This window comes from Gordonibacter sp. 28C, assembly GCF_003339845.1.
Classification (GTDB): Bacteria; Actinomycetota; Coriobacteriia; order Coriobacteriales; family Eggerthellaceae; genus Gordonibacter.
The window spans coordinates 57672-114939 of the sequence record NZ_PPTR01000007.1; the positions used below are offsets into that span (position 1 = coordinate 57672).

Here is a 57268-nt window from a genome sequence, read left to right on the forward strand (position 1 = left end):
TCGCGCGCCGTCCAGCGCAGGTAGTCCATGAGGTCGATGCGGTAGGCGCGCAGCGTGTGGACCGAGGCGTTGTGCTCGACCCGCATGGCGTCGCAGAAGCCCTCGACCAGGTTCTGCGCGCGCGGGTCGACGGGCTCTGCGCCGTCTTCCGGCGACGGGGCCGCGTCAGCCATGGGAGGCGCCTTCGACAGGCCCGTCGTCGCGGCGCGCCTGCGACGGCGGCGCTCCGGCGGGCATGAGCCCCCGCTCGGCCAAGCTGGCGCGGTAGCCCTCGATCGCCTCGGCTCCGCGGGCGGCGTAGGCGGCGTACCGGTCGCGCTTGTTGCGCACGCGCGTCGCAAGCGGCTCCATGATGCCGAAGTTCACGTGCATGGGCTGGTAGTCCCTCGTTTCCGGGTTCGAGGCGTAGGCGAGCAGCGCGCCGAAGGCCGTCTCGCGCGGGAGCGGGGGCAGCTCGGCGCCCGTCAGCTCGACCGCAACGCAGACGGCGGCGTGCAGGCCGGAGCGCACCGCCTCGCAGTACCCCTCCGTGCCCGTCAGCTGGCCGGCCGCGAACACGGGCGCGCCCAGCGCGGCGGCTCCGGGAGCCACGAGGCGCAGGCGCTCGTCGAGCAGGCGAGGGGCGTCGAGGAACGTGTTGCGGTGCATGACGCCGAAGCGCGCGAACTCGGCGCGCTCCAAGCCGGGGATCATGCGGAACACGCGGCGCTGCTCGGGGAACGTGAGGTTCGTTTGGAAGCCCACCAGGTTGTAGCACGATCCGTGCGCGTCCTCCGCCCTAAGCTGCAGCGCGGCCCACGGGCGCTTCCCCGTGCGGGGGTCGACGAGGCCCACGGGCTTGAGCGGGCCGAAGCGCGGGGCGTCGTGGCCCTTGCGCGCGATCTCCTCGATGGGTTGGCAGGCCTGGAACAGGTCGCGGGACTCGAAGTCGCGCAGGACCGCGCGCTCGGCGGCCACGAGCTCGCCGATGAAGGCGTCGTACTCCTCGCGCGAGAACGGGGCGTTCAGGTAGTCGCCTTGCCCTTCCGAGCCGTCTTCATAGCGACTTTGGCGGAACAGGAGGCCCTCGTCGAGCGAGTCGGCCATGACGATGGGAGCGGCCGCGTCGTAGAACGCGAGGCGCGCGCCGCCCGCGACGGCGGCGAGGTCGGCGGCGAGCGCGTCGCTCGTCAGCGGCCCCGTGGCAACCACGAGCGCGTCGGCGCCGCGCGCGGCGTCCGCCAGGCTCGTCGCTTCCTCGCGCACGAGGTCTATGAGCGGATGGGACTCTATGCGCTCCGTGACGTCGCGGGCGAACGCGGCGCGGTCGACGGCGAGGGCTCCGCCGGCGGGCACGGCGTGGCGGCGGGCGGCGGCCATCAGGCGCGAGCCCAGAGCCTCGAGCTCGACCTTGAGCATGCCGGCGGCGCTCTCCGGCTTCGTGCTCTTGAGCGAGTTCGAGCACACGAGCTCGGCGCATGCGTCGGTGGCGTGCACGGGCGTGGGCGTGCCGGGGCGCATCTCCACGAGGCGCACGCGGAAGCCGCGGTCGGCGAGCTGGAGCGCCGCCTCGCTCCCCGCGAGCCCGGCGCCGAGTATGGTCACGTTTTCAGGCATGCCTGCAAGGATACCAAACCCGAGGGCCGCAGGCGGCGGCGAAGGGGAAAAATCGAGGGATCGCCCGAGGGGGCACCGTGAAGCGAAATCGGAGAGCGGGCGGTGGAGGGGTAAAGGCATCTCCGATGCGGCTTGACCGGAGCAGGGGCACGGGCGCGGCACCCCCCTCCTCGCAGAAGCGCAAAGCCGCTCGCTAGACGGGTTCGCTCATCTCGAACAGGGCTTCGGGGTACACCTCTTGACCCCCTGGCCAGCCAAGGGCCATCCCGCCGTCGATGATGCGCACTTGCTCGAAATACCGTTCGTCCCTGAGAAGTTCGTAGGAGCCGCCGCGCTCGATGAACGGAGCGGCGTCGAACAGGCGTTTCTGCCCCGTCTCGAACTCGAGAAGAAGGCGGCTTCCGCCCTTCGGCACAACCCGCGTCAAGTCGGGCTGGCTCTTGTTCATCCCGAGGGCAACCCCGTCCATCTCAACGAGCTCCCACATGAGCGTCACCGCCTCCCTAGCGCAACGGATCGATCTTGAAAGCATCGAGCCCCTCCGACAGCAACCGCCAATCTGCTTCCAATTCTTCCCGATGCAGGACGACCCATGCGCGCAGCAGGGTAAGCCTCTTCGGCGGAAGATACCCGTCGAGCACACGGCCGTCGAAGTCGAGCGAGCAGCTGAATTCGGCGTAACGCGCATGGACGTGCGGAGCGTGATGCCTTCCATCCGACTCATTATACATGATGACCACTATGCCGAAAAACATGGAGATCGTAGCCATGTCGCATCCTTTCGCACTCCCCTGCACGGAGGCTGCAGCCCTCCCGCGCCCTCACCCCACGGGCCCCCAGCGGCCGTCGGGGTAGCGGGCGGCGACGCCGGCGCGCTCGGCTTCGGCAAGGCGCTCCATGAGCCAGGCGCGCGGCTCGACGGTGCCGCAGGCGTCGCGGGCGACGGCGTAGAGGTCCTCCATTCCCAGCGGCTCGGCGGCCAGCGCGGCCGCGACGGGGTCGCACGCCGCGGCCCCGCGCGGTTTCGAGCGTCCGGATGCGCCGCGGCGGCGTGCCCGGCCGATACCGGAGGCGCCGTCCGCTCCGCCGGCTCCGTCCCTTTCCGCGCTTGCGCAGGCGGCGTCCAGGGCCGAGGACTCCCTCCCCTCAGGCGGCCATTGCTCCTGCCTCAGGCATCCGAACAGCGAGAACAGCGCGTCCTCGAACGTCTCGTCGTCCACGACGGGCACCGCGCCCTGGTACAGCAGGCGGTTCGCGCCGCGCGAGGAGGCCGAGGCGATCGAGCCCGGTACCACGAGCACGTCGCGGCCCGCCGCGAGCGCCTCGTCGGCCGTGGAGAATGTGCCCGACGGCAGCCCGGCCTCCACGATGAGCACGGCGCGCGCGAGACCCGCGATGAGGCGGTTGCGCAGCCTGAACATGTAGGGCCGCGGCTTCTGGGCCCACGGCTGCTCGGACACGACCGATCCCCCGCCGTCGACGATGCGCTGGAACAGGCCCGCATGGGCGGCCGGATACGGCTCGTCGCATCCCCCTCCCAGAAACGCCACCGTGGGCGCGCCCGCCTCGAGCGCGGCGCGGTGGGCGGCCGCGTCGCACCCGCGCGCCCCTCCCGATATCACCGTCACGCCGCGCTTCGCCGCCGCGCCGGCGAAGCGGCGCGCGCAGCCTATGCCGTAGGGAGTCGCCTTGCGCGCGCCCACCACGGCGAGCCCCGCGCGCAAGGCACCCGGGTCGCCCACCACGTAGAGCCTCTTCGGCGGGTCGGGCACGTCCGCCAACGCCGAGGGATAGAGCCCGTCGCCGGGCGCGAGCTCCGTGCGGGGCCCCGTCAACCGCATGGTCCCACCCCCTCCCGTAAGCGGAAGGCGAGCGCCTCGCACAGATGGCCCCGGTTCACCGACGCCGCCTCCTCCATGTCGGCGACGGTGCGCGCCACCGCGAGCGTGCGCATGATGGCGCGCCCGCTCATGCGGGCCGCCCGGGCGGCGTCCTCGAAGAACCCCTCGTCATCGGCCGCCATCGCGCACGAGCGCACGAGGGCCTCGGCGCTTCCGTCGTCCCCGGCCCGCGCGCGGCGCCACGACGCGTACTCGCGCGCTCCCAGAACCGCGGCGCGCATGTCGTCCGACGACGTTCCGCCGCCCGTGCCCAGCACGTCGCGCGGCAGTATGCGCCTCACGTCGATATGCAGGTCGATGCGGTCGACGAGCGGCCCCCCGATGCGGTTCTGGTAGGTGCTCACCTGCGCGAGCGTGCACGAGCATGCGCGCTCTGCGTCGCCGTAGTAGCCGCAGGGGCACGGGTTCGCCGCCGCCACGAGCATGAACCGGGCGGGGAACGACACGTTGCCGTCGGCGCGCGTCACCGTCACGCGCCCCGATTCCATGGGCTGGCGTATGCCCTGCAGCACGGAGGGCCTGAACTCGGGCAGCTCGTCCAAGAACAGCACGCCGTGATGCGCCAGCGATATCTCCCCCGGCCGAGGAGGCGTCCCGCCGCCCACGAGCCCGGCGGTCGTGGCGGAGTGGTGGGGGCTGCGGAACGGCCGCGCGCCGCCGAGCAGGGAGCCCACGTCCTCGCCCGCCACCGAGTGGATGAGCGCCGCCTCGAGCGCCTCGTCCTCCTCGAGCGGCGGCAGGATGGACGGCAGCCGCGAGGCGAGCATCGTCTTTCCCGAACCGGGCGGCCCCATCATGAGCACGCCGTGCCGGCCTGCGGCGGCGATCTGCAGCGCGCGTTTCGCCATGTCGTGGCCGGCCACGTCGCGGAAATCGAGGGACGCGCGCGTTCGGGAGGGACGCACGGGGGCCAGGGCCGCGAACTCGCCCGTGCGGAAGTCGGCGAGCGTGCGGGCGGCGCGCAGCTCGAGGCCGTCGATGGCCACGAGCCGCTCCGGCGCCGCGGCGCACACGAGCCGCGCCCCCAGGTCCCGGGCGCGCAACGCGTAGGCCAGAAGCCCGTCGACGGGCCGAACGGCTCCCTCGAGCGAGAGCTCGCCCACGAAGAGCGCGCCCTCGGCGACGCGCGGGTCCACCTGGCCCGTCGCCGCGAGCAGGCTCACCGCGATGGGCAGGTCGAAGCCCGACCCGGTCTTGCGCAGCGATCCGGGCGCGAGGTTCACCACCACCCGCTCGTTCGGCATGGAGAACCCCGTCGCCCGCAGGGCGGCGCGCACGCGCTCGCGGGCCTCCTGCACGGCGGCGTCGGGCATGCCCACGATGCAGAACGCCGGGATGCCGCTTCCCACGACCACCTCCACGTCCACCGGCACGGCCTCCACGCCGCGCAGCGTGGCGCCCTGCACGGCGAACCTTCCGTACACGCCGCTCACCCCGCCGAGAACGCGCTTATATGGTGGCGCACGAGCGCGCGGTCGGGAGCCACCGCCACGAGCGAAACCACGTCGAAGCGCACCGGCACGTCGACCACGTCGTAATCTTGCAGGAAAAGCGCCGCTATGCGCTCGTAGCGGTTGCGCTTGGCCGCGTCCACCGCCTCGGACGGCAACCCCTTCTCGGTGTTCGATCGCGTCTTGACCTCCACGAACACGAGCGCGTCGCCGTCCCGCGCGATGATGTCGGCCTCGCCGGCGGCGCACGTCCAGTTGCGCTCGATGATCTCGTAGCCCAGCCGGTCGAGGAAGCGCGCGGCGGCGTCCTCCCCGCGCCGCCCGAGCTCCTGGTTGCGCCGGCCCTGCGAACGCGCGTCCCCGCCGGCCGCTTTCTTCTTCCGATTCCCCCTCGAACCCGACGTCCGTCGCTTGCCGGACCCGGAGGTGCCGCTCGGACCCTCCCCTTCCCTGCCTGCAACGTCTTCTTGCGGCCGTTCCCTCACGGCCGCGGTGCCGATCTCTTCCATGCGATGCCCCTTTCTTCTCTACGGGCATCATAGAGCCGCAACCTTGCCGGGGAACCGTCGCGGAGACCTGCCGGGAGCCGGTCGAAGCCTGCACGTACCTTGCACGTCCGCCGTGCGAAGCTTTCGCGAACCTTGCACGGATCCAACGCGGATCTAGCGCGTTTTCGCCGCCGGGTGCGACCTCTTGCGATCGCCGCAGGTCAAACAGGGGAATGGGGGAAGCTGCGCGGTTGGAAGCCCATGCGGGGAACCTGCGGTCGCGCCGGTGGAAAACACGGCGCGCGACGCGAGCCGGGGCGGATGCGGCCGCAGGACCGGGAAAAAGCGCCTAGAACAGGGTGGGCTGCGTGAAGGCCGCGCAGAACGAGACGCGGTGGATGGGCGTGAGCCCGTGGCGCTTGATGGCCTCGATGTGCGCGGGGCTCGCGTACCCTTTGCAGGCGTCGAAGCCGTACTCGGGGTACTCTTCAGCGTAGCGGCACATGAGCGCGTCGCGCTCGACCTTCGCCACGACGGAGGCGGCGGCTATGGAGGCGCAGCGCGCGTCGCCTTTGACCACGTTGACCTCGCGCTCGTCGAGGCGCAGCGGGTTGCCGTCGAGCAGGACGACGTCGGGCCGCACGCCGGACGCCTCGATGCGCGCCACGGCGCGCCTGAAAGCCGTGACGAGCGAGGCCGTCATGCCCGCCGCGTCGATGTCGGCCGCTTCCACGTACTCGACGCACCACGCCACGGCCACCCGCTTGACCTCGAGCGCGATGCGCTCGCGCACCTCGGGTTTGAGCTGCTTGGAATCGTTGAGGCCGTCCACGGCGGGCTCGAAGGGCAGCACCACGGCGCCAACCGCGAGGGGCCCCGCGAGGGGCCCGCGGCCCACCTCGTCGAGCCCCACGACCACGCTCGCCCCGCGGTCCTTCGCCAGAGCCCGCTCGTAGGCGTAGAGCGCCGCCAACCGCTCGCTTTCGGCGCGCTCGGCCTCGATGCGGCGGCGCGCCACCTCCACGGCGTCGCGCACGCCCTTGCGCGCGTCGGCCACGAGCGACCGCTCGAGCACGGCGAACTCCCGCGCGTCCGCCTCCTGCAGGCGGCGCTTGATCTCGGCGACCGTCAAACCCATGGGCTTCGCACCCTCTCATGTTCGCACGGCCGCCCTCGGCGGCCGCGTCGCACCTTCTCGTCTCGCCCTCCATGATAACAGTTCGCGCGCAGCGCGAGAACAACCGCGGGACGACTCAGCGGGCGAGCGCGGCGGCTGCGCACTCGCGCGAAGCGCGCTAACGGATGCCCGAGCTTGCGCGCGAACAATCTCCCAGGTTGCCCCGGCAGGCGAGCGCAGCGACGCCTGCATGCGGCCGCAGGCCGCATAACGGACGCACGGGTTGGCGTAGTAAGACAGCGAGGCCCGCCCTCGTGCTCGAGATCGTGGGGATGGCGGAAGCGAAGCGTACTTCGGTACGCGAGTTTCCGACATCGCCGCGAGATCGGGCACGAGGGCGGGCCGCAGCGTCGAGAAGTTGCGCGGGCCGTAGGCCCGCGCAACTCATTAGCGGTAAGACTTCTCTTTGATCTTGGCGGCCTTGCCCACCTTGTCGCGCAGGTAGTAGAGCTTGGCGCGACGCACGTCGCCCTGGCGCACGACCTCGATCTTCTCGATCTTCGGGGAATGCACGGGGAACGTGCGCTCCACGCCGATGGAGAAGCTGACCTTGCGCACCGTGAACGTCTCGCGGCTCGAGATGCCGTGGCGGCGGATGACGTCGCCCTGGAACACCTGGACGCGCTCGCGGTTGCCCTCGACGATGCGGTAGTGGACCTTAACGTTGTCGCCCACGTTGAAGTCGGGGAGGTCCTGCTTGATCTGCTGCTGTTCGATGGCGCGAATGATGTCCATGTTCGTTATCCTTCTATGCGTTCAGATTGAATCTCGTATCGTGTTCTGTGGAAAGACACAATTGGACAGTATACTGCCCCATGTCCTCCCGCGCAAGGAAAAAACCGTCACCTTCCTGCAATTTTTCCCCAAACCGCCCCGCGCTCCACGCAAAGCCCAAATTCGCCGCGCACCTTAAACGAGCGTGAGCAGCGCGTAGGCGACCACGCCGGACACCGCGCACCAGAGCAGCGACTTCGTCCTCCATGCCACGAGCGCCACCACGCCGGCGGCGACGAGCGGCGCGGCGGCCGACCAAAGGCCCGCGTCGAACATGCCGGGAGAGAGCAGGTCGTTCGCCACCAACGCCGCGAAGGCGGCCGGCGGGATGAACCCGAGCGCCCGCTCCACGCCCTCGGGCAGCTGCCTTCCCTTGAGCGCGAAAAGCGGCACCGTGCGGCACACGAGCATCGTGGCCGCGCAGCACGCCAGCACCACGAGGAAGTCGCCCCAGCCCATGGCCTCCATCAGACGCGCTCCTTCGCCCAGGTGAACGCCAGCGCCGCCGCGACGCCCGCCAACGCGCCCACAAGGATGGCGGGCCCGCCCAGCCCCGCGGCCTTGCACGCGAACACGCCCGCGGCGGCCACGCCGGCGGCCACGAGGTTCGCCGGCGTGGCCTTCTGCGTGACCAGCAGGCAGATGAATATGGAGGTCATGGCGAACGACGCGATGGCCAACGGCACGCCTATGGCGTTGCCCACGAGCACGCCGACGACGTTCGAGAGCGCCCAGGAGCTCTGCGAGAGCAGGTTCACCAGCGTGGCGCGGCCCACCGACCAATCGCCCGCCTCGAACATCGCCGTGTTCACGCCGTAGCTCTCGTCGGTCACGGTGGCGGAGAACAGGAACGCCAGGCGCTTCTTCACGCCCTTGCACGCGGGCGCGAAGGAGGCGGAGTACAGCATCTGGCGCGTGTTCACCAGCGACACGCTGGCGATGATGGACGCGAGCGGCGAGCCTGTCAGCCACATGTTCGGGATCATGAACTGCCCCGCGCCCGAGTAGAACAGCGCGGACAGCAGGAACACCTGCAGCCCGTTCAGCCCGATGGAGGCGCACAGGATGCCGCAGGGCACGCCGATGGCCACGTAGCCCAGCATGATGGGCAGCGCGGCGGAAAACGATTGCTTGATGTGGTCCCCGGAAAGCATAGCCCAACGATTATACAAGTTTCCCGCGAGCGCGCAACGGCGGATGGGTCGCGCCGCCCCGCGCTTCGCGCGAAGCGCGAAAACCGCCGCCCAGGTTGGCGCTAGTAAGCCAGCGAGGCCCGTCCTCGTGCCCGAGATCGTGGGGATGGCGGGGGCGTGGCGTACTTCGGTACGCGAGCCCCCGGCATCGCCGCGAGATCGGGTGCGAGGGCGGGCCGCAGCGTCGAGGGGGTTCCGGCGGCCGGCAGGCCGCCGGAACCTAGTAATGCAGCGAATGCGGGATGAACAGCTGCTGGAAGAGGTTCTTGGCATAGCGGTCGGTCATGCCGGCCACGTAGTCGCTCACGGCGCGCAGGTCGTCGCCCTCGGCGATGGCGCGGTACTCCTCGGGCACCTCGCCGATATGCGCGACGTAGTAGTCGAACAGGCTGCCGACAAGGCGCGTGGCCTTGTCCACCTCCGCCATGACGACGGGCGCCGTGTACACGCGCGCGAACAGGAAGGCGCGCAGCTCCATCATGGCGTTCCACACCGGGTCGCTCATGCGGATGTCGTCGCACGCGGCCGACGTCTCCACCATGTCCATGACGAGCGTCTGGATGCGCGAGGAGTGGTCGGGGCCCAGCACGGCGTGCGTCGTGTCGGGCAGATCGGCCTCGGACAGGATGCCCGCGCGGATGGCGTCGTCGATGTCGTGGTTCACGTAGGCGATGCGATCGGCGGTGCCCACGATGCGGCCCTCGAGCGTCTCGGCGCGCAGGTTGCCCGTGTGGCACAAAATGCCGTCGCGCACCTCGGGCGTGAGGTTCAGGCCCTTGCCGCCGTTCTCGATGAGCTCGACCACGCGCAGGCTCTGCTCGTTGTGCCGGTAGAGCGCCGCCGCCTCGCGCGAGTTCGGGTCGATGCCCTTGTGGCGCGCCAGGCTCTGGGCGAGCGCCTCCTCGCCCGTATGGCCGAACGGCGTGTGCCCCAGGTCGTGGCCGAGCGAGATGGCCTCGGTGAGGTCCTCGTTCAGGCCGAGGGCTCGGGCGATGGTGCGCGCGATCTGCGCGACCTCGAGCGTATGGGTGAGCCGGGTGCGGAAATGGTCGCCCTCGGCGGCCAGGAACACCTGCGTCTTGTGCGACAGGCGGCGGAACGACTTCGTGTGCAGGATCTTGTCGCGATCGCGCTGGTAGTCGTTGCGCAGGATGTCGGGCTCGGTCGAGCGCGCGCGGCCCTCGCTCTCGTCGGAGAACGCGGCGTCGTCCGCCAGCGTCCCGTGCTCGCGCTGCTCCTGGTCTTCGCGGTAGATGATGCGCATGAGGCTTCCTCTCGTCGCGCGCGGCTCGCGGCCGCGCTCTTGAGCCTTCCCGTTCAGTGTAGCATCACGCGCGAACGCTCGAAAGGGCTTGTCCGAGCTCGCCCGGCGCGAAGGCGCCCCGCTCGGTGACGACGCGGTCGACGAGCGCGGCGGGCGTCACGTCGAAGGCGGGGTTCCACACGTCCACGCCGGCGATGGGACGGGGCAGCACCTCGCGCGGGTCGCGCTCCTCGATGGGTATCTGCCCGCCGCTCTGCAGCGAGAGGTCGATGGTCGAGGTGGGCGCGGCCACGTAGAACGGGATGCCGTGGTGCCGCGCGAGCACGGCCACGCCGTAGGTGCCTATCTTGTTGGCGACGTCGCCGTTGGCCGCGATGCGGTCGGCGCCCACCAGCACGGCGTCCACCCCGCCCGCCGCCATGAGGCTGGCGGCCATGTCGTCGCAGATGAGCGTGCAGGGCACGCCCGCGCGCGAAAGCTCCCACGCCGTGAGGCGCGCGCCCTGCCCCACCGGGCGCGTCTCGTCGGCGAACACGCGCTCGACCTTGCCCTGTGCGGCTGCCGCGTACACGATGCCGAGCGCCGTGCCGTAGAAGGCGGTGCCCAAACTGCCCGCGTTGCAGTGCGTGAGGATGCGGCTGCCCGGCGCGAGCAGCTCCGCGCCGCAGGCGCCGATGGCGCGGTTCACGGCCTCGTCCTCGGCCTCCATGCGCTTGACCTCGTCAAAGAGCGCGTCGGCCGCCTCGCCGGGCGCGGCGCCGGAGGCCACGAGGCCGCGGGCGAGCCCTGCGGCCCGCCGCACGCCCCAAGCGAGGTTCACGGCGGTGGGACGTGCGGCGGCCACTTCGGCGGCCACGGGCTCAAGCTCCTCCAGGAAGAACTCCCCCGCTCCGGCGCACCCGCGCGCGACGGCGCGGGAGGCGCCTTCGTTGCCCGCCCACAGCGCCACGGCGGCCGCGCCGGCGATGCCGAGGGCGGGCGCCCCGCGCACGGCGAGCGACTTGACGGCGTCCACCACGGCGCACCAGTCGCCCGTGCGCTCGTACACGAGCTCGTCGGGAAGCCGACGCTGGTCGATGTAGGCGAGGCGCGCGCGGCCGTCGCCGTCGCGCTCGAGCTCGATGGTGCGCGGCAGGTTCTCTAGGTGGAGCGTGCGGTCCATGGAGGTTCCTTTCGGGTCGATGGAGCCATTCTAACCCAAGAAGCCGACCGAAGCGCGCGGGCCGAACGGCACCCAAACAGGCAAACCGCCGCGCACGGCACGAAAATCACCGATTCTCTGCATCCGAAAGCCCCCTTGGGCAGACCCTTCCATCTTCGGATCAACGCGACCTGCGAAAACGTATCCGACGGGTGGACGGCGCATGGCGAGGGGACTCCTCGCCAGCCCTCAGAGGCAGAGAATCGGTGATTTTCGTGCCAAGAAGGCCGCCCTCGGTGCCGCGGCGACGAGCCTCGTAATGGCTTTGCTACCGGGCCTTCACGGTTTGGAGGACGGCGGCCGGGGCGGGGTATCGTGAGCCGCAGCGGGCGCATCGCGACGCATGCGCTCGCTATCGCCGTCCCGTCTCGAAAGGAAGCGCCCCATGAGCCCTCGCACCGATCCGCCGTCCGCAGCCGCGCCGCGCCGCGAGGCGCCCGCTTGGCACGCAAAGCCCGCCGACGTCGTGCTCGCGGCCCTCGACTCCACGCCGGACGGCATCTCGGCCGAGGAGGCGCGTCGACGCCTTGCCGAGGACGGCCCCAACGAGCTTGCGTCGAAGCCTCCCAAAACGTTCGGCGCCATGGTGCGCGAGCAGCTGGGCGACCCCATGGTGCTCATCCTGGTGGTGGCGGCCGCGCTCTCCGCGCTTCTGCAGGAATGGGCGGAGGCCGGCATCATCTTCGCCATCGTGGTGGTGAACGCCGCCATCGGCATCGTGCAGGAGAGCCGCGCCCAGTCGTCGCTCGAGGCGCTGCGCTCGCTCTCGGCGCCCTCGGCGCGCGTCGTGCGCGACGGCGTGGAAGAGGTCGTTCCCGCGCGCGATTTGGCGGTCGGCGACGTGGTGCTGCTGGACGACGGCAGCATGGTGCCCGCCGACCTGAGGCTGCTGGACACGGCCAGCCTGCGCATGCAGGAGGCGTCCCTCACCGGAGAGTCCGTCCCCTCGGAGAAGGACGCCGCCGCGCACGTGGCTCCCGGTGCGCCGCTGGGCGACCGCGCCACCATGGCCTTCGCCACGTCCATCGTCACGGGCGGGCGCGCCCGGGGCGCGGTGGTGGCGACGGGCATGGGAACCGAGGTCGGGCAGATCGCGGGGCTCCTGGAAGGCGACGAGGAGCTGGACACCCCGCTCAAGCGCAAGCTCGCCTCGTTCGGCAAGCTGCTCACCATCGCGGGCGTGGCGGCGGCGCTGGCCGTGGTGGCCATCGGCCTGGCCTACGGCCGGCCGTTCGTGCCCTTGCTGCTGCTGGCCGTGTCGCTGGCCATCTCGGTCATACCCGAGAGCCTGCCCGCCACCGCCACCATCGTCATGGCTTTGGGCGTGCAGCGCATGGCCAAGCACCAGGCGCTCGTGAGGCGCCTGCCGGCCGTGGAGACGCTGGGCGGGGCGACCGTCGTCTGCACGGACAAGACCGGAACCCTCACCGAGAACCGCATGAGCGTCGTGCGCGTGGCGCTAGGCCCCGACCTGGACCGGGGCGCGCCGCTCGACCCCGTCGCGGCGCTCGAGGCGCACCCGGCGCTTTTCGGCGACCTGGCGTTCGTGGCGGCGCTCTGCAACGATGCGAGCTTCGCCGCCGGACAGGACGAAAAAGGGCCGCGCGTGGACGAATGCGGCTACCCGCTCGACGCGGGCGGAGGGGCGGACGGAGGCGCCCGCGACGATGCGGAAGGCGGCGGGGCGGGCTCCGCCGATCCGGACGCCGTGATCGGCGACCCCACCGAGGGCGCCCTGCTCGTGCTGGCGCGCGACATCGGCGTTGAGCCCGCGGCCCTGCGCGCGGCGTACCCGCGCCTGGCCGAGCGGCCCTTCGACTCCGACCGCAAGCGCATGTCCACCGTGCACGAGCGCGACGGCCAGGTCGTGGCGCTCGTGAAGGGCGCGCTCGACGGGCTGCTGCCCCGCTGCGCCTTCGTCATGGACGACGGCGGGCCGCGCCCGATGACCGACGAGGACCGCGCCCGGGCGCTCGATGCGGCGCAGAAGCTCTCCGACGAGGCCCTGCGCGTGCTGGCGTTCGCCACGCGCGCGCTGCCCGCCGTGCCGGGCGACGGGGAGGACATCGAGCGCGAGCTCGTGCTGGTGGGGCTCGTGGGCATGATGGACCCGCCGCGCCCGGACGTGCGCGCGGCCGTGGACACGTGCCGCACGGCCGGCGTGCGCACGGTCATGATCACGGGCGACCATGCCGCGACGGCTCGCGCCATCGGAGCGGAACTGGACATCTACCGCCCCGGCGACCTCGTTGTCACGGGCGAGGAGCTGGAGGACATGGACGACGCGGCGTTGGACGAGGCCGCGCGCCGCGCGAGCGTGTTCGCGCGCGTCTCGCCCTACCACAAGCTGCGCATCGTGCGCGCCCTCAAGCGCGACGGCGAGGTCACGGCCATGACGGGCGACGGCGTGAACGACGCGCCCGCGCTCAAGGCAGCCGACATCGGCGTGGCCATGGGAATCACGGGCACCGACGTTGCGAAGGACGCCGCCGACATGGTGCTTCTGGACGACCGCTTCACCACCATCGTGTACGCCGTGAAGGAGGGGCGGCGCGTGCACCGCAACATCCAGAAGGTCGTGCAGTTCCTCGTGGCCGACAACCTGGCCGAGATCGTGGTGCTGCTGGCGGCCGTGGCGCTGAACTGGAACGCGCCGCTTTCGGCCGTCATGATACTGTGGGTGAACCTGGCCACGGCCACGCTGCCGGCGCTCGCGCTGGGCGTGGAGCCCGCGAGCCGCCACATCATGGAGCATCCTCCCCTGCGCGCGGGCACGCTGCTGGATGGGCCCCTCGCGCGCCGCGTGGTGTTCCAAGGGCTGTTCGTGGCGGGCTTCGCCCTGTTCGCGTTCGTCGTGGGGCGCGATGCAGGCGGTGACGCGCTCGGACGCACCATGGCGTTCGGCGTGCTGGCCTTCTCGCAGGTTCTGCGCGCCGTGAACCAGCGCTCGACCACCGACCCCGTATGGGACCGCGAGGGCGGCCGGAACCCGTGGCTCGGATGGGCCGTGGCCGCCAGCACGGCGCTCGTGCTCGTCGTGCTGCTCGTCCCGCCCGTGCGCGACGCGTTCGGCGGGGCGGCCATGGACGCGTGGCAATGGGCGGCCGTGCTGGGCCTGGCGGCGCTCTCGCTCGTGCAGACCGAGGCGGCGAAGGCCGTCGGCCGCTGGCGGGCACGGCGCTAGGCGGGCCGACGCCGCTTTCGTAGGTGCCAAGGCGAATCGGCTCGGCGCGCCTGGGGTCGACCGCTTCGATCGAAACGCGGGGCGCCGCGTCCCGCGGGGGCGGCGGCGTGGAGAGTTTGCGCGGCCGCACCTCGCGTCGACGCGCGCCGTCCGGCGAAGAGCTATTATCGTTTCACCGATGAATTAATTGACGAGGAGCACCGTGCACGCCGCAGAAGCCGCATTCGACGAAGGGGACCTCAAGCTCGACTCGACGTTCTTCGTCGCGTTCGACCTCACCCACCGCGCGCTCAAGAGCGGTCTGGCGGCCGCGAGCCCCCTCAACGTGACGCAGTACCGCACGCTGGTGAAGCTGCTGGCCGCCGGCGAGCGCGGCGTGGCGCAGTCGGACCTCGGGGCGATGCTCGACCTCAAGCCCAACGTTGTCACGCAGGCCGTGAACGCGCTCGCGTCCGCCGGGTTCGCCCAGCGCAGGCGCGCCGAGGGAAGCGACGGGCGCGTGCGCACCGCGTGCGTCACCGAGGCGGGGGCGAGTCACGTGGCCCGGGTGAACGCCTCCATCGTCGAGCGGCTGTACGCCCTGTTCCCCACCGAAGACGCCGCATATCGCAGCATCTTGGAGGCATCCATCGCCGCCGGAGCCGGCATCGAACCGGAGCCGTCCGAGGGAGCATCCGGCCGCTACGCCGCCTCGCGCGCCCTCGTGTCGCTGGAGCTGGTGAAGCATGCGATGGAAGAGGCGCTGCGCGCCACGTGCGGCGCCTCGCTCAACGAGTGCCGCGTGCTGCAGCGCCTCGACGAGGTGGGCGAGCCGCTGCGCATCGGCGACATCGCGAGCCAGCTGCAGATGACGTCCGTGGCCGTGGCGCGCGCGGTGGACCGGCTCGCCGAACGCGGATGGGTCGTGCGCCTGGCCAGCCCGAGCGACCGCAAGGCCGTGTTCGCAGCCGCCACTGCGCAGGGCGAGCGCAAGCAGAGGGCCGTCGCCCGCACCGTCGACACCCTCGCGCGCACGCAGCTGTGGAGCCGGCTCGACGACGGGCAGCGCCGCGCCCTGGCCCGCGCCTGGCGCGTCGTCATCGCCGACGTCCAAGCGCGCAAGGAGGCCGAGCGCAAAGCGGCGCTCGGCCAGCTGCATCCCCTCGCGTAAAGGCCGCGTTCGAGCGCGCCGCGCGGACCAAGGCAATCCTCTCGGGTCCCCCGGAGGGGGACATCGGTGATTTTCGTGCATCGAGCGCCTCCCGCGCTCGCAGCGGGGAGGGCCTTCGCCCTCCCCGCTGCGAGCGTCAGCTACCGAGCTTGTTTTTCGCCAATACGTTCGCACCGCCTTCCCTTTTACCGCCATTGGCGGTAAAATAATGGCGGTAAAGCGCTTGAAAGGAGCACCATGCCTTACAAACCGCCCTTTGAACCCACTGACCAGATAGTGGAAACGGCGCTGGAAATCGCCGAGATGGTAGGGCGGCTCACCCCTGATTCCGAGCTGTCCGCCTCGCCAACCCTTCACCGCAAGCTGCGCATCCGGACTATCCACTCGTCTCTTGCCATCGAGCAGAACACGCTCACGATGGACCAAGTGACCGGCATCTTGAACGGCGATCGCGTTCTGGGCCCTCCCGATGAGATCAGGGAGGTTCAGAACGCCAAGCGCGCCTACGACCTACTGCGCGAGCTGAACCCTTTCGATAGAGGCGACCTTCTTCGAGCCCACGGAGTCATGATGGACGGGCTGCGCAAAGACGCCGGAATGTTCCGCACGAAAAACGCGGGCGTCTACGACGGAGATCGCCTGATCCACGCCGGCACCCCTGCCGGCTACGTTCCCGAGGTTACTGCCGAACTGTTCGAATGGATGCGCACCACAAACATGCACCCGCTTGTCGCGTCGTGCGTGTTCCATTATGAGTTCGAGTTCATCCACCCCTTCTCGGACGGCAACGGCCGTGTGGGAAGGCTTTGGCACACGCTTTTGCTGTCGCGATGGCGCGAGATGCTGGCATGGTTGCCAGTGGAGAGCATGATCCGCGAACGCCAAGGCGGCTACTACGCCGCTTTGAACGAATCGAACTCCGCGGGTTCGTCGACCGCCTTCGTCGCGTTCATGCTTGCGGCCATTCGCGATGCGATGCGACCGTTTTGCACGCGAAAAAGCGAAAAAGACCTGTTCGAGGATCGCGTCCTGAATTTCATGGCAGCAAACCCCTTTTGCACGGTCGCCGAAGTCGCCGAAGCCGTCGGATCAGCGATGCGCACGACGGAGCGAACCATCGCCGCGCTCAAGAAAGACAAGCGCGTCCGGCGCGTTGGAAGCCCGCGCGCCGGACGTTGGGAGATACTCTAGGAAAAGCGGTTCCCCTACGCGCGAGCCCTCTTCGCCAGCGCGTTCGCGCCGAACATGATGGCCAGGTTCACAACCACGTCGGCGGCGAACCATGCGCCCACGACGCCCACGTCGACGGTTGCGGCGTTGAGGGCCGCGAACGTTCCCGCGGTGAGCACCATGACCACGAGCCCGCACGCGAAAGCCGCGATCACCAGGTTCCATCCGGCGCGCTTGTCGTCGCGCGCCCGCGCGAAGCACGCGCACACGGTCATCGAAGCCGCGCCCAGAAGCGTTCCGAGGAACGCCGCGAACCCGACGAGGGCCAACGCCAAAACCGGCGCGGACGGCATCTTCGAGCTCATAGAGCCCACCTGCACGGCCGACAGTATGCCGCTTGCCACCACGAGCAGGCACAGAAGCGCCGCGAGCGCCGTCGCCCACCCCCACAGAAACGCCGTCGCAGGGCGCCCCGGCCCCGCCGAGCCGCGCGCGCACAAAAGCCCGTAGAGCGCCGGCCCCGCCGTGGACACCGCGAGCGCGAGCCCCGCCGCGAACATGAACGCAACGAACGCCGACCCCGTGAGAATCGAGCACACCACGTCCAGGATGGGCACGTCGGCCGCCGAGATGTAGTCGTAGGACAGGGTGCCGGTCAGGTCCATCACCGCCAGGCCGACGCGTCCGACCACCGCCACCGCGGCTGCGATGCAGAACAGCATCGCGAACGGGCGGGCCATGCTCTTCATCTGCTCTTTCATGAGTCCTCCTCCCGCCTACTCGTCCGCTTCTTGCAGTTCGTTCCGCACCGCGAACGTGCCGCACAGGTACCCGCCGCAGAACGCCAGGCTCACGTCGCCCAAGAGCGAGCCCAAGATGGGGTCGCCGATGTAGCTGTTCTCGCCGCACGCGCCGCCGGCCGTGTGCCAGCCCGCGTACAGGCCGGGGATGGGGGTGCCCTTCGTCGACACCACCTGCATCCGGTCGTTGATGAGCAGCCCGGCCTTCGTGCCGTACAGGTTGCCGCCGATGCGGCAGCCGTAGAACGGCGGGTCCTTGATGGCGTGCAGCCACGCGGGGGGCATGGGGTACATGAAGTCGTCCTCGCCCTTCTCGCAGCACGCGTTCCACTTCTCCACGGCCTCCACGAGCACGCCCTCCTCGAACCCCAGGTCGCGTTCCAGCTCCTCCAGCGTGTCGCGCCTCTTCAGCACGTCGGCCCCGATGGCGTCCTCGACGCCGTGGTGCCAGTCGCGGTAATGCTCGGGCACCTTGTCGATCTGCTCGAGGTCGGGCGTGATGAGCTTGCGGCAGTGCTCTTGAGCGAAGCCCGCCAGATGGTCCTCGTAGTGCGCGTCGAAGACGATGTAGGAGCGGTGCCCCGGCGGGGTCATCTGGATGGTGGCCAGATCGCCCAGCGCGTAGATGGCGTTCGCGCCGTCCTCGCCCACGCGGCTGTCCATGTAGCGCAGGCGGTTGCCGCAGCGGTCGACGGTGAACCACGGCTGGCGCGACAGCTGCGTCATGCCGTCGTAGAGGAAGCGCGCCCACTGGCCGCCCTCGGCCTCCCAGTCCACGCCGCCGTCGAAGCTCGCCGAGCTGTTGAAGCCCGACACGTCGGCGTTCACGCCCAGGCCCATGCGGAAGCACTCGCCCGTCTCGCCCGCCGTGAGGTAGCTCGAGGCGCAGCCCATGGCCGCCGTGGGGATGTAGCGCTGCAGCAGCGCCTTGTTGTTGCAGAACCCGCCCGCCGTGAGGATGACGCCGCGCGAGGCGTGGATGTACCTCTCGTCCCCGTACCCCTCGCGCACCACCACGCCCACCACGCGGCCGTCGCCGTCCTGCACGAGCGCCTGGGCCGGGCTCTGGAAGCGGTAGTCCACCCCGTGCCTCTGGCCGAAGCTGAACATGGCGTCCGTGGCGTCCTTCATCTTCAATACGTGGTGGTCGAGCGTCGAGTTCTTCGGCGCCACGTACACCGGCACCTCGCCGAGGCGCCATTGCACCCCGCAGTCGGCCATCCAGTCGATGCAGTGGCCGCCCTCCTCGGCGATGAGGTTGATGAGGCGAGGGTCGCATGCGTAGTGGTACTCGTCGATGGCCCAGTCGGCCAGCTTCTTGGCGTCGAAGGGATAGCTGGGGAAGGCGAAGCGCTTCGATTCCTGCAGCTTCGAGCCGCCCAGGATCGCGCACATGCCGGCCTCCTGCGCGTTGCCGCCGTGCAGGCCCATGGCCTCCACGCAGATGACGTCGGCGCCCAGCTCGGCCGCCCGCGCCGCCGCGTTCAGCCCGCCGCCGCCCGCGCCCACCACGCAGATCTCGCACTCGTAGTCCCACGACGCCGGCACCGCGCGGGGCGGGATGGGCGACGCGTCGTCGGCCGGGAAGGCCGCGCCGTTGTGCTCGCGGTAGGTGCCGTCCGCGCTCGACGCGTTCGCGTCCGCGCTCGCGGGCACCGCCGCCTCCGCGGATCCGTCGGCGGCCCAATCGCCTATCGCGCCCTCCTGCACGGCCCATGCCGCTCCCGGCACCGCCGCCGCGGCGGCGGTGCCGCCCACGACGACGGCGGCGCGCGTCAGAAAGTCGCGGCGCGAAAGGCCGCGTGCGGCCCGGTCCTTGTTCTCGCTCATCTCGCTTCCCCTCCCTCGCCCGTCGCGGAGGCCGCCGCGGCGGCCTCCGCCTGCGCGAGCGCGTCGTCTACCGCCTGCTTGACGCCTGCGGTGGTGATGGTCGCGCCGCTCACGGCGTCGATGTCAGATCCCTGCGCGGCCTCGATCATGGCCGCGAACGTGCCGTCGCGCACGGCCTCGTAGCCGCCCCTGCTCTGGCTCTCGCCCTCCTGCGTCGTCTCCAGGCACGAGATGCGGTTGTCCTGCACGAGCAGCGTGACGGTGACGGAACCCTCCATCCCCTTTCCCGTGCCCGTGTACACGCCGTCGCGCAGCTCGCCTTCCGCCTTCTTCTGCGCGTCGACCGTAATCTCTTGGTCCCACGGGTCGTCCAGGCGCATCGCGAGCTGCTCGGCGCTCGCCGCGTCCTTCGACCCCGTTCCCTCGAACCCGGCGCTGCATCCCGTCAGGCCCAGGGTGAGCGCCGCCGCGCCGCACGCGACGGCCGCTTGCTTCTTCATCGTCGTCCTCCTTCTCGCGCGTGATGGCGATTGCCCGACATGCCGGCCCCTTTACCGGGGGCTCTCCCAACCGTCGGGGACCTGGTAGTCGTGGCAGGCGTTGCAGTACATATACGACGCCCCGTGCGCGCCATGGCAGTTGCTGCAGTCGATGGCCGTGCCCTGGTGGGACGCATGCGGGTTCACGCCCTCCTCTCCGCCCCAGTCCTCCGTCGAAGCCGCCACCTCGTCGAAGTCGTGGCAGCCCGCCCGCGCGCACATCTTCGCGTCGGCCCTCGCGCCCACCGTGGCCAGGTTGCCCTCCGCATCGACGGAGAAGTCGCCGCTCACCCACGACAGCCCTTCCGCCACCTGCTCCGACAGCTTCGCCTCGTGGCACTCCAGGCAGGTCGTGCCCGCCCGCTCGTGCGCGTTCGCCATGAGCGCGCCGTCGTGGTAGTAGCCCTCCACGTAGTTGTCCATGGGCTCGTGGCAGATCGCGTTGCAGAAGCTCGGCTGCTCGTGCCACGCCCAGAACCCCGCTCCCGCGCAGACGACGACGAGAGCCGCCACGCCCACCACGATCGGCCACCGCTTCGTGCGCCTCTTTCCTTCCATGCCCTCCTCCTTTATTCACCAGTGTTTTGTTTTTGTTTCACTTGTGAATCTTATAGGCCGGAATACTAGCACGTAATCTTCATAAAATCATTGACGAAAATCCAAAAGTGTACATTGACACCCTGTCAATCGGGGGCGTATTCTGCGCTCATCGGCAAGGCGGCCGGGCGGCCCGCCCGGCGCAACCCGACGGTTGCAGGACGGATCGCCCGAAAGCCGAGGCTGCCGGACGGCGGCCGGCGGAACGGAAGGAGGCGGCGATGAGCGACCAGCGCCGCGAGGACTTCATCGAGGCCGCTCGCCAGCTGTACGAGGAGCAGGGCCTCTCGCGCACGTCGGTGCAGAGCATCACCGACCGGCTGGGCGTGACGCGCACGCTGTTCTACCACTACTTCCCCGACAAGGAAGCCGTCACCTCGGCCGTGCTGGACGCCTACGTGGCCGACTACATCGAGGCGCTCGAGTACTGGAACGAACAGCGCCGCCCCGGCAACATCGAGCATGCGCTGGAGAGCGTCGTCAAGATCCTGCGCCTGGGCGTGTTCGAGAACGACGCGTTCCGCCGCTCGCTCGCGTCCGAGGAGAACGCGGCGCTCTACCTCGAGTTCGTCAACCGCGTTGCCGATCGCGTGGCCTCGTACATGCTCGACACCACGGTGCGCGACTACGGCCGTTTGCACACCATCAAGGTGGACCACGTCTACGAGACGTTCTACATGCTGGTCTTGGGGATCGTCGGCTACGTCCGGCACCACCCCGAGGCCGACGACGAGGTGCTGAAGGACCTGATAGCCCAAACGCTGCACATTGTCCGCGGCACCGAGGTCCCGCCCGAACGCCCGCACGGGGAGGACGCGGGCAGCATCTAGGCGCATTCGAACAGCAAGACGACGAGGGACGCGAGCGCGCCCTTGGGAACGTGCGTCCTGCCGTCGGAGAAGGCAAACGCGGCCACAGCGTGGGAAGTGGCGAGGCAAGCTCTAGAAAGAAGGGGTAACCGACATGTTGTTCCAAGTCTACGGCGAGAACGCCCTGTACCAATGGCTCGGGTGGGCCATGGTGTTCATCGGCCTCATCCTCATCAATGAGGTGGCCCGGCGCTCGAAGGTCGGCGGCACCGTCTGCTTCATCGGCGTGCCGATAGCGCTGACGGCGTACTTCGTCGCCATCTACGCCGGCGCCGCCATGGGCGCCGACTGGGCGCTCAACAATCCCACCTACGTGCACATGAACAGCTGGTTCCACTACGCCAAGCTCTACGCCGCCACCATCGGCTGCGTCGGCTTCATGGCGCTCAAGTACAAGTGGGGCAAGATCGGCAAGTCGCACTGGTTCAAGTGCTTCCCGTTCGTCATCGTGGCCATCAACATCCTCATCGCCGTGGTGAGCGACTTCGAGAGCGCGTTCCGCGCGTTCGGCACCACCTGGGTGTCCTCCGAGGGCGTCACGCTCTACGGCGGCTGGCACAACGTGTTCAACGGCGTGGCGGGCATCATCAACATCGCCTGCATGACCGGCTGGTTCGGCATCTACGTGTCCAAGAAGAAGCAGGACATGCTCTGGCCCGACATGACGTGGGTGTTCATCATCGCCTACGACCTGTGGAACTTCTGCTACACCTACAACTGCCTGCCCACGCACTCGTTCTACTGCGGCCTGGCGCTGCTTTTGGCCCCCACCGTGGCGGCTATGCTGTGGAACAAGGGCGGCTGGATCCAGAACCGCGCGTTCACGCTGGCCATCTGGTGCATGTTCGCCCAGGTGTTCCCCGCCTTCCAGGACTACAGCGTGTTCAGCGTGCAGTCGGTGAACAACCCGAACGTGAACCTGGCAGTCTCGGTGATCGCGCTCCTGGCCAACGTGGCCGCCTTCGCCTACATCATGTACCGCGCCAGGAAGCTGAAGGTGAACCCGTACCTGAACGAGGTGTTCGTGGGAACGCGCGACTACGACCAGGCCATGGCCCGTCGCGAGGACGCCCCGGCGCTGCCGCATGACCCCAAGCCCCAGGCGGGCGACGAGGTCCCGCAGGGCGCGTAGCGATCGCCCGTCGACGGCGACCCGATGCGAGAAGGGCCGGAGTCCGCGAGGGACTCCGGCCCTTCCGCGTCCCCCGGCGGAAGGGCGCGCCGCCGCCGCACGCGCACGGCGCACGAGGCGGAAAGCGACCCGCACCTGCCGCAAAGGCATCGAACCTGCTAGAATAAGGGGTTGCGCGAACACGCACTTTAACGTCGACTTCACCTCGAAGGAACCGCATGCAGAACCTTCCCCCGCTCATCACCGACCTCGCGCTCATCCTGGCCGTGGCCGCGGTCGTCACCATCGCGTGCCGGCGCCTCAAGCTGCCGCTCGTGGTGGGCTACGTGCTGGCGGGGTTCCTGGTGGGGCCGGCCATCGCATGGGTTCCCACCGTGGTGGACACGGCCAGCATCACCACGTGGTCGGACATCGGCGTCATCTTCCTCATGTTCGGCCTGGGGCTGGAGTTCAGCGTGCTGAAGCTCACCACCGTGGGGCGGCCCGCCGTGGTGACCGCCGCCACGGAGATGTCGCTCATGATAGCCCTCGGGCTGCTGGTGGGCACGCTTCTGGGCTGGCCGTTCGTCATGAGCCTGTTCTTGGGCGGGATGCTGGCCATCTCCTCGTCGTCCATCATCGTGAAGACGTTCACCGATTTGGGGATCAAGGGCCAGGGCTTCACCGAGCTCGTGTTCGGCGTGCTCGTCATCGAGGACATCGCGGCGGTGTTCCTGCTGGCGGTGCTCTCCACGGCCGGTGCCGGCGCGGGCGCCGAGGCGGCGGACGTGGTGCTCAAGATCGGCCGCATGGCCCTCTACCTCATCGTGTGGTTCGCGCTCAGCGTCATCGTGGTGCCGAGCGCCCTCAAGCGCATCCGCGACGCCGTGAACGACGAGATCCTGCTCGTCGCCTCCATCGCGCTGTGCTTCGGCATGGCCGCGCTGGCCGTGGGCATCGGGTTCTCCTCGGCGCTCGGCGCGTTCCTCGCGGGTTCGATCTTGGCGGGCACCGTGCAGGCCCCTCGCATCGCCGCCCTGTTCAAGCCCCTGAAAGACCTCTTCGGAGCCGTGTTCTTCGTGTCGGTGGGCATGCTGGTGGCCCCCCAGGCCGTCATCGACAACCTGGGCACGGTGGCGCTCTTGGCCGTGGTGACGGTTGTCGGGCGTTCGTTCTTCTGCTGCTTGGGCGCGCTTTTGTCAGGCCAGTCGCTCAGGACCGCGGTGAAGGCGGGGTTGAGCCTGGCGCAGATCGGCGAGTTCTCGTTCATCATCGCGGCGCTCGGCACCTCGCTCGGCGTGACGGCGGGCTTCCTCTACCCGGTGATCGTGACGGTGTCGGTGGTCACCTCGCTCGCCTCGCCTCTGCTGGTGCGCAACTCCGAGCGGGCCTACCTGCTGCTCGTGCGCCTGCTTCCCGCAAGCGCGCTCGCCTTCCTCGAGCGCCGCGAGGAGGCCGCCGAGGACGAGGGCGACGACGAGGGCGAGAACCTGTGGCGCGACTACCTGAAGCGCTGGTTCTTCAAGGCGGGGCTGGTGGTGCTGTGCGCCGCCGCCTCGGTGGAGGTGCTGGTGAAGATGGTCCCGCGCCTTCTGCGCGGCGCCGTGCCCGAGCCCTTCCTCACCGGCGCCATGGCGGCGCTCGGCATCCTGGCCACGGGACTGTTCATGGCGAACCTGTTCTACACGGGGCGCAAGAACGAGTTCGGGGCGCTGTGGATGCGCCGCCGGCGCAACCGCCCCGCGCTCGCAGCCCTCTCGGCGGCCGGCGTGGCGCTCTCGTTCTTCTCCGTGCTGGCCATCGCCTATGCGGCCGGCGCCGACAGCATCGCCTGGATGGTGCTTCTGGGCGCGGCCTGCACCGTGGCGCTCGGGCGCTCGCGCACGCTGCACTCGCTGTTCCTCAAGCTGGAGACCAGCTTCACCGGCAACCTCAAGGAGAGCGTGCTTGCCGAGCGGCGTGCGAGCCTCTCCGACGAGGACCACGCGAACTGGGTGGAGAAGCACCTGTACGTGGTGGAGGTGGAGGCCAGCCGCACGCTCAAGCTGCTGGGCGCGGAGCGCTCCACCGACGTGGTGTTCGGCATCGCGCACAACCTGGACCTCATGGCCATCGTGCGCGACGGGCGGCGCGTGGACGCCGACCGCGTCGCGCGCCTGTCGAAGGAGGAGCTGGCCCGGAGCATCAACGACCCGAACGACACGCTCGGCGTGCGCGAGGGCGACGTGCTGGCGTTTCTGGGCACCGAGGCCGAGGTGGACGCGTACCTGCAGAGCATGCTCAAAGACGGCTCTCTCGAGGAGGACGAGGCGGAAAGCTCCATGCTGGACGACTACCTGTCGCACGGCCCGGCGCGCTTCGACGTCACCTGCTTCGCGCTGGGCGTGGAGGCGGGCTCGCCCTTCGCGGGCAAGACCATCGCCTCGATCGACTTCAAAGGAACCTACGCGAGCCTGGTGGTGGCGCACGAGCACGAGGCCCTCGTGCGCATGAAGCCCTCGCGCAACACGCGCCTGTTCCCCGGCGACCGCGTGTGGCTGGTCGGCGACCCTGCCCGCGCCGCAGGCCTCATCGAGCAGGCTTGAGAACGAAGCCGGGGGTTCGGCGGCTGGCTTTCCCGCGACCGTCAGGCATCCTTCCCGTCGGCTTCGCCGTCCGCGCAGCAGGCGGCTATCGTCTCGTCGAGGCGCTTTCGGTACACCGTCTTGGCCGCGTACAGGCCGGCGCAGGCGTTGTGCGCCGTGACGTGGTCTTTCGTGACGAGCGTGGTGGTGGGCGCCTTCGTGTACTTGCAGAACAGAACGTCGTGGCCCACGCACAGCCCCATGACGACGTTGAGGTCGGTGCCGGCCTCGGCCAGAAGGCGCGCCTGCATGACGGGGTTGCAGAGCACGGGCCCCTCTTCCCCGTCGTCCAGCACGAGGTCCAGATCGCCGCGATGGTTGCTCTCCACCTTGCAGGCCACGCCGAACACCGCGAAGCCCGCCCGCTCCAGCAGGCCGCCCAGGATGCGGCTCTCGTTCAGCAGCATGGTGCACGTGGCGATGCCGATTTTCTTGGCGCCGACGAGGCGGGCGAACTCGATGGTCTCCTGCACGCGCGTGAGGTTCCCGCATTTCGAGCTCGACACCATGGCCGCCTTCATGATGCGGCGGTTCTCGGGCTCGGCGTAGCAGGCCCGCACCTCGTCGTGCAGCGCGGCCGCCGCGCCGCCGACGCACTGCGGCGGGTTCTCGCCCGTTTCGAACTCGCATGCGCGCCCCGTGCAGTCCAAGCAGGAGAAACCCTCGTTTACGTCCATCCCCGTACCGCCTTTCCTTCGTTCGACCACGGCTCGATGCGCCCGTCGCGAAACGCTTTCCGATCTTCCTGCGAAATATACCACGCTTCCGAGCGCGCAGGAACATCGCAGAAGCGACCCGAAGGCCGCCCCCTCCCTGTCATCCTGAGCGGAGCGACCGAAGGGAGCGCAGTCGAAGGATCTTCGGTTGCGCGAGGTTTTCTTTGCCGAAGATCCTTCGACTCGCTTCGCTCGCTCAGGATGACAGGGAGGGGGTATCTCGCCGCCGGAACGAGGAGGGCCCGCGAACGCGGGCCCTCCTCATCGTGCGCCTGAAAAGCTGGAACCTACTTGTCGCGGTGGTCGCCCATCTTCTCGGCCAGCGCCGCCTGGCCGGCGGCCAGGCGCGCCAACGGCACGCGGTAGGGCGAGCAGCTCACGTAGGTGAGGCCGATCTTGTGGAACGTCTTCACGGAGTCCGGGTCGCCGCCGTGCTCGCCGCACACGCCCAGCTGGATGTCCGGGTTCGTGGCGCGGCCCTTCGTGCAGCCCATCTCCACGAGCGCGGCCACGCCGGGGTCGACCGTCTCGAACGGGTTGAACGGCAGGATGCGGCGCTCGAGGTAGCGCGGGATGAACTTGGCCTCCACGTCGTCGCGGCTGAAGCCGAACGTCGTCTGCGTGAGGTCGTTCGTGCCGAAGCTGAAGAAGTCGGCCTTCGTGGCGATCTCGTCGGCGGTGACGGCGGCGCGCGGCAGCTCGATCATCGTGCCGATGGGGATGTCCAGCTCCACGCCCTCGGTCTCGCACACCTCGGCGATGACGGCCTCGCACTCGCCGCGCAGCGTCTCGAGCTCGGGCAGCACGCTCACGAGCGGGATCATGATCTCGGGCTCGGGGTTCAGGCCCTCCTTCTTCAGGCGGGCGGCAGCCGTGGCGATGGCGCGCGTCTGCATGGCGGGCAGCTCGGGGTAGAGGATGGCCAGGCGGCAGCCGCGCAGGCCCAGCATCGGGTTCGCCTCGGCCATGGCGTCCACCAGGCTCAGCAGCTGGCGCTTCTCGGCGAGCTCGGCGGCGGGGGTGCCGGCGGCCTCCAGGCGCGCGATCTCCACGTCCAGGTCGCGCGGGCTCTCCAAGAACTCGTGCAGCGGCGGATCGAGCAGGCGCACGATGACCGGCAGGCCGTCCATGGCCTTGAACATGCCGTAGAAGTCGCCCGTCTGGGCGGCCAGAAGGTCGGCCAGCGCCTTTTCGCGGATGGCCGGCTCGTCGTTCAGGATGAAGGACTGGATGATCTGCTTGCGGTCGCCCAGGAACATGTGCTCGGTGCGGCAGAGACCGATGCCCTCGGCGCCGAAGTTGCGGGACAGCTCCGCGTCCTCGGGGTTGTCGGCGTTGGCGCGCACGCCCATGGTGCGGAACTCGTCGGCCCACTCCAGGATGGTGTCCAGGTCTCCCGTGAGCTCGGGCAGCACCAGCTCCACGGCGCCCAGCACCACGGAACCCGTCGTGCCGTCGATGGATATCATGTCGCCCTCGCGGATGACGATGTCCGTGCCGGACACGGCGGCTTCCTTCTTCTCCGCGTCGATCTTCAGCGCCTCCACGCCGCAGACGCAGGGAGCGCCCATGCCGCGGGCGATGACGGCCGCGTGCGACGTCTTGCCGCCGTGCGACGTGAGGATGCCCTCGGCGGCGATCATGCCGGCGAGGTCGTCGGGGTTCGTCTCCCAGCGCACGAGCACGCACTTGCGGCCGGCCTCGGTGACGGCCACGGCGTCGGCGGCCGAGAACACGGCCTCGCCCACCGCGGCGCCGGGGCTGGCGTTCAGGCCCTTCGCCACCACGTCGTAGTCGGCGTTCTTGTCGAACTGCGGGTGCAGCAGCTGGTCGAGCTGCTCGGGGTCCACGCGCATGACGGCCTCTTCCTTGGTGATGAGGCCCTCCTTCTCCATCTCGATGGCGATGTGCAGCGCGGCGGCGGCGGTGCGCTTGCCCACGCGGGTCTGCAGCATCCAGAGCTTGCCCTGCTCGATGGTGAACTCGATGTCGCACATGTCGCGGAAGTGGTTCTCCAGCGTCACGAACACCTCTTCGAGCTCGCGACCGGCCTCTTCCAAGCCCTCGACGTGCTTGAGGTCGGCGATGGGGCTGGTGTTGCGGATGCCGGCCACCACGTCCTCGCCCTGGGCGTTCACCAGGTAGTCGCCGTAGAACTCCTTCTCGCCGTTAGCGGGGTTGCGCGTGAACGCCACGCCCGTGGCCGAGGTGTTGCCCTTGTTGCCGAACACCATGGACTGCACGTTCACGGCGGTGCCCAGGTCGTCGGCGATCTTGTTCTGCTTGCGGTACAGCGTGGCGCGGGGGTTGTTCCAGCTGCCGAACACGGCCTCGATGGCCAGCTGCAGCTGCGTGCTGGGATCCTGCGGGAACTGCACGGAGCCGTCGACCACGAGGCTCGGGTACGCGGCAGCGTCCACGTTCTCGGCGAAGATCTGCTTGAACTCGGCCACGAGCTCCTTGAGGTCGTCGGCCGAGAGGTCGGTGTCGGAGGCGGCGCCGCGCAGGTTCTTCATGGCCGTGATGGCGTTCTCGAACAGATCGCCGTCCAGGCCCATGACCACGTTGGAGAACATCTGGATGAAGCGGCGGTAGGAGTCCCAGGCGAAGCGCGGGTTCTCGGTCTGGGCGATGAGGCCGTTGATGGACTCGTCGTTCAGGCCCAGGTTCAACACCGTGTCCATCATGCCCGGCATGGACATGGGGGCGCCGGAGCGCACGGACACGAGCAGCGGGTCGGCGGCGTCGCCGATCTTCTTGCCCATGCGGGCCTCGAGGTCCTCGCGGTAGGCCTGGATGGTGTCGAGCGCGCCCTCGGGCCACGTGTTGCCCGCGTTGGCGTACTCCATGCAGGTCTGGCACGTGATGGTGAAGCCGGGAGGCACGGGGAGCCCGATGTTGGCCATTTCGGCGAGGTTGGCGCCCTTGCCGCCCAACTGCGCCTTCATGTTGGTGTTGCCCTCGGTTACGTTGTTGCCCTGTGCGTCTTTGCCGAATGCATAGACTCGTTTGACTTCTTCGGTCACCTTTTTCTCCTTAAACGCGACGTTTCAAATCGTACAGAGTACCGAACCTCGCAGGTTCGCAGGCCTAGCCCATCATATCAGCGGATGGAGGGTGGGCGCGCTCATAGTAGCGCAAAATCTCCTGAGCCGTTTCCTCAACGGCTCGATTTTCGGTGTGAACGACAATACAGCCGAGTTTGCGCATGAGCGCCCGAGCCTGCTCCAAGTCCTGGTACACGTACTCGGGGTCGGCGTAGCGCGACGCCACCACGCTGGCGTTGCCCAGGCGGCGCTGGCGGATGCCGATGAGCACCTCGGGAGTGGTCATGAGCCCGAACAGCCGCGTGCGCTCCACGTCGGCGAGCTCCTTCGGCGGATCGGTGGTGGGATCGAGCGGGATGTTCGCCACCTTGTAGCCCTGCTGCGAAAGGTAGATGGACGTGGGCGTCTTGGACGAGCGCGACACGCCCAGAAGCACGATGTCGGCCTGGGAGAGCTCCTGCGGGTTGCGGCCGTCGTCGTGGGCGATGGTGAACTCGATGGCCTCGATGCGCTTGAAGTAGTACTGGTCGGCCACGTGCAGGCCGCCGGGCTTCGTGGAGGGCCTGCGCCCCGTCATGCGCGCGATGGCCGCGATGGCGTCGGTCATGAGGTCCACCGCCACGATGTCGTCGCGAGCGGCCGCATGGGCGGCCAGCTGCCGCGCGAGCGCGCCGTCCACCAGCGTGTAGAACACGAGCATGCGGCCGTCCCCCGAGTTCTGGCGGTGGAACGCGCTGTGCTCGTCGAGGAAGTCCTCGATCTCCCCGAACGAGCGCACCTTCGGCAGCACCTCGATGGCGGGGTTCGTGACCCCAAACTGGGCGGCGGCCGCCCGGGCCACCGCCTGGGCCGTGAGGCCCACCGAGTCGCTGATCACGTGGATGGTGGGGAGGCTCCCCGGGTCGGCGTTCGGCGGGCCGTACGAGACGAGGTCGTCCATCGCCCTACTTCCCGCCCTTCGCCATCTTGCCGAAGTCGGCCACGTCGGTGAACACGCCCACGAAGCGGTTCAGCAGGCGCAGGCGGTTCGCGCGCACGGCCTCGTCCTCGTCCATGACGAGGACGTCGGCGAAGAACGCGTCGATGGGCCCGCGCAGGGCCGCCAGGGCCGCCAGGGCCGAGGCGTAGTCGTCGGAGGCGAGAGCGGCGGACGTGCTGGCCTCGACGTCGCGGACGGCGGACAGGAGCGCGCGCTCGGCCTCGCCCGCCAACGCCTCGTCCACCTCGTCGCCCAGCCGCGCGTCGCGCAGGTTGTTGGCGCGCGCGTAGGCCGTGGCCAGGTCGTCGAACGTCTCGCGCTCGTCTTTGCGGGCGGCCTCGAGGGCGCGCACCCGGGCGATGACCTCGGCCGGCTCCTCCACGCCCACCGCCAGCACCGCGTCGATGGCGTCGGGAGACGCGCCGGAATCGCGCAGCATGACCTTCGTGCGCGTGACGAAGAAGTCGGCCACCTGGGCGCGCACGTCGTCGCGGTCGAAGTCGATGCCGCCGCCCTCGTACGTGGAGAGCGACGCGTCCACGGCCTTCATGAGCGAGACGGGCAGGCCCGCCTCCAGCATGGCCACGATGCCTATGGCGCTGCGGCGCAGCGCGAAGGGGTCGGACGAGCCCGTGGGGCCCTGCCCCATGGCGAACAGGCCGCAGATGGTGTCGAGCTTGTCGGCCGTGGCCACGACCTTGCCCACGTCGGACGCGGGCGGCTCGTCGCCGGAGAAGCGCGGGCGGTAGTGGTCGGCGATGGCCCGGGCAACCTGCTCGCTCTCGCCAGCCGCCTCGGCGTAGTACGAGCCCATGACGCCCTGCACGCTGGTGAACTCCACCACGGCGTTCGTCACGAGATCGGCCTTGGCCAGATACGCCGCGCGCACGGCGTCGGCGGCGTCCGCCGCGCCCAGCCCCGCGTCGGCGGCCAGGTGCTCGGCCAGCGCCACGATGCGGTCGGTCTTGGCCTTCATGGTGCCGAGCGCCTCTTGGAACACCACCTCGTCCAAGCGGTCGACGTAGGTCTCCAGCGGGTGCTTCAGGTCCTCCTCGTAGAAGAACTTCGCGTCGGACAGGCGGGCGCGCACGACGCGCTCGTTGCCGCCCGTGATGGTGTCGGCATGCGCCGGGTCGCCGTTCGTCACGACGATGAACTTGTTCGTGAGCTTGCCCTCGCCGTCGTACAGCGGGAAATAGCGCTGGTGCATGAGCATGGCGTCCACGATGATCTCCTCGGGCACGCGGAGGAACTCCTCGTCGAACGTGCCCACGAGCACCGTGGGGTACTCGGCCAGGTTCACGACCTCCAGAAGCGTCTTCTCGGGCAGCTCGGCGCGGTAGCCCGTCTGGGCCTCCGCCTGCGCGACGCCCTCGCGGATACGCTGCTCGCGCGCCTGCTCGCTCGTCACGACGCACGCGCTCTCCACCACGCCCAGCAGGTCGGCCGCGCGGGCCACCTCGTGCGGGCCGGGGGCCAGGAAACGATGGCCGCACGTGAGCTTGCCCGCGGTGAGCCCTGCGAACTCCACGGGGATCACGCGCTCGTCGAGCAGGGCCACGAGCCAGCGGACCGGCCGCGAGAAGTACTCGCTGCGCGTGCCCCAACGGCACGACTTCGGCCACGATATGCCCGTGATCACGCCCTCCAGCACGCCGGGCAGGAGCTCGGCCACATCGCGGGCAGGCACGCTGCGCGTTGCGAACACGTACTCCGCGCCGTTCTCCTCGCGGCGCTCGAGCGCGTCCACGTCGAGCCCCTTGCCGCGCGCGAAGCCGATGGCGGCCTTCGTGGGGTTGCCGTCGGCGTCGAAGGCGATCTTGGCCGACGGGCCGCGGAACACCTCCTCCAGCGCTTCGGTGGCGTCGGCCACGTTCTCCACCAGCGCGATCAGGCGGCGCGGCGTGGTGTAGATGGAAACGTCGCCGTGCGGGACGCGCACGGCGTCCAGCGCCTCGGGCACGAGCTTCTCGAGCTGCTGCGTCGCCTTGTGAAGGTCGAACGCGGGGATCTCCTCGGTGCCTATCTCGAAGGCGAGCGTGTGCAGGCTGCTCATCGCGCGTCCCCCTTCCCCGCATCGCTTGCGGGCGCGGCGTCCGCGCCCTCCTCGGCGGGCTCGATGCCCACCACGTGCTCCATGTAGCTCGCGCACACCGCCTTGGCCAGCGTGCGCACGCGCAGGATGTAGGCCATGCGCTCCGTGGCCGATATCACGCCGCGGGCGTCCAAGAGGTTGAACGTATGGCAGCATTTGAGCACGCTGTCGTAGGCCGGCAACGGCAGGTTCGCCTCGAGCGTGCGCTTGCACTCGGCCTCGCGGTCGTTGAACTCTTGGAACAGGAAATCGGTGTCGGCCACTTCGAAGTTGAACTTGGAGTACTGGCGCTCGTTCTCCAAGTACACGTCGCCGTAGGTGAACGTCACGCCGTCGTCGCCGCGCGCCCATACGATGTCGAACATGGAGTCCACGCCCTGGACGAACATCGTCAGGCGCTCCAGGCCGTAGGCGATCTCCACGGGCACGGGGTTGCACTCGAAGCCGCCCACCTGCTGGAAGTAGGTGAACTGCGTGACCTCCATGCCGTCGATCCACACCTCCCAGCCGAGCCCCCAGGCGCCGAGCGTCGGGCTTTCCCAGTCGTCCTCGACGAAGCGCACGTCGTGCGCGTCGACGTCGATGCCGATGGCGCGCAAGGATCCCAGGTACAGGTCCTGGATGTTGTCGGGCGAGGGCTTCATGAGCACCTGGAACTGGAAGTAGTGCTGCGTGCGGTTGGGGTTCTCGCCGTAGCGGCCGTCGGTGGGACGGCGGCTGCCCTGGACGTAGCAGGTGCGCCACGTGTCGGGGCCGAGCGAGCGCAGCGTGGTGGCCGGTGCGTTCGTGCCGGCGCCCACCTCGTTGTCGTAGGGTTGCAGCACGACGCAGCCCGCGGACGCCCAGTAGCGCTGCAGGTTCATGATGACGTCTTGGAACGTCGGAGGCAGCGACCCTGCGGCCGCCTGCTCGTCCGCACGTGCGGCGGACTCGGTTTCGGTTGGCATGGCTCTCCTTGTCTTGTCCTCAACAGCCGCGCGCGGCGGCTCCGATCGTGGTGCGATCCCCTTTACTCCAACAGGCCGAAGTTGCTGAACGGCCAGTACACAAGCGCGGCGCGACCGGTGAGCGAGTTCTCGTCGATGGCGCCGAAGTAGCGCGAGTCGTTGGAGTTCGTGCGGTTGTCGCCCATGACCCACAGGTGCCCCTCGGGCACCGTGAACGGGTAGGACACCTCGACGCCGAGCGCCGTCTTGAGGGGCTCGGAGGGCAGGCCGCGCGTGTAGGGCTCGTCGAGCGCCACCCCGTCCACCACCACGCGGCCGTCCACGAGGTCGACGGTCTGGCCGCCCACGGCGATGCAGCGCTTGATGAGCACGCGGCCCGGGATCTCCGGGTCCTGGAACGTCACGATGTCGCCGGGCGCGGGGTCGCGCAGGTAGTAGCTGACCTTCTCGGAGAACACCATGTCGCCGGTCATGATGGTGGTTTCCATGGAGCCCGACGGGATCTCGTAGGGCTGGAACACGAAGGTGCGCAGCGCCCAGGACAGCCCGAAGATGAAGGCCACCATGACGAGCAGGCTGAGAATGGTTCTAAGCGCGCTCGATGGGCGCGGCTCGGCGTGTTGCCCAGAGTCCATGAAGGTCGTCTTGTCCTTTCCGCACGAGCGCGGAGGGGCGCCCGGATGAAGTCACGAGCGTATATGATAGCGCTTCGAGCCTAATCGCCCGGCGCGTTCGATAAACTCTTCAGAAATTCCCGATCACCGGGCGAAAGGTTCGGCTTCCGGGCCGCGGCGGGCAAACCCGCTCACTCCAGCAGGCCGAAGTCCTGAAGCGGCCAGAAGACGAGCACGCCCCGCGCCGTCACCGACGGCGCCTCGATGGCGCCGAAGTAGCGCGAGTCGTTGGAGTTCGTGCGGTTGTCGCCCATGACCCACAGGTGCCCCTCGGGCACCGTGAACGGGTAGGACACCTCGACGCCGAGCGCCGTCTTGAGGGGCTCGGAGGGCAGGCCGCGCGTGTAGGGCTCGTCGAGCGCCACCCCGTCCACCACCACGCGGCCGTCCACGAGGTCGACGGTCTGGCCGCCCACGGCGATGCAGCGCTTGATGAGCACGCGGCCCGGGATCTCCGGGTCCTGGAACGTCACGATGTCGCCGGGCGCGGGGTCGCGCAGGTAGTAGCTGACCTTCTCGGAGAACACCATGTCGCCGGTCATGATGGTGGTTTCCATGGAGCCCGACGGTATCGCGAACGCCTGGTGCACGAACGTGATCTGGAACCAGGCCAGCGCCACGACGAAAACCGCCCACCAGAGCAGGCCGACGATCCTGCGCGACGCGCTCGGGGCCCCTTCGCGTGCATGTTGGCCGTGGTCCAAGGTTTCCGCCTTTCCGCTCTTGAGGACGGGGACGCCTATTGCGACAAGTTTAGCAGAAACTCCCGGTCGGCACGCGAGAGGTCGGCGTCGTCCAAGAGGTCGGGCCTCAGGCGCGCCGTGCGCTCCAGGCTGCGCTCGCGCCGCCAGCGGGCCACGGCGCCGTGGTCGCCGGACAGCAGCACGGCGGGCACGTCCATCCCCCGGTACGTTGCCGGGCGCGTGTATTGGGGGTATTCCAACAGGCCGTCGGCGAAGCTCTCGCCCAGCGCCCCGGTGGGCGCGCCCAGCACGCCGGGCAGCTTGCGCACCACGGCGTCGATCACCACCATGGAGGCCAGCTCGCCGCTCGTGAGCACGTAGTCGCCCAGCGAGATCGTGCGGTCGGCCAGCGCGTAGGCGCGCTCGTCGATGCCCTCGTAGTGGCCGCACACGAACAGCAGCCGCTCCTCGCGCGCCAGCTCGCACGCAAGGGCGTCGTCGAAGGGCTCGCCATGGGGAGCTAGGAAGATCGTATGCGGGCGCTTGACGGGACCGGGGACGGAGGGGCTCTCCGCTCGGGCAGTCCTGGGCTCGCTCGAACAGCCCACAGGGCTGTTCGGCTCGTGCGGAATCTCGCGGAGAGCCCCTCCGTCCCCGGTCCCTCTAACCTCGTTGAAATCTTCATGACGGGGCGGCGAGACCTGTTCGGGGGCGTCTTGCCGGGAGTCGGCGCGCGAGGAGCGGCAGCTGTTCTCTTTTGTGAGAGGTTCAACCTGGGGGGTGGGGCCGGTTGTCATCCCGAGCGGAGCGGCCGCAGGGCGCGTAGTCGAAGGATCCCCCGCGGCGTCAGCGGGTAGGTTTCCGGCGATGTCCTCGTAGGCTTCGAAGATGGGCTCGCACTTCATGACGAGGCCGTCGCCTCCGCCGTAGGGGTCGTCGTCGGTGGTGCGGTGGCGGTCGTGGGTCCAGTCGCGCAGGTCGTGGGCCTTGAACGTGAGGATTCCCTTCTCCTGGGCGATGCGCATCATGGACGCGCCCATGACGGAGTCGTACATGGAGGGGAACGTGGAAAGCGTCTCGATGATCACGGTGGTAAGTCCTTTCCCAAAGGCCCGTAGGGACGATCTGCCGGCCGCCCCGGCGCTGCGCCTTTCCCGCCGAACCGCAGCGCGGCGTGCGGCGTGCGGGCCCGCGGCCCCGATTCCCGACCCGGCTTACAGCTCCAGCAGCCCGTCCGGCACGTCGACCACGATGCGGCGCGCGTCCTCGTCCACCTCGACCACGAACGCGTCGACGAGCGGTACGAGAATCGTGCGGCCCTCCTTGGCCGAACATACTTCGAGCAGATCCTGCCCCGGCATCTCCTGGATGCCCGACACCGAGCCGACCAGCCCGGAGGCCGCGTCGTGCACCTCCCAGCCGTCCCAGGCGCCTTCGGGCGCGTCGAGCGCGCCGTCCGGCAGGTCGGCGCGGCGCGCGAGGCAATGGCACCCCACGAGCGCCTCGGCGGCGTCGATGCCCTCCACGACGTCGAACGTCACGACGGCGGTTCGCTCGTCCGCCGGCGCGACCGACGTCACGCGCGCCCGGCGCGGGGCGTCGAGCACGGGCGGGACGAAGGCCACCTCGAGGCCCTCGAACAGCAAAAAAGGAAGGCCCGCCGCGCCCTGCGCGACGAACCCTCCCTGCAGATTCTTCGTTTTCGCCAATACGGCGACGTCTGTCCAAGCGCGCATCTAGTCGATGAGCTCCACTTCGACATGGGTGTTCGTGCGCGACGCGGCGGCACGGGCGAGCGTGCGGATAGCCTTGATGACCCGCCCTTGGCGGCCGATGACCTTGCCGGCATCCTCTTCGTTCACGCGAACCTCCACGAGGATGGAGCCGTCTTCGGCGTCGCTCGCTTCGATCTGCAGCTCATCGGGGAACTCGATGAGCGGTCGCACGACGGACTCGACGAGGCCTACGATGTCTTCCGTCTGCTCGGCCATGGCGCTTACGCGTTCTCGCGGGCGTTCTTGAGCAGGCGCGCCACCGTGTCGGTGGGCTGGGCGCCGTTCTTGATCCACTGGTCGACCTTCTCGAGGTCGAACTTCACCATCGCGGGGGTGGCGCAGGGATTGTAGCGGCCGACTTCCTCGATGAACTTGCCGTCGCGCGGGCTGCGCGCGTCGGCGACGACGATACGGTAGTACGGGCGCTTCTTGGCGCCGTGGCGAGCAAGGCGAATTTTAACTGCCATGAAGGTGAACTCCTTTTTGCTTCTTACATCAGGTCCGGGCGGGTTGACATCGTGACGTTTCGGCACGTGAGCCGAAGCCCGCAAAACAGCAATTGCTTATTCTACGGCGTGAACGGCCGTTTGACAAGCGGTGTTATCGCAGTATTGTACGCGATTGCCCCGATCGCGCGGCATCGCCGCCCCGCACGTCCTCGAAAAGCCCATGTTTCAGGCATCGGATGGGCGCTCCGCCCTGGCTTGGCGGGCGGCGGCCACGGCGAGGCGGACGCGGTTCTCGCGGTTCAGGGCCGACGCCTCGGGGTCGTAGTCCACGACGGTGACGGGCATGCCCGGATGGCGCCGCGCCGCCTCGTGCAGGGCGCCGCGAGCCTGGACGTGGCCCTTCAGGCAGCCGAAGCTCTGCAGGTACACCACGTGGTCGACGCCCGCGGCCTCGAAGGCGTCGAGCTGGGCGTCGTAGCGCACGTCGTCGACGAACAGGTTGGCGGGATCGGGCAGCACGGCTCGGCAGCCCAGGCGCTCGACGGACGCCGCCAGGCCGTCGTTCAGGTACGCGTCGAAGCACAGAAGGGCGTTGCCCAAGATGCCGATGTGCGGGCGGTCGTCGTCGGCCGGATCCGCCTTCGTCGCGGGAGCGCCGAGCCCCGCGGGCCAGGCGTCCTCCCACTCGATCCCCACCGCGCGCCCGCAGGCGCGCTCCACCAGGCGCGGCAGGGCGTCCAGCAGGCAGCGCTCGCACACGCGCGGCACCGAGACGCGCCCGAGGGACGGGTCGGCCTCCGCCAGGCGTGCGGCGCGCCCGGCGAGGGCGGCCACGGTATGGCACACGTCGGGGTTGACGCCGCCGCGCGCCCGTTCGAGGTCGGCGCGCTCGATGCGGCCGAGCAGCGGGACGGCGACGGACGCGCTCCCCTTCGGTTTGCCCGGAGCGTCCGCGCGCCCCGCCGCCTCGCTCGGAACGAAGGCAATGTCACGTCGCAGGTCGCGGGCCTCCACGGCCTCGGCGAGCGTGCGCAGGCGGATGCGGATGTGCGCCGTGTCGACGATGTCGTCGATCTTGAGGACGGTGAACGACCGGTGCGCGGCCTCCAGCACGTCGCGCGCCTCGTCGGCGGCGACGGCGTCGTAGCCGCACCCGAACGACCGCAGGCACACGAGCTCGAGCGCCGGATCGGCCGCTGCGAAGCGCGCCAAGCCTGCCAAGTGCTTCGCCGGCCTCCAAGGCGGCGAAACGAGGGCCCTGCCCGGCGACGCGGCCTCCTTCGCGTCGGAGATTCCTTCGCGCGCCCCGCGCAGACGACCTGCCAGGCCCAGCGGCGGGACGACGGCGAATCCCAAACGCTCGACCACGCCGTCCACCTCGTGCGACAGTTCGGCGTCGACGTGGTAGGGCCGCCCCGCGAGCACGACGCCGTGTCGGCCGGAGGCGGCGTGCACCCAGGAGAGCGCTTGCTCCGTCGCCCGAGCGACCACGGCCTCGAACGCGCGCTGTGCGGTCAGGGCGGCCTCCAGCGCGCGCTCGAGCTCGCCCTCCCCCAGCGGCGCCTCTTCGGGCGCGAGCCGGCCGAGGGACGCCAGGAGCGCCGCGCGGTCGGCGTCGCTGCGGACGATCCGCTCCGGCCTCACGGCGCCGAGCGTCGGCGCGGCGAGGACCAAGGCGCCCGTGCGCACGAGCGGCACGCTGTCGGCCACGGCGTCTGCGTAGCAGCTCGACACCGGGCAGCGGCTTCCGCGCTCGAAGCGCGGCATGAGGACGGCTCCCGCCCCGCGCCGCGCGAGGTCGTAGAGGCGCGCGTGCGCGACCTTCGCCGGCTGGCACACGCTCTCGGAGGGAATGGTCTCCAGGCCTTCTTCGGCGGCCGATCCCTCCTTCCGTTGCGGCACCAGCACCGAGAACCCCAGTTCGCGAAGCAGCGCATGCCAAAACGGCAGGTTCTCGTACGCGTTGAGCGCGTCCATGAGCCCCACGCGCACCTCGGCCCGCGGCCCGGCGCCCTCCGCATCGCCGCAGCGCGCCAGCAGCTTGCGCTCGAGCGCCACGACGTTCGGAGCGCGGCGCGGAGCCTCCGATCGCCGGCCCTTCTGGGGCCCCGCGCCGGCAAGCGCCCCGTCGAGGAAGGCGTGCGCCCGCTCGCATCGGTTGCCGGAGACGAAGCGCCGGGAGCCCTCGAACTCCACCACGGTGAGCGCGCAGGCGCACCCGCATCCGCCGCAGCGCACCGCCGCGCGCCTGGGCGCGAGAGCCGACAGGCGCGCGGCGTCGACGAGCGAGCTGCGCCGCGCTTCCCCGCCGCCCGCCAGCGCGCGGTCGCGGGCCGTGAGCGCCGCGCCGATGGCGCCCATGAGGTGCGCCGTGTCGGGGCGCACGGCCCGCACCCCGGCCACGAGCTCGAAGGCGCGCAGCACGGCGTCGGACTTGAAGGCTCCCCCCTGCACGACCACCGTACCGCCCATGCCCGCCACCTTGTCGCGGCCGATGATGCGGTACAGCGCGTTCTGAACCACGGAATAGGCTATGCCGGCCGCTATGTCGGCCGCAGGCGCGCCGATCTTCTGCGCGTGGCGCACGCGCGACGTCATGAACACCGTGCACTTCGTCCCCAGGTCGACAGGGTTTCTCGCCCCCAAGGCGGCTTCGGAGAACCGCACGGGGGACATATGCAGCGTATGGGCCGTGCCCTCGACGAACGAGCCGCAGCCGCTCGAGCACGCCTCGTTGAGCACGGCGTCGGACACGAGTCCGTCGCGCACCCAGATGGCCTTCATGTCCTGCCCGCCTATGTCGAGCACGAACGACGCCCCCGGGCGGAACGCGCGCGCGGCGCGCACGTGCGCCGTGGTCTCCACCACGCCCGAGTCGATGCCGAGCGCGGCGCGCAGCAGGTCCTCCCCGTAGCCCGTGACCGTGGCATGGGCGATGTGGACCAGGGCCTCGGCCTTGCCGTAGGACCGCGGCAGCACGCGGTACATATCGCCCAGCATGACGGTGGCGGTTTTGAGCACGTCTCCCTCGACCGGCCGGTAGTCGGAATGGACGAGCCGCCCGGCACCGTCCACCAGGGCGCACTTCACCGTGGTGGAGCCGGCGTCCAACCCCAGGTAGAGCGGGCCCTCGCAGTCGAACAGCCTCGTGCGGGGCATGCGCTCGGCCGCGTGCCGCTCCTCGAACTCCGCGCGTTCGGCCGCATCGGCGAACAACGGGGGCAGATGGTCGAGGTCGTCGGAGGGATCGTCGGCGTTGCGCACCTGCCGTTCCAGCTCCGTGAGCGAGGCCGTGCGCGGCGGCGTGCCGTCGTCGGCCGCCTCGCGCGCCGTAAGCGCGGCGCCGCGGGCCGTGAACAGATGGGCGTTCGGCGGCTTGACGCCCGTCTCGCGCGTGAGGCCGAGCGCGCGGCGGAAGCGGTGCACCAGGTTGGGGATGTACTCGAGCGGCCCGCCCAGAAACACGATCGTGCCCTTGAGGGGCCGGCCGCAGGCGAGGCCCCCGAGCGTCTGGCGCACGACGGCCTCGAGCGCGCTCGCCGCGATGTCGGCCGTGCGCGCGCCCGCGTTCAACAGGGGCCGCACGTCGGTTTGAGCGAACACGGCGCATCGCGACGCTATGGGGTAGATGCGGTTCGCCCCCAGCGCCAGCCCGCTCATGTCCGACATGCGCGCGCCGATCATGAACGCGATGGTGTCGATGAACCCGCCCGTGCCGCCCGCGCACGTGGCGTTCATGCGCTGTTCCAGGCCGCCGGTGAGGTAGACCACCTTCGCGTCCTCGCCTCCCAGCTCGATGAACGCGTCGGCCTCGGGGTAGGACTCGCGCACGGCGCGCGTGGTGGCCACCACCTCCTGCACGAACGGCAGCCCCAGCAGCTCGGCCAACGCGATGCCCGCCGAACCGGTCACGGCCACGTGCCCGCGCAGGTTGCCGAAGCGCCACGCCATATCGTGCAGCACGCCGGCCAGCGTCGTGCGGATATCGGAGCGATGCCGCCGATAGACGGAATGCACGACGGCGTCGTCCTCGTCAACGACGACGACCTTGATGGTCTTCGACCCGGCGTCTATGCCGATGCGGTAGTCCATGGCGGTTCCCCGGCGGCCTTTCCCTGCGCTCTTTCCATTGCAAGGATAACGCTTGTCCGCATGCTGCGAAACAGGGAATTTCGACCGCGACCGCGCGGCGTGCGCATGCGCCGATCCGGCCGACCGGGGCCGGGCGGCCTACCCTCAGCGGCCGCCCGCCAGCGCGTCCATGCAGTCGCGATAGTAGATGTGGATGTCCTCGTAGCCGCCCATGAACGTCATGAAGCCGCCGGGGACGGTGCCCACGCGCGCGAAGCCCAGATCCTCGTACAGGTGGATGGCGGCCGCGTTGCTGGCGACCACGGCGTTGAACTGCAGGCCGCGGAAGCCCTTGCGGGCGGCTCGGGCGAGCGAGTCCTCCACGAGCGCCCGGCCCAGCCCCACGCCGCGCGAGCCGGACACCACGGCGTAGCTCGCGTTGGCGATGTGCCCGCAGCGCCCGACGTTGTTCGGGTGCAGGACGTACAGGCCGAACACCTTCCCGTCGAGGTCGGCCACCACGGAAAGCGTCTGCTCGGCGAAGAACTCCGCAGCCGTCTCCAGCGTAAGGGGTTCGATCTGGGGAAACGCCTCGCCGCCCTCGACGACCTCGTTCCACACCTTCATCATGCCCGCAAGGTCCTCCTCGCGGTACGGGCGAATCTCAAGACCCATGGCGCTTCCTTTCCTCGCAAAAGATTGCGCCAGTATAGCATCAGCCGCTGCGGGGCGCCATGCGAACCCGTGCGAGCGCTCCGCAGGCCGACGCAGACGCTCCTAGTCCGCCACCAGCTCGCGCACGTCCACGCGCTTCACCTTGCGGGACGACGCGTAGGCCGCCGCCAGGAACACCGCCGCGAGGCCGAGCGTGAGGCCGCTTACCGCGAAAAGGTTCGCGTCGAGGGCGAAACTGGTGAGCCCGAACAGGCCGAACAGCTGGCTGACCAGCCATCCTCCCCCGAGCATCGCGGCCGTGGCGCCGAGCGCGCAGCCCACGAGCGCGACGCAGAAGAAGCGCAGCGCGAACTGCACGCGCAGCGCGCGGCAGGTGAACCCCAGCGCGCGGTACACCCCCAGATCGTGCCGCTCCGCCGAGAACAGGCGGCCGATTATCAGCGACACGGCCAAGAACACGAGGGCGACCGCGACGAGGGCCATGACGTAGGCCATGGTGACGAACAGGCTCTGGATGAGCCCCACCATGTCGCCCGTGTCGGAGAACAGCCCGCGTGGCCGCGCGTCGACGTCCCCGCCGAAACGCTGCTCGAGCGCGGCGCGGGCCTCGTCGGCCTTGCCGGAGTCGGCGAGGGCGTACTGGCGCGGCGCGCTCGACGCGTCGGGGTCTATGCCCGCCAGCTCGCACACGCCGTCGAACGTGACCACGCAACCGTACCCCGCGTTGAGCATGCTGGACAGCTTTCCGCACACGATGAAGGGGCGCTCGACGCCGTCGTTGCCGGGCACCATGAACTCGTCTCCCAGCTCCAGGCCTACGAGCGAGGCGAGGTTCGACCCCACGAGCACCTCGTTGTCGTGAAGCGGCGCCCGCCCCTCCGACATGCCCGTCACCAGCGAGGTGTCGGTGAGGCCCACGAACGACCGGCTCTCGCCGCCCAGGTTCACCATCGTGAACGACTCCTGCCACGACCGCTCGATGGGGCTCACGTCCGCGATGGTGCGCTCCACCTCGTCGAAATCGAGGTCGGGGGACACCGCCGCCGCGGTCACGTCGCTCTTCCACATGCCGAACGTGCTGTAAGCGGCATTCGGCTTGTTCAGCGTTCCGCAGATGCCGTACACGAGCACGACGAACGCGCAGAGCAAGAAAGCGCACAGGGCAAGGCTCACGTAGCGCCGTTTCGCCGAGACGACCGCGCGCAGGGCCAGCTGCAGGTTGAGCCGGGAGCCGGTGACGGGACGCGTCGCACGGCTCGCGAAGCTGTGGTCCGCCGCGCCGCCGCGCAGCGCCACGAGCGGGGAGATGGCCGCGAGCTTGCGCGCGCGGTGCGCCACCACCGCCGCCACGAGCGCCAACAGCGCGCCCAAGACGCACAGCGCCGCCACGGGCACGGAGTCGTTGTCGGCGAGAACCCCGGTGAGCTGGGCGAAGAACGGAAGCGCAGCCGGCACCGCCGCCATGGCGAGCGCGAAGCCCGCCGCGAAGCCCGCCAGGCTCGCACCGCCGTACTCGACGACGAGCACGGCGGCCAGGGTGCGGCGGCCCACGCCCACGGCTTTGAGCGTGCCGTAGTCGGCGTAGTGCTCCTCGATGGACGACGAGATGGCGTGCGTGCAGATGACGAGCGCCACCACGAACAGCAGGCAGGCGAACACGCCCATGACCGCCGCCCCTATGATCACCACCATCATGGCGTAGCCGGCAAGCGTCGTCGAGCTGAACATGCCGGAGGTGGAGGCGCCCCATGCCGTGCCCTCGGCGATGGCGCGGGTCAGGTCCGACGGCTGCGCCCCACGGGCCCGCGCGGCGTCCGAAAGGAACGCGTTCATCTCCGTGATGCGGTACGCGAACGAGCCCGTGGCGTAGATGTCGATGGGCTCCCCCTGCGCGACGGCGGCCTCGTCCACGTCGCGTGCGAGCTCCTCGTACGTTTCAGGGGCCACCTGGTAGCGCTTGAGCTCCATGAACGCGGTACCCATCTGGGGGTCCTCGATGAACCCGGACACGGTGAGCGTGCGCGTCCTGTCGCCGACGGCAAGCTCCACGGTGTCGCCGACGTCCACTCCGGGCGACACCTTCAGCGTGAGCGGAACGTACACCTCGCCGGGCGCCGGGGGTTCGGGGTCGTCCGCGAAGCCGGTGCCGTCGGGCGTGAACAGCTGGCAGGATATCCCCGTGCCCCACGCCTGGTACTGCACGGCGGAAGACGGGTTCTTGTCGATGTCCCGCCCGTCTTCGCCGTGGAACGTGGTGGGGACGACGAGCACGCCGCTCGTGCGCACCTCCCCCACCTCGTCGAGCGCCTCGACGTCCGCCACCGCCTCGTCGGTGAGGCTCGACGCGAGGTCGTAGGCGTACACGTCGCCCGCGCCCGCCTCGGCGAGAGCGTCGGCCTCGCGGGCGTTCAAGTCGACGTACATGCAGATGGTGAACGTGAGCGCGGCCGCCGTGAGCGCCATGAGGAAGAAGATGCCCAAAAAGGAGCCTTTGGAGCGCTTGATGCCCGCGACTGCGAGCGTGCGCATGAGTGCCACGGTGCGCCTCCCTACCAAGACAGCGAGGACAGCCAGGCGTTCACCTGGGCCTCGCGGGCCTTGAGATAGGAAACGTCGCCCTCGCGGTACGCGGGCAGGTCGAGCTCGCCCTTGATGACGCCGTCCTCCAGGTACAGGACGCGGTTCGCGCGCACGGCGCACTGCACGTCGTGCGTGACCATGCAGATGGACTGACCCGCGGCGTTCAGCTCGCACAACAGCGCGAGCACCTCGAGCGAGTTCGCGCGGTTGAGCGCGCCGGTGGGCTCGTCGGCGAACACGACGTCCGGGTCGTTCACCACGCTGCGCGCCACGGCGCAGCGCTGCTGCTGGCCGCCCGAGGTTTGGCTGGGAAGATGGTGCGCGTCGGCGGTGAGCCCCATGCGGTCGATGAGCGCTTGCGCGACGGCACGCGTATCGGCTGCGTTGCGGTCCCTTTTCAGGTAGCCGGGCACGGCGATGTTCTCGAACAGGGTGAGGTTGCTCACAAGATGCGCCTGCTGGAACACGAAGCCGAAACGCTGCGCGCGCAGTTCGGCCATGTCCTGCTCGCCCAGGCTCGTGATGCTCGCACCGCGGTAGAGCACGTCGCCCGCCGTGACCGTGTCCATGCCCGACAGGCAGTAGAGCAGCGTGGACTTGCCGGAGCCCGACGGCCCCATGACGGCGGTGAAGTCGCCTTCGTAGAGCGCGAGGTCGACGTTGCTCAGCACGTGCGTCTGCACGCCTTCGGCCGCGTAGCTCTTGGAAAGCCTTTCGGCTTGGATGATGATGGGTTTCATGACAGCCTTTCGAATCGGTTCGTCGCTGAAAGGCATCGTAGCCGCGTCGACATTAAGGAGTCTTTAAGGCCCGCAGGGAAATTCCAACGCCGCGCGCAAACCGGGGTCGGCGTTCTCGAGACGCGCCGTGCCGCCCATCTGCCCGACCAGGTAACGCACGATGAACAGGCCGAGACCCGCACCGGGCGCGCCTGCCGCGTTGCCCCCGCGATAGAAGCGCTCGAAGGCGAACGGCAGGTCCTCGGGCGGCATGCCGGGACCGAAGTCGCGCACCTCGACGCGATAGCCGCCCTCGACGCGCATGCCGGAAACCTCCACGGGCGAACCGGGCGCGTACTTGCGCGCGTTCGCGATGAGGTTCTCGAGCACCTGGGCCAGGCGTTTCGGGTCGTGGCGCACGACGGCGTGGTCGAGACGTCCTATCGCCACGTCGCCCGTCGCGTCGAAATCGGACACGGCCGCGCGCACGGTCTCGTGCAGGGGAGCCTCCTCGCAGGTCACGACGATACGGTCGAGGTCGGCGAGCGCATGGAGGAACAGGTCGTCAGTGAGACGGGTCACCTCGTCGCACTTGCGCGCGATGGTGCGCGCATAGCCCGCGCGCTCCTCCTCGTCGCGGGCCAGACCCAGTTCGAGCGCCTCGGAGTAGGCGCGAATGGAGGCTATGGGCGTTTTGACGTCGTGCGAGAGCGCGGCCACGGTGGTCCTGCTCTGCTCGATCGCGGCAGCCTCGGCGTCCCGGGCGCGCTTGATCTCCTTGCGCATGTTGTCGAACGCCCAGGCGAACTTGCCGAAGGGGTTGCCGCGCTCGTAGGCGAGCGGCGCGTCGAGGTTGCCGCCCGCCACGTCGTCGGCGAACGCCTCGAGGCGCAGGAAGGGGCGCGCCACGCTCGCGTACAGGTAGCCGACCATCGCCCACACCGCTACGGCCCCGGCGGCGAACAGCACCCAGACACCTGCGACGCCCGATGCGCCGCGAGCGTCGGCGGCGGCTCGGAGCGCATCCTGGGCGTCGGCGAGCGCCGCGTCGGCCTGCGCGGCTCCGTCGCCGGAAAGCCCCGACCGGACTCCGTTCAGCTCCACGACCTGCGCGCGCAGCTCGGCGGCCGCGTCGTCGCCGCCGAGCGCGACGGTGGCCGCCGCGGCCAGGGCCGCAAGCGCGACCGTCACGGCGAGGGCGAACCCCGCCAGCCTGCGGGCGACGCGCCGCGCCTCGCCCGACCTTGCCGCCGTCACGCCGCGCCCCCGCCGCCCGCGTCGAACAGATAGCCTTTGCCCCGCACGGTTTTGAAGTAGGCGGGATGGGCCGGATCGTCCTCCAGCTTCGCGCGCAGCCAGCTCATATGCACCGAGACCGTCTGCGGCTCCACCTCGGAGAACGCGCCCCACACCTCGGCCAGCAGCCGCTCCTTCGACACGGCCGCGCCCTCGTGCCTCATGAGGTAGGCCGCCAAGGCCAGCTCCTTCGGAGACAAGGGCACGGGCTCGCCCTCCTTCGCAAGGATGCCCGCCCCTTCGTCGAGCGCGAACGGGCCGGCCGCCATCCCAGCCGGTGCCATGCCGCCCGCATGCCCTTGCGCGCGCCGCAGCAGCGCGTTCACGTGGGCGAGCAGCTCGCGCAGGGAGTAGGGTTTCGGCAGATAGTCGTCGCCTCCCGTGTCGAGGCCCTCGATGCGGTCCGTCTCGCTCGTGCGCGCCGAGGCGAAGATGACGGGAACGTCGCTTGCCCGGCGCAACGCCGCGCAAGCCGCGAACCCGTCGTCGCCCGGCAGGTTGATGTCGAGCAGCACAAGGTCGAACGCCCGCGCGCCCAGCACGTCGTAGGCCTCCTCGGCGCTCGCCGCGCGCTCGACCGCGAACCCCTCGCTTTCGAGATAGCGCGCCACGATGGCGGAGAGGTCCGCGTCGTCGTCCACGATGAGTATGCTCGGCATGCGGCCGGCCCCTTCCCCTTGGTTCGCGAAGCCGCGCGAATGGACGTCCGGTCGATCCGCGCCCGCTCATTGTAACAGCACGGTGAAAACGTGAAGCCGTCGAGACCCCTATCAGTCCGCATCGCCCTCTGCGACGGCCTCCACCTGGACGACCTCGACCAGAAGCCGCCCGAAGTCGGGAGCGGTCTTCGGCGTGACGACCGCGTGCCCGATCTTCTTCTCGGCCGCCGCCCGTGCGACGCCCGCCACCTCGCCGCCCGATTCGGCGACGATGCGGTGCTCGTCGAACGTGTCCGGATCGACGGCGCGCTCGATCTCGGCCGTCGTAGCCTCGGCAAGCGTGCTCAAAGCCAGCTCCATGTCGCTCATGTTGTCGCGCAGGCTCTCCTTCGTCAGTCCTTTGAACCCCTTGTACTCGCCTGCCGTCATGTCCGACCAGGCGCGGTAGATGTCGTTGGTGAGGATGGCGTATTCCGCGTTCGTCTTGACCCCGCGCTCGCGCCACTCGAACGTGAGGCTCCTGCGAGTTCGGATGGAGAAGAGCCGCTGGCTTATCCATTCCTCGGAGTACCCCTTGCGGCGGTAATAGGAAACGGCGCGCTCGATGGCGAGTTCGGGGTCGAACACCTCGTCGATGCGCTCTCTGCCGACTTCGGCGAGCCAGAGCTTGAACGGCTCGGCCTTGGGCGAGGGAATGGACTGGACGAGGCGCAACACCTGCTCGGTGTTGGCGGCGTCGGTAACCCTCATCTTGCCGTCCGCGGCCCTCATCTTCAAACCGTTACAATTTGTAACGGTTTGATTCCCCTCGTCAACGAGCCTTTTCTTGAGCACGCGCCAATACGTTTGCGGGTTTTTACTTTCCGACAACACCCCCACCACGTCGACCACCGAGAAGTACCAATCCTCCTCTTCCTCAACCCACACCGACCGGATCTCCCTGCCCTCGAACATCTGCAGTTTGTCGAGCCTTCCCTTGCCTTCGTCTTCGGCCATAGCTCCGCCATCCTTTCATCCCAAGGTTTTCTAAATCATTGGATTGGGGAAGCAGGCGGCTCGAGAAAGACGTTTGCCGAGAAAACGGAAGAGACAAGGAGATGCCGCCTGCTGATGTGCATGCCTGCGGCATATCTCGTGTGCGGGTCACACTATATCATACATATGTTCGTATTGGAAGGGTGCATGTACGTCACGCCCCATTCCTCACGAGCCAAAGTTGCGTCGGCGATTCGAGCCTGGCCGCGCGCAAGCGTCACGCAAGGTTCACTTTGCGGTCGAGCAGGTACACGCACAGCACGTAGCATGTCGCCGCGACGCAGAGCGACCCCACCCAGCTCAGGCCCGTCGTCGCCATCGTGGCCGCCGTCGAGGCGTACGGCCCCGCTCCCCCGAACGCGAGCCCGCTCGCAACCGACACGTTGACGACGGTGCCCACCAGGCCGATCGCCCAGGAGATGGCCAGGTACAGCCCGATGCCCGCGGCCACCTTGTGCCGCGAGGCCAGAACCGCCCCCAAGGTGAACGCGGCGTACGCCACGAGCAGTGTCATCGTGCCCTGCGTCGCGGCGCCCACCGCGCCCGACAAGGCTGAGGCCCATGCGGACGAGCCGCCGAACAGCCCGCCGCCGGCCGCGCTCAGCATCCAGTACGGCAGCGTGTCGCTGATGCTCGCGTTCACGAACCCGGTCGCCGCCAGGGACACGGCCAGCGCGCTCCCGAGCACGACGAGGGCGTCGACGAGCAGCCACAGCAAGCCGGCCAAAACCTTCGACAGCACGATCTGGTTCGCGGTCACCGGCAGCGTGAGGGTGAGGTAGCCCTCGTCGGTGAACAGGTTCTTGTAGAACCGGTGTATGATCACGACGATCGTGGCGATGGTGGCCGAGAAGACGCCGAGCACGCTGAACGCGAGGGCGACGAGCATGGACACGGTGACAGCCTCCGAAAAGCCCGCCGCCGCCCCCGTCGACGCCCCGCCCGCGCTGAAGCCGACGAACCCGCATACGCACGCCACCAACGCGAGCGCCGCCGCCGCGATGTGCAGCGGCACGAGCACGCGGGAGAGCGCCTTCATGTCGTATTTGAACAGCTTCCCTAGCATCTGAACGCCCCCCTGAAGTAGTCGTCGAGGCTCATGCCGAACTGCGCCCGCATCTGCTCGGTGGGCGCATGCATCACCATCGTCCCGTATTGCAGGAAGATGAATTCGTCCAGCACGCGCTCGACGTCGGCTACGAGGTGCGTGGAGAGCAGGATGGTGGAGTCGCGATGGTAGTTCGCGATGATGGTGTCCAGGATGTAGTCGCGCGTGGCGGGATCGACGCCGCCGATGGGCTCGTCGAGCAGGTAGAGCGCCGCATGGCGCGCCATGACCAGAACGAGCTGCACCTTCTCCTTCGTGCCTTTCGACAGCGAGGCCATCTGCGCGTTGACCGGAACGGAAAGCCGCGCGAGCATGTCCTCGGCGAGCCTTCGGTCGAAGTCGGCGTAGAAGTCTTCGAAGAAGCGCAGCGTCTCGCTCACCTTCATGCTGGCCGCGAAATAGGGGCGCTCGGGAAGGTAGGACACGATCGCCTTCGTCGAGCGTCCCGGCGCGGCGCCGCGGACGAGGACGACGCCGTCGGTGGGCTGCAAGAGCCCCGCCGCCAGCTTGATGAGGGTGGTCTTGCCGCTGCCGTTCGGCCCGAGCAGCCCCACGACGCGCCCGCGCGGAACCGTCAGGGTCACCGCCCCCAGGGCCGTCGTCGCCCCGAAGCGCTTCGAGAGAGCCCGGCATTCGAGCACGGGCTCGAACGGCTGCTCGACGATCGGGGGAAGCGGGCGCACGTTCGCAGGCGGCGGATACGGAACCGGCGCGCCCGGTGCCGGCTGGAACGTGCCCGGCACGGGGCCGCCCGGCATCGGCGGGGCGCCCCACGGCGCCTGCTGGCCGTAAGGGTAGGTCGGATAGTCCATGCGCATCTCCCTCCAAGCCGATTCGCGCGAAGCGCGAAAATCGCCTTACCGGTCCGGTTGCCAAACCGCCCAGGTTGGCGTAGTAAGTCAGCGAGGGCGGCCGTGGTGCGCCAGATTCACGGGATCGCGGAGGCGTAGCGTACTTTGGTACGCGAGCCTCCGGGATCACGCGAAGATGGCGTGCCACGGCCGGCCGCAGCGTCGAGAAGTTCCGCGGGCCGTAGGTCTGCGGAACCCGTCTACTCCCCCATCATGTCCTGGAGCTTCTTGAGGTCGGCCATGCTCATGCCGCCCGGCATGCCGGGCAGGCTGCGGCGTCGACGGCCCTTCTTCCCCTTCTTGCCCTTCTTGCCGCCCATCTCCTCGGCGGCGGGCATCATCTTCTTCATCATCTTCTTCGTCTCGTTGAACTTCTTGATGAGCTGGTTCACGTCGGACACGGTCACGCCGGCGCCGGCCGCGATGCGGGCGCGGCGGCTGCCGTTCAGCAGGTCGGGCTTCTCGCGCTCCGCCTTCGTCATGGAGTTGATGATGACCTCCATGTGGTCGAGCGCGCCCTCGTCCACCTCGCCTTTGGCCATGGCTTTGTCGCCGCCGGGCAGGGCGCTCACCAGCTTCGAGATGCCGCCCATCTTGCGGATCTGGCGGTTCATGTCGACGAAGTCGTTCAGGTTCAGGTTCGCGCGCATCATGCGCTCGGTCTGCTCCTGCTCGATCTCCTCCTGCTGCACCTTCACGGCACTCTCGATGAGGCTGACCACGTCGCCCATCCCCAGGATGCGCTTGGCCATGCGGTCGGGGTGGAACTCCTCGAGCGAATCGGGCTTCTCGCCCGAGCTGATGAACTTGATGGGCTTGCCCGTGACCTGCTTGATGGAAAGCGCGCCGCCGCCGCGGGCGTCGCCGTCCATCTTCGACATGATCACGCCGTCGAAGTCCACGCGTTCGGCGAAGGCGGCCGCCACGTTCACCACGTCCTGGCCGGTCATGGCGTCCACCACCATGAGGATCTGGTCGGGCTTCGTGGCGCGCTTGATGGCCTCGGCCTCGTCCATCATCTCGTCGTCCACGTGCAGTCGGCCCGCCGTGTCGATGATGACCACGTCGCGCAGGTTGTCGACGGCGTCCTGGATGCCCTCGGTGGCGATCTTCACCGGGTCCTTGCCGTCGCCCCGGTACACCCGCACGCCGATCTCGCCGCCCAGGGTCTGCAACTGGTCGGCGGCGGCGGGGCGGTACACGTCGCAGGCCACGAGCAGGGGCGAGTGGTTCTCCTGCTGCAGACGGTAGGCCAGCTTCGCGGCCGCCGTCGTCTTGCCGGAGCCCTGCAGGCCCACGAGCATGATGACGTTGGGGATGCGGCTGGTGAGCACGAGCTTGGAGTCCGTGCGCCCCAGAAGCTCGGTGAGCTCGTCCATGACGATCTTCACCACGTTCTGGGCGGGCGTGAGCGAGTCGAGCACCTCGGCGTCCAGGCAGCGCTCCTTCGTGCGCGCGACGAAGGACTTCACCACCTTGAAGTTCACGTCGGCTTCCAGAAGCGCCATGCGGATCTCGCGCATGGCGTCGTTGATGTCGTCCTCGGTCAGGCGGCCCTTGCCGCGCAGGCCGGAAAATATGCCCTGCAGGCGTTCGGAGAGGTTCTCGAGCATGGTTGGTCGGCTCCTTGCTGGCTTCGTTGCTTGCTGGTCTTGCATTATACGACAGCGGCGGAGCGTGGGATGCGAAGCGTCGCCTAAAGCCCCGATACTCCAAAAGGCGCGTCACGGAGAGCGGTTCGCCCGTCGCTCGCCACCCGTCGGGAGAAAGGTCGCGCTCTACGGAAGAAGGTCGACTTCAGGAGCGAGATCGTCGCCGAGCCGCGCTTCCGCAACCGTGTGGAGCTTACCGGCCAAAGCGTCCGCACCCGTCGACAGCATGGCCGATATTACGGCGCGTACCGCCACACGCCCTTGTCGTCCAGCTCGCGGCGCACGAGGGCGCGGTCGGCCAGATGGTCGAGGATGACGATGCCCTCGGTGACGATGCACCAGCGCTGCACGAACGAGATGTCCTCCCACGTGTCGTGCGGCACGTTCCAACGGATGCGGCGGACGACCTGCTCGCCGGTGAGGCCCGGTTCGGCGGCCACGATGGCGGCGGTTTCGCGCAGGCGCGCCGCATGGTGCTCGGCCAGCCAGTCCACGCGCTCGGCGAAGTCGTCGCGCGGCTCGCCGTGCGACACGAGCAGGCGCTTGCAGCCGAGAGCGCGCACCTTGTCCAAACTGTCGAGGTAGGCCTGCAGGCCGTCGGCCCCGTCGGGAAACAGCGCGATGCTGGGCGAGATGACGAACAGCACGTGGTCGCCGCCGAACAGGATGCCCGAGGCGGGCTCGAACAACGACAGATGGCCGGGCGTGTGGCCGGGCGTCTCAACGACGCGCAGAACGTAGCGGCCGACGCGCAGCTCGTCACCCTCGCCCACGAAGGTCAGGTCGACCCGCTCGGGATCGAACAGCTGCGGCTCGATGGCGTAGCGGGCGAAGCCCGACGCGTCCGCGAACGACAGGCCCTCGCGTGCGAACAGGCGGCGCGTCTCCTCGAAGTACGCGGCGGCACGCGTGGCCCGCACGGCCGCGAAGTCCACCTCGCTCGCGCAGACGCGCGCACCCGCGGGCACGACGGCGTCCACGAGCCCGGCGTGGTCGAGGTGCAGGTGCGTGAGGAAGTAGGTCGCGCGCCGCCGGTCGACGCCCAGCTCGTCCAAGGCGGCTCCCAGCACGGCCGCCCCCTCGTCGGTGGGCGCCCCCGTGTCCACCACGAGCGCCTCGCCGCCGTCGACCACGACGAAGCAGTTCGTAGCGCTCGTGCTCACGTTCTCGAACGGGACTTTGACCTCGAACACGTCGGGAGCCGCGTGCACTTGGATACTACGCATATTGACATTCTCCTTGCTGGCGCCGCGCGGGATCCTTCGACTCCGGCGGCTTCGCCGCCTCCGCTCAGGATGACAACCGGTGGACGATCGCGCTATCCGCGCTCGTCGAAGTCGCCCACGAGGGCGCGGGCGAAGTCGTGGGCATCGAAGTCCTTGAGGTCGTCCAGGCCCTCGCCCACGCCGATCTTGAGCACGGGAAGCTCCAGCTCGTGGCTCACGGCCAGCGCGATGCCGCCCTTGGCCGTGCCGTCGAGCTTCGTGACGATGACGCCGTCCAGGTCGAGCGCGCGGTCGAACTCGCGCGCCTGGGCCAAGCCGTTCTGGCCGGTGGTGGCGTCGGTCACGAGCACCGTGTACACGGGCATGTTCGCGCGCTTGCGCACCACGCTCACCACCTTCTCCAGCTCGCGCATGAGGTCGGCCGACGTGTGCAGGCGCCCGGCCGTGTCAACGAGCACGAGGTCGGCGCCCTCCTGTTCGGCGCGCTCGATGGTGTCGTAGCACACGCTCGCCGGGTCGCTGCCGCGCTCGCGCGTGCAGATGGGCACGTCCGCCCGCCGCGCCCACACCTCCAGCTGCTCGATGGCGGCGGCACGGAACGTGTCGGCGCTGCCCAACAGCACCTTGCGCCCGGCGTCGACAGCCTCCTTGGCCAGCTTGCCCACCGTGGTGGTCTTGCCCGTGCCGTTGATGCCCACGAACAGCACGATGGCCTCGCCCCCGCCGAACACCTTTTCCCCGCCCGGTGTGAACGTGGAGGCTATCTGGTCGTTCAGCAGGTCGAGCACGGCGTAGGCGTCGGGCAGCGCCTTGCGGGTGGCCTGGTCGCGCAGGCCCTCCACGATGTCGCTCGCCGCAGCGCCTCCCACGTCGGCTAAGATGAGCGTCTCCTCGAGACCGGCCCAGAAGTCCTCGTCGAGGTCGGGGCCGCGGTCGAGCAGGACGTTCATCTGCTCTTTGAACTTGTCTCGCGAGCGGGAGAGCCCCTCGCTGATCCTATCGAAAAATCCCATGGCGGGCTCCTTTCTTGTTCGCCTGAACAGTGTATCCCAAATGCGGCCGCTCGTCAGCGCCGGGGATTCTCCTCCTGCTCGGCGTGGATGGCGCGCAATGTGCGCGTATAGCCCACGAAGGGAAAGAACGAGAGCACGAACCCGGCGGCGAACGCCACGCACGCCGCGAGGCTCGCCCACGCCCCCAGTTCGTTGCCCTGGGCGGTGAGCCGGGCTTGCAGGGCGAAGAGCAGCACGGCCGCGAGCGCGCAGACGAGCGCGGCCCAGCCCAAGCCCGCCCGGCTCGCGGCGATCGTCGCCTCCTGGGCGTCGTCGTCGGTGTACAGCGGGACGGTGCCGGCCTCGGCGCGCACGATCTGCCAAGCGGAGCCCTGCGCCACGCACTCCCAGCCGGCGATGCGGTAGAGCTCGCGCGCCTCCGCCGAGAAGTCGCGCTGGAAGTCCACCGCGTAGTCGTACGCTTGCGGCTCTCCCGCCTCGAAGCGGTACAGGATCCCGCACGAGAACCCGCTCAGGTGCCAACCCCGCGCGCTCATATCGGCGAGCATCGCCATGTCATGCTCCGGCATGATGGCCAACCCTCCGCACAACCGGTACTTAGCCATGGTCCTCCTCGCCCCTCCCGTTCAGCCGATCCTCCGCGAAGGCGACCAGCCGCTTGCGCCGCGCGAAATCGCGCTCGAGCACCGCGCGGCCCTCGTCGGTGGCCGCGTAGAGGATGCGTTTGTCGTCCTCGGCGGTCTCGGCGATCCAGCCCGCCTCCTTGAGCTTCTTGAGCGTCGTGTACATGGTGGCGGGCCCCACCTTCACCGCGCCGTCCGTGGACTCCTCGATGCTCTGCATGATCCGATACCCGTACACCGGCTCGAGCGTGGCCAGCAGGATCAGGAAGATGCTGTCGGAAAGCTCCCCCGTCTCGTACGGGCTCCTCTTCGCCATTTCGCTCCTTCTAGTATATCAATGATGGATAGTATGCTACAATCAGGATGCTTGCAAGCGAACCGTATCTTCGATCCCCACTATACTCTATCTTGGAAATGGAGCGTCCCATCATGGCTGAAGAGCGTTTGGAAACGACGGCTGCAAGCGAGCACGTAACCGGAATTGACCCGCAGGGGAACAGCTCCCCTTGGAGCAAGGGACGCGGCAACAGGACGTTCCGCATCATCACGCTGGTCGCCCTGCCCCTTCTGTGGATCGGCTTCTTCCACTCCCTTTTCACGGGCAACGAGGGCAACATGTCCAGCTATTCGCTCGTGATACTCATGTTCTCGCTACTAAACGCGGACGTGCTGGTCAAAGGCGAGAAGCTGCCGAACAAGGCGCTCAACGTGCTGGCGAAGGCCAACTGCGTGCTGCTGTTCCTGTGGGCGGTCGCAACCATCGTCCACGTGCTGGTGAAGTAGCGCGAAAGCGGTCTTGCCCTTCTCCGGCCGTCGTCCCAGCACGCGAAGCGAGCGCGAAGCAGGAGCGAAGGATGCTCGACAAAAAGAACGCCTTTCAATTCGCATTGATGAAGGGGCGGCGCCCTTTCCCACTCGGGACAACAAAATGTCCTAAATGGGGACAGTCCCCATTTAGGACATTCGGGACGCCCCTTCTCAACAAAGCTCCCACAGGAAGACGGTTCCCGCCAAGGCGCCAGAAGCTCGATCATGCGCCCCGCAGGTGGAACCAGTCCTCAACCAGATGGGCCCGGCGGAGGGCGCGTCGCGCGCAGATTCCGCACGAGCCGAACAGCCCAGCGGGCTGTTCGAGCGAGCTCAGGACTGCCCGAGCACGACGCGCCCTCCGCCGAGCCCCTCCCGCAGGTCGAACAACCTATTCCGCATGCATCAAAGCATGCTCGAGCTTCTGGCTGACCACTTTCGTCACGCCATCGGCCTGCATGGACACGCCGAACAGCACGTCGGCCATCTCCATGGTGCGCCGCTGGTGGGTGATCATGATGAGCTGCGTGCGGTCGCGCAGCGTTCCCAGGTAGGCCGTGAGGCGACGCAGGTTCGAATCGTCGAGCGCAGCCTCCACCTCGTCCAGGATGTAGAACGGCGTGGCGCGGATGCGGTACACCGCGAACAGGAGCGCGAGCGCCGTGAGCGACTTCTCGCCGCCGGACATGAGCATCATCTTCGTGATGCGCTTGCCGCGCGGCTGGGCCGTCACCTCCACGCCCGTGTTCTCCAGGTCCTCGGGGTCCACGAGCGAGAGCTCTGCGGAGCCGCCGGGGAACAGCACGGCGAATATCTCGCTGAAGTTCTTGTTGACGGCGTCGAACGTGCGGATGAAGTCGTCCTTCATGCGGGCGTCGATGACGCGCACGATCTTGCCGAGGGCGCGCCGGGCTCCGTCGAGGTCGGCGAGCTGCGCGGCCAGGTAGTCGTAGCGGGTCTTCAGGCGCTCGTACTCGTCGGCGGCGTCGGGGTTGATGGTGCCCATGTTGGCTATGCGGCGGCGCAGCTTGAACGCCTGGTCCTCGCACGCCCCACGGTCCTCCAGCTCGGGCAGGGCGAGCGCGTGGTCGAGCGGCGTCTTGCAGTCGTGGACGATGGCGTTCACGGCGGCCTCCACCTGCACCTCCAAGCGCCCCTTGTCGACGCGCGCCTGGCCCATGCGGGCGTTGGCCTCGTCGAACGCGTCGTGGGCCGCGCGGGCCGCGGCGCGGGCCTCGTTGGCGGCGTGGTGCATGCCGCCGGCGGCGTCCTGCGCGGCGTTCGCGGCGTCCTCGAGCGCGCGCGTGCGGCGCCGGGCGCTGTCGGAGAGCTCCTCCATGAGCGCGAGCAAGGGCTCGATGCGCTCCTGCGCCACCACCTTGCGCGCCAGCCCCTCGCGGGCCTCGGCGTCGGCGGCGTCGGCCTGCTCGATCTCCCGCTGGCGGGCGTCCACCACGCGGGCCGTGTACGTCTCGCGCTCGGCGAGCGTGGCGGCCTTGAGCTTGGCTTCGGCCAGGGCGTCGCGCACCTGCGCGGCCTGTTTGCGCAGCGGAACGACGGAGTCCTGCGCCTCCGCCAGGCGCGCGGCGCTTTCCTCCAGCTCTTGGGCGAGGCCGGCCAGGCGCTGCTCCAGGGCCTCCACCGACGGGCGCGCCTCGGCCACGGTGCGCTCGGCCTCGGCGCGCTGGCGCTCGATGTCCTCGAACTCGCGGCGCACGGCGGCCAGCTTCTCCTCCGCGCGACGGGCGTCGGCGCGGGCCGCGTCCGTCTTGCCGCGCAGCTCGGCCAGCTCCTGCGACAAACGCAGGCTCTCACCCTGGGCCCGCCGCAGGGCCTCCTCGGCGGCGGCGGACGCCTCTTGCGCGCGATCGCGGGCCGCTTCGGAGGCGCCCAGGCGCGCGCGCAGGTCGTCGAGGCGGCGGGCGCGCGCGAGCACGCCCTCGGCGTCGTCCGCCGCGGCGGCGCCGAGCGTCACCTTGCCGTTCGGCCACACCACGCAGCCGTCTTCCGTGACGAAGCGCGCACCGAGCGCGTCGCGGGCGTGCGCCGCGAGCGCGGCGTCCAGGCCGTCGCACACCACCACGTCGCCCAGCAGCGCCTCCACGGCGTGGGCCGCCTCGGGCGGGTAGGACAGGCCGTCCAGCAACGCGCGTCCGCCCCCCTGCGCGGCGGCGGCGCGGGCACAGGGCTCAGCGGCGGCGCGCCCGCCTTCGCGGGCGACGAGCACGACCTCGCCCTGCTCGTCGCAGGACGCGAGCGCAGCCGCCACGGCCGAGGCCTTGGCAGGCTCGTCCACCAGCAGCGCCGCCACGTCGCCGCCCAGCAGGCGCTCCACGAGCGCCTCGGAGCCCGCGTCCGCCCGCAGCACGTGAGAGAGCGGCGCGAGCGCGCCGGACAGGTCGTCGGCGTGGTCGAGCAGCCACGCGCGCGCGGGGCCGGCGGCGGCGCTCGCGCGCTCCACCTCCTCGAGCCCCTTGATCTCGGAGGCCAGAAGCGACGCCTCGTCGCGAGCCTCGTCGAGCGCGGCGCGCGCGGCCTCGCGGGCCGTGAAGGCCTCGCTCACGGCCCCTCGCGCGGCGGCCTCGCGCTCCACGAGCGCGGCCAGCGCCGTCTCGCCGCTCGAGGCGGCTTCGGACAGCGCCACGGCCTCGGCCTGGGAGCGCTCGAGC

50 protein-coding genes (2 of these 50 only partly in view) are annotated in these 57268 nt (G+C 69.4%); 7 read left to right on the top strand and 43 right to left on the bottom strand.

Annotated features, from left to right (window positions below):
* The 13 genes from C1878_RS09985 to mtnA form a co-directional block, all read right to left on the bottom strand.
* Positions 1-173, bottom strand: partial view of a tyrosine recombinase gene (locus C1878_RS09985; protein ID WP_114601477.1) — the 5' end (the start) only. Its footprint begins 793 nt before the window's first position; only the first 173 of its 966 coding nucleotides appear in the window; its start codon is at positions 171-173; its stop codon lies beyond the left edge, outside the window.
* On the bottom strand, positions 166-1596 hold the full coding sequence (trmFO, locus tag C1878_RS09990) for a methylenetetrahydrofolate--tRNA-(uracil(54)-C(5))-methyltransferase (FADH(2)-oxidizing) TrmFO (protein WP_114601478.1): 1431 nt from the start codon (positions 1594-1596) through the stop codon (positions 166-168). Before trmFO ends, C1878_RS09985 begins: the two co-directional genes overlap by 8 nt.
* Positions 1597-1789: 193 nt before the next feature.
* Positions 1790-2083, bottom strand: coding sequence for a DUF2442 domain-containing protein (locus C1878_RS09995; protein WP_114601479.1), 294 nt, complete (start codon positions 2081-2083; stop codon positions 1790-1792).
* Between the two features lie 16 nt (positions 2084-2099).
* Positions 2100-2366 (bottom strand): DUF4160 domain-containing protein, encoded by a 267-nt coding sequence (locus C1878_RS10000; RefSeq protein ID WP_114601480.1) that lies wholly within the window; start codon positions 2364-2366, stop codon positions 2100-2102.
* A 51-nt stretch (positions 2367-2417) separates the two neighbouring features.
* On the bottom strand, positions 2418-3437 hold the full coding sequence (gene dprA, locus C1878_RS10005) for a DNA-processing protein DprA (RefSeq protein ID WP_114601481.1): 1020 nt from the start codon (positions 3435-3437) through the stop codon (positions 2418-2420).
* On the bottom strand, positions 3428-4921 hold the full coding sequence (locus tag C1878_RS10010; protein WP_114601589.1) for a YifB family Mg chelatase-like AAA ATPase: 1494 nt from the start codon (positions 4919-4921) through the stop codon (positions 3428-3430). Before C1878_RS10010 ends, dprA begins: the two co-directional genes overlap by 10 nt.
* Positions 4922-4926: 5 nt before the next feature.
* Complete coding sequence (locus C1878_RS10015) at positions 4927-5457, bottom strand: YraN family protein (RefSeq protein ID WP_114601482.1); 531 nt, start codon at positions 5455-5457, stop codon at positions 4927-4929.
* A gap of 328 nt (positions 5458-5785) precedes the next feature.
* A complete protein-coding gene (locus C1878_RS10020) occupies positions 5786-6574 on the bottom strand; it encodes a ribonuclease HII (protein ID WP_114601483.1) in 789 nt (262 codons plus the stop codon).
* Positions 6575-7000: 426 nt separating this feature from the next.
* Positions 7001-7348 (bottom strand): 50S ribosomal protein L19, encoded by a 348-nt coding sequence (gene rplS, locus C1878_RS10025; protein WP_114601484.1) that lies wholly within the window; start codon positions 7346-7348, stop codon positions 7001-7003.
* A 174-nt stretch (positions 7349-7522) separates the two neighbouring features.
* Positions 7523-7855, bottom strand: coding sequence for an AzlD domain-containing protein (locus tag C1878_RS10030; RefSeq protein WP_114601485.1), 333 nt, complete (start codon positions 7853-7855; stop codon positions 7523-7525).
* Positions 7855-8541 carry an AzlC family ABC transporter permease gene (locus C1878_RS10035; protein ID WP_114601486.1) on the bottom strand — a complete coding sequence of 229 codons (687 nt, stop codon included), beginning with the start codon at positions 8539-8541 and terminating at the stop codon, positions 7855-7857. The genes C1878_RS10030 and C1878_RS10035 overlap by 1 nt, the downstream gene beginning before the upstream one ends.
* Positions 8542-8800: 259 nt before the next feature.
* Positions 8801-9844: a deoxyguanosinetriphosphate triphosphohydrolase gene (locus C1878_RS10040; protein ID WP_114601487.1), complete on the bottom strand. Its 1044-nt coding sequence runs from the start codon at positions 9842-9844 to the stop codon at positions 8801-8803.
* Positions 9845-9908: 64 nt separating this feature from the next.
* Positions 9909-11006 carry an S-methyl-5-thioribose-1-phosphate isomerase gene (gene mtnA / locus C1878_RS10045; RefSeq protein WP_114601488.1) on the bottom strand — a complete coding sequence of 366 codons (1098 nt, stop codon included), beginning with the start codon at positions 11004-11006 and terminating at the stop codon, positions 9909-9911.
* Positions 11007-11430: 424 nt separating this feature from the next.
* Here mtnA and C1878_RS10050 point away from each other — a divergent pair, with 424 nt between their 5' ends.
* The 3 genes from C1878_RS10050 to C1878_RS10060 all read left to right on the top strand — a co-directional run bounded on the left by C1878_RS10050 (position 11431) and on the right by C1878_RS10060 (position 16570).
* The gene (locus C1878_RS10050) at positions 11431-14229 is read left to right on the top strand and encodes a cation-translocating P-type ATPase (RefSeq protein WP_114601489.1); all 2799 of its coding nucleotides are present in this window, start codon (positions 11431-11433) and stop codon (positions 14227-14229) included.
* Between the two features lie 202 nt (positions 14230-14431).
* Positions 14432-15379: a MarR family winged helix-turn-helix transcriptional regulator gene (locus tag C1878_RS10055; RefSeq protein ID WP_114601490.1), complete on the top strand. Its 948-nt coding sequence runs from the start codon at positions 14432-14434 to the stop codon at positions 15377-15379.
* Between the two features lie 237 nt (positions 15380-15616).
* On the top strand, positions 15617-16570 hold the full coding sequence (locus C1878_RS10060) for a Fic family protein (RefSeq protein WP_114601491.1): 954 nt from the start codon (positions 15617-15619) through the stop codon (positions 16568-16570).
* 14 nt (positions 16571-16584) lie between these two features.
* Here the strand turns inward: C1878_RS10060 and C1878_RS10065 are convergent, their stop codons facing one another.
* From C1878_RS10065 to C1878_RS10080, 4 genes are read right to left on the bottom strand one after another with little or no spacing between them, the layout of a single operon-like run.
* Entirely contained in the window at positions 16585-17310 is a 726-nt protein-coding gene (locus tag C1878_RS10065; RefSeq protein WP_114601492.1) for a hypothetical protein, read from the bottom strand.
* Between the two features lie 15 nt (positions 17311-17325).
* Positions 17326-19179: an FAD-binding protein gene (locus C1878_RS10070; protein ID WP_114601493.1), complete on the bottom strand. Its 1854-nt coding sequence runs from the start codon at positions 19177-19179 to the stop codon at positions 17326-17328.
* A complete protein-coding gene (locus tag C1878_RS10075; RefSeq protein WP_114601494.1) occupies positions 19176-19679 on the bottom strand; it encodes an FMN-binding protein in 504 nt (167 codons plus the stop codon). Before C1878_RS10075 ends, C1878_RS10070 begins: the two co-directional genes overlap by 4 nt.
* 51 nt (positions 19680-19730) lie before the next feature.
* Entirely contained in the window at positions 19731-20276 is a 546-nt protein-coding gene (locus tag C1878_RS10080; protein WP_114601495.1) for a cytochrome c3 family protein, read from the bottom strand.
* Between the two features lie 260 nt (positions 20277-20536).
* Here C1878_RS10080 and C1878_RS10085 point away from each other — a divergent pair, with 260 nt between their 5' ends.
* The 3 genes from C1878_RS10085 (at position 20537) to C1878_RS10095 (ending at position 24880) form a co-directional block, all read left to right on the top strand.
* Positions 20537-21145 carry a TetR/AcrR family transcriptional regulator gene (locus tag C1878_RS10085; RefSeq protein ID WP_114601496.1) on the top strand — a complete coding sequence of 203 codons (609 nt, stop codon included), beginning with the start codon at positions 20537-20539 and terminating at the stop codon, positions 21143-21145.
* A gap of 133 nt (positions 21146-21278) precedes the next feature.
* Complete coding sequence (locus C1878_RS10090) at positions 21279-22316, top strand: DUF5692 family protein (RefSeq protein ID WP_114601497.1); 1038 nt, start codon at positions 21279-21281, stop codon at positions 22314-22316.
* A gap of 218 nt (positions 22317-22534) precedes the next feature.
* Positions 22535-24880: a cation:proton antiporter gene (locus C1878_RS10095; RefSeq protein WP_114601498.1), complete on the top strand. Its 2346-nt coding sequence runs from the start codon at positions 22535-22537 to the stop codon at positions 24878-24880.
* Positions 24881-24921: 41 nt separating this feature from the next.
* Here C1878_RS10095 and C1878_RS10100 read toward each other — a convergent pair whose 3' ends face one another.
* The 25 genes from C1878_RS10100 to C1878_RS10225 form a co-directional block, all read right to left on the bottom strand.
* Positions 24922-25596 carry a DUF1847 domain-containing protein gene (locus C1878_RS10100; RefSeq protein ID WP_114601499.1) on the bottom strand — a complete coding sequence of 225 codons (675 nt, stop codon included), beginning with the start codon at positions 25594-25596 and terminating at the stop codon, positions 24922-24924.
* Between the two features lie 326 nt (positions 25597-25922).
* Positions 25923-28661 carry a pyruvate, phosphate dikinase gene (gene ppdK / locus C1878_RS10105; protein WP_114601500.1) on the bottom strand — a complete coding sequence of 913 codons (2739 nt, stop codon included), beginning with the start codon at positions 28659-28661 and terminating at the stop codon, positions 25923-25925.
* A 64-nt stretch (positions 28662-28725) separates the two neighbouring features.
* A complete protein-coding gene (locus C1878_RS10110; protein ID WP_114601501.1) occupies positions 28726-29622 on the bottom strand; it encodes a pyruvate, water dikinase regulatory protein in 897 nt (298 codons plus the stop codon).
* 4 nt (positions 29623-29626) lie between these two features.
* Entirely contained in the window at positions 29627-31717 is a 2091-nt protein-coding gene (gene glyS, locus C1878_RS10115; RefSeq protein ID WP_114601502.1) for a glycine--tRNA ligase subunit beta, read from the bottom strand.
* Positions 31714-32703: a glycine--tRNA ligase subunit alpha gene (locus tag C1878_RS10120; RefSeq protein WP_114601503.1), complete on the bottom strand. Its 990-nt coding sequence runs from the start codon at positions 32701-32703 to the stop codon at positions 31714-31716. Before C1878_RS10120 ends, glyS begins: the two co-directional genes overlap by 4 nt.
* A gap of 62 nt (positions 32704-32765) precedes the next feature.
* Positions 32766-33338, bottom strand: coding sequence for a signal peptidase I (lepB, locus tag C1878_RS10125; protein ID WP_114601504.1), 573 nt, complete (start codon positions 33336-33338; stop codon positions 32766-32768).
* Positions 33339-33508: 170 nt separating this feature from the next.
* Complete coding sequence (gene lepB, locus C1878_RS10130) at positions 33509-34081, bottom strand: signal peptidase I (RefSeq protein ID WP_114601505.1); 573 nt, start codon at positions 34079-34081, stop codon at positions 33509-33511.
* A 35-nt stretch (positions 34082-34116) separates the two neighbouring features.
* Entirely contained in the window at positions 34117-35148 is a 1032-nt protein-coding gene (locus C1878_RS16895; RefSeq protein WP_241963697.1) for a tRNA (guanine(37)-N(1))-methyltransferase, read from the bottom strand.
* 126 nt (positions 35149-35274) lie between these two features.
* Positions 35275-35796 (bottom strand): ribosome maturation factor RimM, encoded by a 522-nt coding sequence (locus tag C1878_RS10145; protein WP_114601506.1) that lies wholly within the window; start codon positions 35794-35796, stop codon positions 35275-35277.
* Positions 35797-36051, bottom strand: coding sequence for a KH domain-containing protein (locus C1878_RS10150; protein ID WP_080142899.1), 255 nt, complete (start codon positions 36049-36051; stop codon positions 35797-35799). It lies immediately after the preceding gene.
* Between the two features lie 5 nt (positions 36052-36056).
* Positions 36057-36302: a 30S ribosomal protein S16 gene (gene rpsP / locus C1878_RS10155; RefSeq protein ID WP_080142898.1), complete on the bottom strand. Its 246-nt coding sequence runs from the start codon at positions 36300-36302 to the stop codon at positions 36057-36059.
* Between the two features lie 207 nt (positions 36303-36509).
* Entirely contained in the window at positions 36510-40376 is a 3867-nt protein-coding gene (locus C1878_RS10160) for a BadF/BadG/BcrA/BcrD ATPase family protein (RefSeq protein ID WP_114601507.1), read from the bottom strand.
* Positions 40377-40520: 144 nt separating this feature from the next.
* Positions 40521-41030 (bottom strand): GNAT family N-acetyltransferase, encoded by a 510-nt coding sequence (locus C1878_RS10165; RefSeq protein WP_114601508.1) that lies wholly within the window; start codon positions 41028-41030, stop codon positions 40521-40523.
* A 102-nt stretch (positions 41031-41132) separates the two neighbouring features.
* Positions 41133-43559 carry an ABC transporter permease gene (locus C1878_RS10170; protein WP_114601509.1) on the bottom strand — a complete coding sequence of 809 codons (2427 nt, stop codon included), beginning with the start codon at positions 43557-43559 and terminating at the stop codon, positions 41133-41135.
* 20 nt (positions 43560-43579) lie between these two features.
* Positions 43580-44350, bottom strand: coding sequence for an ABC transporter ATP-binding protein (locus C1878_RS10175; RefSeq protein WP_114601510.1), 771 nt, complete (start codon positions 44348-44350; stop codon positions 43580-43582).
* A gap of 63 nt (positions 44351-44413) precedes the next feature.
* Entirely contained in the window at positions 44414-45586 is a 1173-nt protein-coding gene (locus C1878_RS10180) for a HAMP domain-containing sensor histidine kinase (protein ID WP_114601511.1), read from the bottom strand.
* Positions 45583-46284 (bottom strand): response regulator transcription factor, encoded by a 702-nt coding sequence (locus tag C1878_RS10185; RefSeq protein WP_114601512.1) that lies wholly within the window; start codon positions 46282-46284, stop codon positions 45583-45585. Before C1878_RS10185 ends, C1878_RS10180 begins: the two co-directional genes overlap by 4 nt.
* A gap of 111 nt (positions 46285-46395) precedes the next feature.
* Complete coding sequence (locus C1878_RS10190; protein WP_114601513.1) at positions 46396-47280, bottom strand: Bro-N domain-containing protein; 885 nt, start codon at positions 47278-47280, stop codon at positions 46396-46398.
* Between the two features lie 256 nt (positions 47281-47536).
* A complete protein-coding gene (locus C1878_RS10195) occupies positions 47537-48385 on the bottom strand; it encodes a hypothetical protein (protein WP_114601514.1) in 849 nt (282 codons plus the stop codon).
* Positions 48379-49239 carry an ABC transporter ATP-binding protein gene (locus C1878_RS10200; protein WP_241963698.1) on the bottom strand — a complete coding sequence of 287 codons (861 nt, stop codon included), beginning with the start codon at positions 49237-49239 and terminating at the stop codon, positions 48379-48381. The genes C1878_RS10195 and C1878_RS10200 overlap by 7 nt, the downstream gene beginning before the upstream one ends.
* 239 nt (positions 49240-49478) lie before the next feature.
* Positions 49479-50891, bottom strand: coding sequence for a signal recognition particle protein (ffh, locus tag C1878_RS10205; RefSeq protein ID WP_114601515.1), 1413 nt, complete (start codon positions 50889-50891; stop codon positions 49479-49481).
* Positions 50892-51166: 275 nt separating this feature from the next.
* Complete coding sequence (locus C1878_RS10210; protein ID WP_114601516.1) at positions 51167-52156, bottom strand: MBL fold metallo-hydrolase; 990 nt, start codon at positions 52154-52156, stop codon at positions 51167-51169.
* Positions 52157-52248: 92 nt separating this feature from the next.
* Positions 52249-53169, bottom strand: coding sequence for a signal recognition particle-docking protein FtsY (gene ftsY, locus C1878_RS10215; protein ID WP_114601517.1), 921 nt, complete (start codon positions 53167-53169; stop codon positions 52249-52251).
* Positions 53170-53222: 53 nt separating this feature from the next.
* On the bottom strand, positions 53223-53774 hold the full coding sequence (locus C1878_RS10220; protein ID WP_114601518.1) for a DUF2812 domain-containing protein: 552 nt from the start codon (positions 53772-53774) through the stop codon (positions 53223-53225).
* A complete protein-coding gene (locus C1878_RS10225; protein WP_114601519.1) occupies positions 53767-54108 on the bottom strand; it encodes a PadR family transcriptional regulator in 342 nt (113 codons plus the stop codon). Before C1878_RS10225 ends, C1878_RS10220 begins: the two co-directional genes overlap by 8 nt.
* Positions 54109-54221: 113 nt before the next feature.
* On the opposite strand from C1878_RS10225, the gene C1878_RS10230 reads away from it, so the two are divergent.
* Positions 54222-54575: a hypothetical protein gene (locus C1878_RS10230; RefSeq protein WP_114601520.1), complete on the top strand. Its 354-nt coding sequence runs from the start codon at positions 54222-54224 to the stop codon at positions 54573-54575.
* Positions 54576-54990: 415 nt separating this feature from the next.
* On the opposite strand, the gene smc is transcribed toward C1878_RS10230, so the two are convergent.
* On the bottom strand, positions 54991-57268 hold the 3' portion of the coding sequence (gene smc / locus C1878_RS10235; protein ID WP_114601521.1) for a chromosome segregation protein SMC. The gene runs 1286 nt beyond the window's last position; 2278 of the gene's 3564 nt are visible here — the last part of the coding sequence; its start codon lies off the right edge, out of view; it ends in the stop codon at positions 54991-54993.

Excerpts from the sequence above, each read along its gene's own strand:
- C1878_RS10195 (WP_114601514.1), bottom strand. The coding sequence starts at position 48,385 with ATGCTAGGGAAGCTGTTCAAATACGACATGAAGGCGCTCTCCCGCGTG.
- C1878_RS10085 (WP_114601496.1), top strand. The coding sequence starts at position 20,537 with ATGAGCGACCAGCGCCGCGAGGACTTCATCGAGGCCGCTCGCCAGCTG.
- C1878_RS10225 (WP_114601519.1), bottom strand. The coding sequence starts at position 54,108 with ATGGCGAAGAGGAGCCCGTACGAGACGGGGGAGCTTTCCGACAGCATC.
- C1878_RS10210 (WP_114601516.1), bottom strand. The coding sequence starts at position 52,156 with ATGCGTAGTATCCAAGTGCACGCGGCTCCCGACGTGTTCGAGGTCAAA.
- C1878_RS10095 (WP_114601498.1), top strand. The coding sequence starts at position 22,535 with ATGCAGAACCTTCCCCCGCTCATCACCGACCTCGCGCTCATCCTGGCC.
- rpsP (WP_080142898.1), bottom strand. The coding sequence starts at position 36,302 with ATGGCAGTTAAAATTCGCCTTGCTCGCCACGGCGCCAAGAAGCGCCCG.
- C1878_RS10090 (WP_114601497.1), top strand. The coding sequence starts at position 21,279 with ATGTTGTTCCAAGTCTACGGCGAGAACGCCCTGTACCAATGGCTCGGG.
- mtnA (WP_114601488.1), bottom strand. The coding sequence starts at position 11,006 with ATGGACCGCACGCTCCACCTAGAGAACCTGCCGCGCACCATCGAGCTC.
- C1878_RS10065 (WP_114601492.1), bottom strand. The coding sequence starts at position 17,310 with ATGAAAGAGCAGATGAAGAGCATGGCCCGCCCGTTCGCGATGCTGTTC.
- C1878_RS10200 (WP_241963698.1), bottom strand. The coding sequence starts at position 49,239 with ATGGACTATCCGACCTACCCTTACGGCCAGCAGGCGCCGTGGGGCGCC.
- dprA (WP_114601481.1), bottom strand. The coding sequence starts at position 3,437 with ATGCGGTTGACGGGGCCCCGCACGGAGCTCGCGCCCGGCGACGGGCTC.
- C1878_RS10000 (WP_114601480.1), bottom strand. The coding sequence starts at position 2,366 with ATGGCTACGATCTCCATGTTTTTCGGCATAGTGGTCATCATGTATAAT.
- C1878_RS10050 (WP_114601489.1), top strand. The coding sequence starts at position 11,431 with ATGAGCCCTCGCACCGATCCGCCGTCCGCAGCCGCGCCGCGCCGCGAG.
- C1878_RS10060 (WP_114601491.1), top strand. The coding sequence starts at position 15,617 with ATGCCTTACAAACCGCCCTTTGAACCCACTGACCAGATAGTGGAAACG.
- C1878_RS10015 (WP_114601482.1), bottom strand. The coding sequence starts at position 5,457 with ATGGAAGAGATCGGCACCGCGGCCGTGAGGGAACGGCCGCAAGAAGAC.
- C1878_RS10160 (WP_114601507.1), bottom strand. The coding sequence starts at position 40,376 with ATGGACTACCGCATCGGCATAGACGCCGGGTCGAAGACCATCAAGGTC.
- C1878_RS09995 (WP_114601479.1), bottom strand. The coding sequence starts at position 2,083 with ATGTGGGAGCTCGTTGAGATGGACGGGGTTGCCCTCGGGATGAACAAG.
- C1878_RS10030 (WP_114601485.1), bottom strand. The coding sequence starts at position 7,855 with ATGGAGGCCATGGGCTGGGGCGACTTCCTCGTGGTGCTGGCGTGCTGC.
- C1878_RS10070 (WP_114601493.1), bottom strand. The coding sequence starts at position 19,179 with ATGAGCGAGAACAAGGACCGGGCCGCACGCGGCCTTTCGCGCCGCGAC.
- C1878_RS10165 (WP_114601508.1), bottom strand. The coding sequence starts at position 41,030 with ATGGGTCTTGAGATTCGCCCGTACCGCGAGGAGGACCTTGCGGGCATG.
- C1878_RS10080 (WP_114601495.1), bottom strand. The coding sequence starts at position 20,276 with ATGGAAGGAAAGAGGCGCACGAAGCGGTGGCCGATCGTGGTGGGCGTG.
- lepB (WP_114601504.1), bottom strand. The coding sequence starts at position 33,338 with ATGGACTCTGGGCAACACGCCGAGCCGCGCCCATCGAGCGCGCTTAGA.
- C1878_RS10040 (WP_114601487.1), bottom strand. The coding sequence starts at position 9,844 with ATGCGCATCATCTACCGCGAAGACCAGGAGCAGCGCGAGCACGGGACG.
- rplS (WP_114601484.1), bottom strand. The coding sequence starts at position 7,348 with ATGGACATCATTCGCGCCATCGAACAGCAGCAGATCAAGCAGGACCTC.
- C1878_RS10075 (WP_114601494.1), bottom strand. The coding sequence starts at position 19,679 with ATGAAGAAGCAAGCGGCCGTCGCGTGCGGCGCGGCGGCGCTCACCCTG.
- ftsY (WP_114601517.1), bottom strand. The coding sequence starts at position 53,169 with ATGGGATTTTTCGATAGGATCAGCGAGGGGCTCTCCCGCTCGCGAGAC.
- C1878_RS10145 (WP_114601506.1), bottom strand. The coding sequence starts at position 35,796 with ATGCGCGCTTGGACAGACGTCGCCGTATTGGCGAAAACGAAGAATCTG.
- C1878_RS10190 (WP_114601513.1), bottom strand. The coding sequence starts at position 47,280 with ATGGCCGAAGACGAAGGCAAGGGAAGGCTCGACAAACTGCAGATGTTC.
- C1878_RS10220 (WP_114601518.1), bottom strand. The coding sequence starts at position 53,774 with ATGGCTAAGTACCGGTTGTGCGGAGGGTTGGCCATCATGCCGGAGCAT.
- C1878_RS10175 (WP_114601510.1), bottom strand. The coding sequence starts at position 44,350 with ATGAAACCCATCATCATCCAAGCCGAAAGGCTTTCCAAGAGCTACGCG.
- glyS (WP_114601502.1), bottom strand. The coding sequence starts at position 31,717 with ATGAGCAGCCTGCACACGCTCGCCTTCGAGATAGGCACCGAGGAGATC.
- C1878_RS10035 (WP_114601486.1), bottom strand. The coding sequence starts at position 8,541 with ATGCTTTCCGGGGACCACATCAAGCAATCGTTTTCCGCCGCGCTGCCC.
- C1878_RS10110 (WP_114601501.1), bottom strand. The coding sequence starts at position 29,622 with ATGGACGACCTCGTCTCGTACGGCCCGCCGAACGCCGACCCGGGGAGC.
- C1878_RS10150 (WP_080142899.1), bottom strand. The coding sequence starts at position 36,051 with ATGGCCGAGCAGACGGAAGACATCGTAGGCCTCGTCGAGTCCGTCGTG.
- C1878_RS10170 (WP_114601509.1), bottom strand. The coding sequence starts at position 43,559 with ATGCGCACGCTCGCAGTCGCGGGCATCAAGCGCTCCAAAGGCTCCTTT.
- C1878_RS10020 (WP_114601483.1), bottom strand. The coding sequence starts at position 6,574 with ATGGGTTTGACGGTCGCCGAGATCAAGCGCCGCCTGCAGGAGGCGGAC.
- C1878_RS10230 (WP_114601520.1), top strand. The coding sequence starts at position 54,222 with ATGGCTGAAGAGCGTTTGGAAACGACGGCTGCAAGCGAGCACGTAACC.
- trmFO (WP_114601478.1), bottom strand. The coding sequence starts at position 1,596 with ATGCCTGAAAACGTGACCATACTCGGCGCCGGGCTCGCGGGGAGCGAG.
- ffh (WP_114601515.1), bottom strand. The coding sequence starts at position 50,891 with ATGCTCGAGAACCTCTCCGAACGCCTGCAGGGCATATTTTCCGGCCTG.
- C1878_RS10120 (WP_114601503.1), bottom strand. The coding sequence starts at position 32,703 with ATGCCAACCGAAACCGAGTCCGCCGCACGTGCGGACGAGCAGGCGGCC.
- C1878_RS10185 (WP_114601512.1), bottom strand. The coding sequence starts at position 46,284 with ATGCCGAGCATACTCATCGTGGACGACGACGCGGACCTCTCCGCCATC.
- C1878_RS10100 (WP_114601499.1), bottom strand. The coding sequence starts at position 25,596 with ATGGACGTAAACGAGGGTTTCTCCTGCTTGGACTGCACGGGGCGCGCA.